Raw genomic sequence first — 55,351 nt, 5'->3', positions numbered from 1 at the left:
GCTGACCCTGAAGGTGCGGCTGAGGTCACGCGCCTCTGCGGCCAGCTGGCCTTGGCTATCCGCTTGGCGGCAGCACGACTTGCGCACCGTCCGGCATGGACAGTCGGTGATCTCGTGGCGAGGCTGCGCTCGGCGCGTCCCGCGCCTGTCGCGCTCACCGCCGAGGGGCGCAGCCTGCCTGCCGCGTTCGCGCTGTCTTACGATCAGGTCGGCGATTCCGAGCAGAGGATGTTCCGGCTCCTCGCCCTGCACCCTGGCACCCAACTCGACGTCCACGCCGCCGCAGCCCTTGCCGACCTTGATCTCGACCAGGCCGCCAGCCTTCTCGACGAACTGGTTGACTCCCACCTGCTCCACGAGCCTACGGCCGGGCGATACCAGCTGCATGACCTGATGCGGGCGTACGCCCAAGGACTGTTGCGGACGCGGGAGACGCCCGATGAATCCCGCGGCGCAATCGAGCGGCTGCTCGACTGCTACCTGCACACTGCCGTCGCCGCCAGCACGCCCCTGGAAGTGGTGTCGTTCGACTACGACCTCGGCCCAGCGCCGCGACACATGGTGGGGCCTCTCGACGCCGCGGGCGCGCGACAATGGTTCAACGAGGAGAGGGCCAACCTCGTCGCGAGCATCTCCGCGGCACAGGAGTTCGCCCTCGACGAACATGCGTGGAAGCTCACCCGGGCACTGTGGCGCTACGTCTTCGAAGTCGGCCATATCGACGATCTGATCAGGACGCACGTTATCGCGCTGCGCTGTGCTCAGCGTTCCCGGAACCGTCGCGGTGCGGCGGTGACCCGCAACTATCTAGCGTCCGGCTACAACCAGGTCGGTCGGCTCGTCGAGGCCGAGGACCACCTCCGGGCGGTTCTTGCCTACAACATCGAGAACGGGAACAGACCCAGAGAGGCGAACACGCAATACCTGCTCGCCGGCGTCGTCCATTGGCTCGGCCGGTACCCGGAGGCGATGGATCTACTGCACCGCAGCAACCAGCTGCGGGCCGAAGTCGGCGATGAGGTCGGTGTCGGATTCGGATACACGATGCTGGGCGAGATTTGCACGACACTGGGCCGCTTGGACGAGGCACTCGACTGGAACCAAAAGGGCTTGGACATCCTTCGGCGGCTCGGCCAGCCCTATACGACAACGGTGGCCCACGCCCACCTGGGCGCCACGTTCCTGGCGATGGGTCGCCTCACGGACGCCGAGCATCATCTGAACCGTTCGATCGACATGAAGCGAAGCGTCGGTGCCGCCGTTGGCGAGTCAGTTGTGCTCAACAATCTCGCTGTGCTCGACCGGATGCGGGGCCGGCACGACCCTGCGTTGGATCGTCACCTCGATGCCCTTGCCGCCGCGCAGCATGGCGGCGAACGTATCCACGAGTGCCTCATCCGTAATAGCCATGGCGTCACCCTGCGGATGGCAGGCGACGTCGAGGCCGCCCTCTCCCAGCACCGCCAGGCGCTGGCCATGGCACTCGAGATGCGCATCCCGGTGGAAGAGGCCCGGGCGTTGGCGGGACTCGCCGACCTCGTCGCCAACACCGATCCAGGCGCTGCCGCTGACCATCGAGAGCAGGCGCTGCGGATCTTCAAACAGGTTGGGGTCTGAGCGGCTCCACAATGGCTCGCCCGTGTGGTGCGCGCGCCGAGGCGCACCACACGGCCCAGCAAGAGGGTCAGGGAGAAATAGAGCTAGTTGGGTGAGGCTGGAGAGATCCAGAGCCGGCCACCTGGGCATCCGCGCGTCCGACCTCGCCGCTCCACCCAAGGTCAACGTGCAGATCGACGCGTCGGTGGTCAACGTCGACATGGCGATCAGCGTCCGCTGGCCCGATTCGCTCGGCGAGGTCACCGAGCGGATCCGGGACACGGTCGAAGACCGGCTGCCTGTCGGGCTGCCGCGCCAAAGCCGCGGGCGTCGTCAACAACGCCTGGCTGTGGGCGAGGCGGCCCCGCAAACCGGGCCTGGTCACGGGACGGCAGCCGTCGCGAACACGATTACGTTGTCCTCGTAGCTGTGGATCCTGGAGTTGAAATCGCCGCCGCAGGTGACGAGTCGGAGGCTGGGCTTGGCGCTGGGCCCGTACACGAGGTCGGTCGGGAACGCCTTCTTTGCGTAGGACCTCACGCCGTCGACGGTGAACTTGGCGGTGCTGCCGTCCTTGCGGGTGATGGTGATGGCGTCCTTCGGTCGCAACAAGCCGAGCTTGAAGAAGACGGCGGTCGCCTTGGCTGTAGTCACATGGCCGACGACGACGGCGTTGCCGATCTCGCCAGGGGAGGGGCCGCGGGAGTACCAGCCCGCGAGTTCGGCCTTGTTTAGCGGCGGCACCTCGAGTGTGCCGTCGGACTTGATGCCTAGGTTGATGATCTTGGCCCTGAGGTTGATCCGCTTGATGGATATGGACGCGGGTTCGGACCGGGCCAGGTGGGCGTGCTCGAAGGGATTGGCGCTGGGTGCCTGAGTGGGTACGAAGCCCGCTGCGGCCTCGACGGCGGGTTGCGGCGGTTGAGGTGTTTCGTGGAACGAGGCGCCAACAACTCCTACTCCGGAGAGCGCGCTGAGGGCGACTAGGGCGACGCCGGCGGCGCGCCACGGTGTGCGACCGTGGCCGCCGCCGGGTCGTGCCGTCGAGGCCTTAGGCCACAGAGCCATCGGTCCGGCGGCGGCGCACGAGAACGAGTCCGCCGAGGGCGGCCGCGCCGACCAGGGCGCCGCCCGTGGTAGCAAGCTTGGAGTCGATGCTCAGGCCCGCCTCACCACCGTCGACCCAGCCCTTGGGCGCCTCGCACTCCTTCTTGTCGCCGTCCTTCTTGTCCCAGTCCTTCTTGTCCACCTCGCCCTTGGGGGCCTCGCCCTTGGCGGCCTCCCCCTTCTCGCCGTGCTCCTTGCCGTCCTTCTCGTCTGCCTGCCATTCGCTGCAGTGCGAGTAGGCCTTGTCGCCCTGGCCCGCCCACTCCCCGCCGCCGGGGCCGTCACTGGCCAGGGCAATGCCCGGCGCGATGAGCAGCGTCGCTCCGCCCAGCGCGACGCAGGCGAGAACTTTGCCGACGAATCTCTTCGACATGAGTGGTGTCCCTTCCAACCCCCGTGGTGCTCGACGGGCAGCCGAGCCACGACCGACATTAGCCTTCCCGGACCGTTTGGGGTGTGTTTCGGTAATGTTCTAAAACATATCCGATGTCCGCATCTGGGTTGTCGCATGGAGAACGGCATATGTCGTGGAGGGGCATTCAGGCAGGGCTCGCAATGGATGACAGAAGTTTGATCAGCGGAGGCACAGTTTCGCGGATTTGGATTCCCGTTTCGCCTGCCCGCCCTAGGGTCAGCTCGCCGAGCCTGGGTCGACGGTCGGCTCTACCCGGACTGCGGACGCCCCCTGCACGGGCACCATCGCAAGGCCCCTGGGCCTACCTTGAGTAGCCCACCTGAGGCACTGGAACGCATTCCGTCTCCGGCAGACAGTCATCGTCGCGGAGCGCCAACGAGGACCTGAACCCCGCCCGCATTGATCAGCTCATGAGGCAGACTCGCGAATCGCCGGCCGCCGAGACTCTCGCCGCCCTCGTCGCGCGAGGAAGCGCCGACCTTCCGGGAGCCTGTCGAAAGCCAAGCACTGTGGCCACCCTGGCAACCGGCCTGTCCCCGAACAAAGTGGCATTCTTCGCCTTGCGCCGATCGTCGGCTCTAAAATGGGTTCGTAGGTTGACGGCGGCAGGTTCGAGCGGCGCATCTGTCTGCCACTGATGAGTCGACGCTGGCCGTGGTCACCTAACGCTGGCTCCGCCGCGAGGGCCAGCCAGTGTTGTCAGGCGCCTACAGCCACCGCCCGGCAACACTGGCTGGCTTGTCATCTACTGATTGACGAGAGTGCGGCAAAGCCGATCATGGAGCGCGGCGTCAGGAGAGGCCCTTAATTCCAGCACTCCGGAGTGGCGGGCGTTGGGCGGTTGCCATCTCCGACGAGGACGACCTCGGCGATGTCGCGTTGGAGAATTTGTGGACCACAGTGTTCCCCCACCGCGTCCATCGGCTTGTTCCGGGCCTGGCCGCCCATCGTCCCGACGAACCGCGCATCGCCGTAGCTGAAGACGCTCCCATCACTGGCGGCATGCTGCACCACGTCTCGACCGGATAGCTCTGCGATCGTTGTTCTCCGGAGATGGACTGCATTCCGGCTGCGTCCGTTGTTCTACCCAACGTAGAACCAGGGTTGTGCGCTGGGGCCGTGCGGATGTCCGTAATCGGGGTAAAGCCGGTCGTCGCGGAGCTGGAACCATGGCCGTGTGCCGATGCCCTGCGGATGTCCGAAGTCTGGGTAGAGCCGACCGTCGCGGAGCTGGAACCACGGCTTCGTGCTCGTGCCCAGCGGATGTCCGTAATCTAGGTAGAGCCCATCGCCGCGAAGCTCGAACCACGGCTGCGGATCCGTTCCCTGCGGGTGGCCGTGATCCGGGTACAAATGACCCATACGGGCATTATCTCGGGCCATCAAACGCGTGCCTACGCGACACGCAACGCATCGACCGGACTCTGTCGCACCAAGAGCCTTTCCGGTGTGCGTCGGATTCCACCGTGTCGGGAAGCGGAGCGGACCGCACCCGCGTCGTTGCGTGGAGGCGCGAGTGGACGGGATGGGTCGGCTGATCGGATCGGTGTATCGGGCCGTCTCGCTCCGGCGTCCTGAGGATAGGCCTCGCCGGCCTGCGGGTCGCCGGCCTTTTCGAGCAAGTGCGCGGGGACCGCTTCGAGGGGATGGGACGACATCGAGTCGCCGTATCGGAGCGGTGCTGTCTCGTTCCAGTCCTGTTCGGTCCGGTGAACCCCTCGGTGGCTTGCGCCGCGCCCTTGGTGGGCCTCCTAGCCGCCTTCGCCTGCCGTCTCGGGATGGGCCCTTGGGCCATAGCCGTAGCCGCTGCCCCACCGATCGCGTCAGTGCTGCGACCACTCGTGCACTGGTCCCCAACTCGTTGTGGCGAGGCCATGAGGCACCTCGCTTGTCGAGATGCCTATCCGCGTGATCAACGGGCAAGTCTCGTCGGTGGCATACGCTGCAGGTGGAAATGGGAGGATCAGCATCAGTGGTGATCTTGGTGCGTCATCGCACCTGTCGATAGCAGTGCATCGCGGGCCGAGCACAGCTCGGGTGGTAGCGATCGGTGAGGTCGACACCAATTCGGCCGAACAGCTCGGGGCGGCTGTCTCCGGCGTTCTCGGTGGACCACCGACGGCGTTGACGATCGATGTTGCTGGTGTCACCTTTCTTGACACGGCGGGCATTTTCGTGCTGGTCCGTGCCCACATCTTTGCCACGGACCAAGGCAGCACAGCGACCGTGGTGAACTGCCAGCCCCCGGTACGACGGGTCCTAGAGATCGCTGGCATCTTTCTTCTCCTGACGGATCAGTGATCGTCGCGTGCTTGCTCGCGAGATCTGCTGTCAGCGCCAATGGGCTCGTAAACCTCTAGGCGCGGCCTGAGGCGGGATGCGGCGGCCGAGCGCTTATACAACCGCCGCATGGATGGTGCGGGCACTCGGGGCCGGCCCGTCCGGCGGAGGGTCCGGGGCCGTCGGCATCGCCACGCCCCGGGCTTTCGGCGGGTCAGTCAAGGTGTCCAAGCTAGAACCAGGGCTGTGCGCTCGCACTTTGCGGGCGTCCGGAGTCCGGGGTCCGGGGTCCGGGTAAAGCCGACCCTCACGGAGCTGAAACCATGGCTGCGCGTTTATGCCCCGTGGGTGTCCGCAGCCGGGGTAGAGCCGGCCCTCGCCGAGCTCGAACCACGGCTGCGCGCTTGCGCCCAGCGGGTGTCCATAGTCCAGGTAGAGCCATCGTCGCGCAGCTCGAACCATAGCTGCGCGTCCACAACCTGCGGGTGTCCGTGTTCTGGAGACAGATGCCACCCCCACACAGCCGCCCGCCCCCGCTCTGCACCGGGCAGCCGTTCGGGTCGCGCAGCGCAGGCGCCGTCACCCGGCTCGCGAGTTCTGGTCGACGTGTCCGCCGGGTGATACTCGGGCATGGCACCTGATGACCGCGACGCGCTCGCGCTGGCCCTGTTGCTCGTCGTGGCGGGTCTGACCCACTTTGCCGCGCCGCGGCCGTACGACGGCATCGTCCCGCGCCGCCTTCCTGGGCCAGCGCGGGCGTGGACCTATGCGAGCGGCGCCGCGGAGCTGGCGGTCGCGGGGGCAGTCGCCTGCCGTCCGACCCGCGCGGTAGGCGGGCTGGCTGCTGCGGCGCTATTTGTCGCCGTGTTCCCGGCCAACGTCAAGATGGCGATCGACTGGCGGCGACGCAGGCCGCTCGCGCGGGCGATCGCCTACGGCAGGCTGCCGCTTCAGGTGCCGCTGGTGTGGTGGTCAGTGCGAGTAGCGCGCGCTGCGGGCAGGGCTCCGAGTACTCGCACCGACGGTTCGTGAGTAGACCCCTCGATCACGGGTGGGGCCGTCGCGGGGCGGCAAGCATGATGCCTGGGAGGCGGCCAGACGGCCCTCCAAACGCGATAGAGGTATTCATGACCCGCAGACTGGTCTTCGGCATCGCCGCCGCCGCGGCTGCTATCGCTCTGAGCACCGTGACTCTGGCCGCTCCGCCGGCGCAGGCCGGCGCGTATCGCGGCCGGGGTGGGTTGACCGCCATCGGTCTGACCGCGGACCAGTGGTTGGTGCGCTTTGACGTCACCCGTCCCGAACGGGCCGCGTCGATCGGTCGGGTATCGGGCCTGCAGGGCGACAACCGCTTGATCGGCATCGATTACCGGGTGCAGAACAGCCGTCTGTACGGTGTCGGCAACGCGGGAGGCGTCTACATCCTGTCCGTCGGCAACGCCTCGGCGTCGAAGGTCAGCCAATTGACCGTCGGGTTGTCCGGCACGTCCTTCGGCGTCGACTTCAACCCGGCCGCCGACCGGCTCCGCGTGATCAGTGACACCGGTCAGAACCTGCGCCACGATGTCGTCGGCGGAACGACCACCAACGACACCACTCTGACCTACCCGCCTGCCGCCGGCGCGGCCGTCGGCTTGGTTGGCGCCGCCTACACCAACAACGACCTCAACGCCGACACCGGCACCGTCCTGTACGACATCGATACCAACCTCGACCAGGTGTCACTGCAGTCTCCCGCGAACTCGGGTCAACTCGTCTTCGTCGGCAAGCTCGGCGTCGACGCCGGCATACACGCGGGATTCGACATCTACTCGACCCTGCGCGGCGGCAATGGCGTCGACCTGCGGGGCTTCGCAACCTTGACCACCTCAGGTCGAAGCTCGCTCTACGCCATCTCGTTGACCAACGGAGCAGCCTGGCGCAACGGATCCTTCCCCAACGGCTGGGCCGTCACCGACCTCGCTCTGCCCCTCAACCAGTAACAGCCCCAGAGCAGCTGAGGGGTCCGCGCGCCAAACCGTCGGCGCGCGGATCCTTCGCACAACGCAATGGTTGACCCGCTTCGCGAGGTGTCCGGCCCACGAAGACCCACCTCGTTGCCGTGGATCAGCAGGAAGGTCCGGTACTCCTCTTGCAAAGGGTTGGCCTGCAGCGGCGCGTGAATCCTGAACGAGAGCAAGGGCTGACCGATACTCGGTTGATGACGCTGCCGAACCTTGACCCCGACCGGTACCCACCGATCGACCCCGGCGAACCCGCACCCGACGACGCGGCGGAGCTCCTAGCCGACTCCGCTCGTGACCTGCCCGCAGCGCCCATCGAGCCGATCCCAGACGATGGCGACGGCACCGCCGGGTTACGCGAGCCAGCGTGACAGTGAGTTCGTTCGAACTTGCAGGCTTAGGCCATCCGCGGGCAGGGCTGGTGCCGCAGAGGTTCGAACCGGCGGCCCGCTCCGACGACCAGCGGCTGGAGATCCGGCCGAGCACACGGGCGATTAGGGATCTTTACGGCCAATGATGTGCTCTTGCATATTATCGGCGATATGAATGTTGTTCATGACGATTGCGACCCCGGCGGCTCTAATCTGGGCTCGGTTCGGATCGAAGCCATCGCGTTGAGCGCCGAGGGCGGGGTTCTGCGGGCGCGTGTCCTCGCGGAGCGGTTGGCCGGCGGGCGGCATCCTGATGACGTGGCCCGGGTTCTGGTCGGTTTCGGACCGGCTTCGGCCGGGTTGCTTCACTCGACGTCCTGGCGCTTTGAGGATGGCGGGGTCGTGTTGACGTACGCCGCGGTGCCGGACCCGTTGCCGGCAGCCTCGGCCGCGGTTGTGGATCCGGGGCCGTTGCACAGCTCCGGCGACTGGCTTCGGCCTTCACCGACATTCGTGCCGCTCGCCGCGGTGGTACGCCACGCTTGCCGTCATCTGGCGTTCCTGCGCCGCAGTGATCCTCGGCTTGGCGCCGACAGCTTCGGGGAACCTGCCGTGTGGGGGCTCATCGATGCGTTCGCGCCGGCGGTCTCCGGGCAGCTCTCGGCGACAGGGGTCGTCGCCTGACCCGCAGGCCTGGCCTGCGGGGAGCATGCTCCCCGTTGACCATATCGGACTGTCGCCGGCCGGATGCCGTTACGCGAGTTCCAGGCCTTTCCCAGGGAACCTGCAGTTGACTCACGTTTGCCAGGTGTCTGCCTGGGCGGGTGTTTCTCACGACGGGGAAGGGCTGGACACACATGGTGCGACGAACAGCGCTCCGGCGCGCGGAGCGTGCAGCGATGGCGTGCTTCTCATCGGCGACGGTGCTTGCGGTTGCCGCGGTGACCGGCGGCGCGGGGCTGGTGTCGGAGACGGCCGGGGCGTCCAGTCACCGGGAGGCGCCGTTGATCGCGGGCGATCCGCAGGTGGACAACACTGATGTGTATGCGTTCGTGAGCCCGGACAAGCAGGACACGGTCACGTTGATAGCGAACTGGTTGCCGTTCGAGGAACCGAATGGTGGCCCGAACTTCTACTACTTCCGGCCGGGGGCGAACTACGACATCAACATCGACAGCGATGGGGATGCCGTGGCGGATCTGACGTACCGGTGGGTGTTCCGCAACGATGACAAGCGCGACGGCACGACGTTCCTCTACAACAACGGCGTGGTGAACAACCTCGATGACCCGACGCTGTTGTTCAAGCAGAAGTACACGCTGACGGAGATCAAGAAGGACGGTTCGTCGCGGGTGCTGGTCGAAGACGCCACGGTCGCGCCGTCCGACGTCGGCCCGGCCTCGATGCCGAACTACTCGCAGTTGCGGGACCAGGCGATCACCGATGTCGCGGGTGGTGGCAAGAGCTACGTCGGCCAGGCCGAGGACCCCTTCTTCCTGGACCTGCGGGTGTTCGACCTGCTCTACGGCGGCAACCTGTCCGAGCGCGGCCAGGACACCCTTGCCGGCTACAACGTGCAGACGATCGCGCTGCAGGTGCCGAAGTCGGCGCTGGCGCTGAACGGCGACGCCGACAAGAACCCGGTGGTCGGGATCTGGAGCGCGACTTCCAAGGACAGCATGAGCGTCACCGACCCCAAGGCCGGTGACCACCAGGTCCAGGTGTCCCGGCTGGGCAACCCGCTGGTCAACGAGCTGGTCCCGGCAGCGAACCAGAAGGACGCGTTCAACGCCAGCACGCCGGCGGACGACGCGAAGAACCCCAAGCTGGTCGCGCGGGTTACCAACCCCGAGCTGCCCCAGTTGATCCAGGGGATCTACGGCATTCCCGCGCCGGCCACGCCGCGCAATGACCTGGTCGAGATCTACCTGACCGGCATCGCGAAGAAGGCGCCGACGCTCGACGGGTCCACGCCGCCGATCCAGGCCGACCTCAACTCGCAGATCCTCAACGGCGACGTCGACCCCAAGTCGTTCGTGCCATCGGAAGAGCTGCGCCTGAACATGAGCGTGCCGGTGACCGCGAACCCGAACCGGCTCGGTGTGCTGGCCGGTGACAACCAGGGCTTTCCGAACGGGCGGCGGCTCACCGACGATGTCGTCGACATCTCGTTGCAGGCGTTCGAGGGCGCGGCGCAGACCGGGCAGCTGGTGCCGGCGCTGGCCGCGGGCGACAAGGTCAACGTCAACAACGTGCCGTTCGGCGACACGTTCCCCTACGTCGCGCTGCCCAGCAACGTGGCGGTCAACCAGATCGACGCGGGCGGCATGCCGAACGGCAGCGTTCCCGGCGGCGCCGGTGGCACCGCTGGCGGCGACTGGACCCGGCTCGGTGCCGGCTTCGGCGCGGCGGCCCTGCTCTTCGGCGGGTTCGTCCTGATGCGCCGCCGCAACGCGGGGCTGCACGTTCGCTGACGCTCGGCGGGTGCGGCGCGGCCATCCAGGCCGCGCCGCACCGTCTCGACCACAAGGAGCAGGACCCATGGACCCATCGGGTACGGCTAGCCGTGTGCTGGGTCGCGCGGCGCTCGTGGGACTGGCCGTCATCGCGGTGGTCGCGGTCCGGTTCCTGGAGTTCGACGGGGCGTCGCCGGTCGCGGAGAAGGCGGTGGCGCCGCCGGCCGCCAGCGCGACCGCGTCGACCGGGGGACAGGCCGCCGCCGCGCAGCCCACGGAGTTGCGGATCCCGTCGATCGGGGTGCGCTCGCCGCTGGTCGACCTCGGCCGGCTCGCCGACGGGACGCTCGAAGTGCCTACCGACTACCAGGTCGCCGGCTGGTACGCCGGTGGCCCGAGCCCCGGCGACGCCGGCGGACCGCCGGCCGTGATCGCCGGGCATGTCGACTCGACCAGCGGGCCGGCCGTCTTCTACCGGCTGCACGAGCTCAAGAAGGGCAGCAAGATCGAAGTGAGTGGGATCGACGGCGCCGTCCGCACGTTCACCGTCTACCGGATGGCCGACTACCCCAAGACCGGATTCCCGACCGGCGAGGTGTACGCGCCCAGCGACCGCGCCGAGCTCCGTTTGATCACCTGTTCCGGTGACTTCGACCGGGCCGCCGGCGCCTACGTCGACAACCTCGTCGCCTACGCCACCCTCGACGGAGGTGCTCGATGAGGATGCGGCGCTGGGTGCCGGCCTTGGTGGTGCTGGCCGGCGGGGTGCTCGCAGTTGGCACCGTCTTCGTCCGCGGCGGTGACCCCGAGCCGGCCGCGCCGCCGTCCGGGCCCGTCGACTCGCACGTCGGCGGCGCGACGCTGACGGCCTCGATCGACTCGGCGCAGCGGCGACTCAAGACGCTGCCCAAGGACTGGTCGACGTGGGCCGCGCTCGGCTCGGCGTACGTCCAGCAGGCCCGGGTCACCGGCAACCCGGCGTTCTACCCGAAAGCCGAGGGCGCGTTGCGCCGGTCACTGGACCTCGAGTCAGCGACAAACTGGCAGGCGCTGGTCGGGATGGGCGCGCTGGCCAACGCACGCCACGACTTCCCGGCTGCCCTCGACTGGGGTCGCAAGGCCGAGAAACTCAACGCGTCCGCGGGCAGCGTCCAGGGCGTGATCATCGACGCGCTGACCCAACTCGGGTCCTACGACCAAGCCCGCGACGCCGTACAACGGATGCTCGATGTCGAACCTGGCATTTCCGCCTTCGCACGTGCCTCCTATGACCTGGAACTGCACGGCGACGTGCCCCGGGCACGGTATGCACTTCAGCGGGCCCTCGACGACGCCGCCGCACCCGCCGATGTCGCCTTCTGCCGCTACTACCTGGGCGAACTGGCGTTCAACGCCGGCGACGCGGCCGGCGCGCTCACCGAGTACGACAAGGCGATCGCGGCCGACCCCACCTATCAACTCGCGTACGCGGGTCGGGGCAAAGCCGCGTTCGCACTCGGGCGAACAGAGCCCGCGCTCGCCGACTATGCCCGGGTGACCCAGGCGCTTCCGCTGCCGGAACTGCTGGCCGAATACGGCGACGTGCTGACCGCCGCCGGGCAGGCGGACCAGGCCCGCAAGCAATACGACCTGCTCTCCGCCGCGCAGGCCCTGTTCGCGGCCAACGGCGTCGTGGACAAGCTGACCGCCGCCCGGTTCGCCGCCGACCACGACAAGCCCGCGGAGGCCCTCACCGATGCCCGGGCCGAGTTCGCGGCCCGCCCGAACGTGCAAGCCGCGGACACGCTTGCCTGGGCGCTGCACCGCAACGGGGCCGACGAAGAAGCACTGTCGCACGCCGACGCCGCCGTCAAACTGGGGTGGCGCAACGCGCCGCTCTACTACCACCGCGGCGCGATCCTCGCCGCCCTCGGCGACCACGATCGGGCCCGGGCCGACCTGTCCACCGCGATGGAGATCAACCCACATTTCGACCCGATCCAGGCACCCGCGGCACAGGCGCTGCTCGACTCCCTCGGCGGCCCGGCATGAAGCGTCTCCTGGCCGTCCTGGCCGCCATCGCGGCCACGGTTCTGCTCACCCCGATCCCCGCCAACGCCCACCCGCTTGGCAACTTCACCGTGAACCATTTCCACGGCCTGCGGCTGCTGCCCGACCGCATCGAGGACAACGCGGTCATCGACGAGGCCGAGATCCCGACGCTCCAACAGCGCGGCGAGGTCGACCGTTCCGGCGACGGTGTCGCCGACAACGGTGAGCTGGCGGACTACGCCCGGCGCACCTGCGCCGCACTCGCCGCCGACGTGCGGATCGAGGTCGGTGGTCACCCAGTGGCCTGGCGGGTCGACGCGAGCAGCTTCGCTTACCGGCCCGGTGCCGCGAACCTGCTCACTGGCCGGACCGAATGCCAGCTGAGCGCCCAGGTCGACCTGCACGGCGCCGCGACCGTGCGGTTGACGGACGCCCATCGCACCGACCGGATCGGCTGGCACGAGATCACCGCGACAGGTGCCGGCGTCGGCCTCCAGAACCCAACGGTTCCGGCGACCAGCGTCAGCGACGCGCTGCGCTCCTACCCGGACGACCTGCTTTCTTCACCCCTGGACCAACGGTCGGTGACTCTCCGGACCACCGCGGACGGGGCAGCACACGGCGCTGCCGCCTCGGCGGCCATCGCCAACGCCGGCCCGGTCACCCGCGCACTGGGCGGCCTGAGCAACCGGCTCAACGACCTCACCGGCGCCGATCACCTCACACCTCTGGCCGGCCTGCTCGCGATTGCCCTCGCCCTGACCCTAGGCGCCGGACACGCACTGCTGCCCGGACACGGAAAGACCGTCATGGCCGCCTACATCGCGGGTCGCCGAGGCTCGTACCGCGACGCATTCGCCGTCGGTGCGACCGTCACCGCGACACACACTGGCGGGGTCCTGCTCCTCGGCCTGCTCCTCACGGCGGTCGCGTCGATCGCCGGCGAGGCCGTTCTGGGCTGGCTCGGCGTCCTGAGTGGACTCATCATCGCCGTCGTCGGCGCCACGCTGCTGCGCTCAGCGATGAACCGGCCGGCCGCCGTGGCTGTGGACCGGCCGCTGGCCCACGTCGCCGCCGGAGTACACGGACACGACCAGTCCGGCCACCATCACCATCATGCCCATCCCCACGGGCCCGAGACCCACCACCATGGACAGCCGATGGGGCGGCGCGGACTCGTCGGCCTCGGCATCGCTGGCGGCCTGGTGCCCAGCCCGTCCGCGCTGATCGTGCTGCTCAGCGCCATCGCCCTCGGCCGCACCTGGTTCGGTGTCCTACTCGTCGTGGCCTACGGCGTAGGCATGGCTGCCATCCTGACCGCGACCGGACTTCTGCTCGTCCACGTGCACGGCAGGCTCGCCCACCACATCGACGCCCTCTCCGGCCGGGCAGCCACCATCACACCCCGCATCACTGCGGTCTTGGTCCTCCTCGTCGGCATAGTCCTCGTCATCCGGGCGGCCCAACCCCTTATGTAGCCCGTCGTCCCGACTTCCGATCACTCCAGCCGTCCGGGCCCCCCTGCCTTTCGCGCTGGTGTGGTGGCGCGTACACCCGGGCTCGGTGGCCGAGGCGGCTGTAGCCGCACACTGGCTCACCGACCGACTGCCGCGGCGGTCGGCGGCCGAGACAACATGTGTGACCCGGGTTGCCCGTAGGCGACCTCAGAACGGTCCTCGGCACGTCGAGTGCCACGTCTCCCTCATTCGACGGCGTCATGGGTTGACGGAGTAGCCGCTTCTTCAGCTGTTCATGGGCCACGCCGGAACAGCGTCAGCATCAGGGGCCATGTCCAGCAGGCCCCACGGCCGTGTCCCGGGTGCGCGACTGCCGCTGTTCAAACGGTCCGTGGTGTATGGCTCGAGCCAGGCGTCGGGCAACTGGTCGAAACGACAAGCGATGGAGTCGCTCGAGGTGATGCGGAGCAGGCGCGTCGTCCGCGGGCTGGGCCGGCACAGGACGACGGTGCAGGTAGGTGGGAGAGCATCGACCGCGCGTACGAGAAAACTGACGAGCGCGGCGCCGGCGAAGGACACCTCTGCCAAGTCGACGAAGAGTCGGCGCGGAGCGAGGTAGTGGAGGTTTGTGGTGGTTCGCGTCAGAAGGCGCTCGCAATCGGCGTCGACTTCTCCGATCAGCCGGATGCATACGAGGCCGTTCTCGGCGCGCATCAGTAGCGAGAAAAAGTCTGTGTCGTGCCGAAAGGTCGCCATGTCCACCTCCGGATTCGCTGCGTGCGAATGCCGGGGTCCGGGGCATCGTTTCGCTGGCTTGAAGCCTACGCCGGGTATCGCGGCCAGCGACGTCCGAAATGATGTCGCCTTGCGATGGGCGTACGGTGTTGATGAATGTGACACAGCTGCCTCGGTCCCGGCAGTGCCGACTTCTCGCAGAAGGTGCGGCCCGCCGATGGCATCGATCGCCCAGCGGTCAGACACGAACGTCCGCGCCTGCGGACGCCGTGCTTGGTCGCGCCGATGACAGGGTTTGCTGACTGTTGGGTCCGCGCTCAGCGGTTGATCGACGAACAACTTAGTCAGCAGGATCGTCCGGGCAATGTGGCCGACATGCTGAGGCGGATCTGTGGTGCAACGGTGACTGCGCTCAGTGCCTCGGGGGTCGGCGTGAGCGTGTTGACCGGAGATGGGGACTGGGGGTTTGCCATCGCCTCTGATCCGGCCAGCCAGGTGCTTGAGGAGCTGCAGTTCACGCTCGGGGGAGAAGGGCGTCGATCGGTGTTCGCATTCCCTCTGCTCGTTGGTAACACCAAGGTGGGTGTCCTGGACGTGTTCCGCGAACGGCCCGGAGCCATGAGCGACGAGGACCTGGCGCTCGGCGCGAGTCTGACGCACCCGGCCTGAAAGCCCGTCCGAGCCAGGCCCGCAGCCAGGAATGATCGGTTATTCGAGACGCTAGTCCGACAGGTTTGGGCGGATGTCGAGTGTCTTGTTCATGCCGACTAGCGTCAGAAGGTTTCCGGCGATGCCGGGCACCGGAGCGATGACGACCAGGGCCGTGTCGTTTCCCGCGAGATCGACGGCCAGCAGGTGCAGCATGTGCAGCCCTTGGCTGTCCATGAACTCGAGGTCGGTGAGGTCGACGGTCAGGGTGGACGCGTCGCCTGTGTTGGCTCGTAGTTGCTCACCGATGGTGGCGGCGTTGGTCATGTCGACCTCGCCGAGGACGCGCAGCAGTGGTAGGCCGTGGTGTTCGCCCACCTCGATGCGGGCCAACGGTTCGGGGCTCATGCCGCGGATCCAATCGGTGATAGGCGCAGCTGGACGGTGGTGCCCGCAGCTGTGGTGGTGCGGTCGAAGACCTTGCTGAGTTGCCGCATGATGGCCGTGCCGCGGCCTCGGCTACCGGGTTCGGCGGATGGATGGCGCCAGGTCCCGGCGTCGGTCACCGTGGCCACGAGGTCCCCGTCCTCCTGGTGCACCGCGACGGTGATCGTATTGGGAGCGCGGTCGAGGTAGGCGTGCTCGATGGCGTTTGAGGCCGCTTCGCCAACGGCCAGGATCAGCTGGGCGATGTCTTCGGCGGGGACCTGCCGTTGGTCTCCCCAGGCGGTGAGCGAGCGGCGCAGGCTTCGCAGCTCGTGCGGGTCGCAAGCCAACTCGCGGTGATAGCCGGGCAGCGCTACCCGCAGGCACAGGACGACGACGTCGTCGGTGCGAGGTTCGTCCCCGGCCAGGGTCTCGATGAGCTGGCCGCAAAACTCGTCGATCGGGAGTTCGCGAAGGGCGACGGCGGCGTGTTCGAGCCGGTCAAGGCTGGTCGTGATGGTCTCGCGGCGGCGCTCGATCAGTCCGTCGGAGTAGAACAGCACGGTGGAGCCTGCATCTAGGAGATCGGTGGCTTCCGTCCGGCTGGGGTCGACGGTGCCGTTGAGCGGGCCTGAACGGCCGCCCATCAGCCATCGGGCGCCACCCTGCGCGTCGATGACGAGGATCGGCGGATGCCCAGCGGACGCATACCGCATCTCACGGGTAGCCGGGTTGTACTCGGCGTAGCAGGCCGTCACGAAGCCCGCACCGTCGACGTCGACTGCGAACTGGTCAAACTGCGAGAGCAGCCCGCCTGGCCCGGTGGAGTGCGGGGCCAGTGCACGCATGCCCACCCGTAACGTGCCCATCGCGATGGCGGCGTCAAGGCCGTGTCCGACGACATCGCCGACCGTGATCGCGATCGTGCCGCCGGGCAACTCGAAGGCGTCGTACCAGTCGCCGCCAACCTCGAGCGCGACGGCGCCTGCTTCGTACCGGGCGGACAGGAGCGCGTCGGCCGCGCTCGTGATGGTCCTGGGCAGCAGCGCGCGCTGCAAGGCCAGCGCGACGCGGTGCTCGTCTTGGCGAATCCGAATTTCGGAGAGTACGACGCTGACCCGGGTGGCGAGATCGTCGAGAAATGCCAGGTCCTCATCCAGATAGGGCCGGCTGTCTTGATCGTCGAACTCGACAGTCATTTTGACCGTGGCGTCGCGGCCCGTGGATATCGTTATGCCGCTGGGATGAGTGGCCGGGGTGATGGTGGCCCTGGCCGCGAATCCGGGGGCCAGGCGGGCGACCAGGCGGCGGAGGCCGTCCTCGACGCTCGGCGCCGTCTCAAGATCGCTGATGACGTCGGCGAGGAGTTCCATCCGGACCCGGATGCGTTGGCCGTGACGCTCCTGCCCACGCAGGACCTCGTCGGCGCGCCGGCGGTCGTCGATGTCGGTGGCGACGCCGAACCATTTGACGACGCAACCGGTTCCGTCGTTGAGCGGCACGATACGGACCAGGAACCAGCGGAACCCGCCCGAGCGTTGCTTCAGCCGCAGCTCACTCTCGAAGGCGGTGCCATGCGTCTCGCATGCCGTCCAGTCGGCGGCCAACCGGTCCACGTCGGCCGGGTGAGTTGCCGCGAACAGCATGGACCGGTGATCCTCTTGCGCGGGGTCGACACCGGTCGACGCGATCCAGTTCTGGTTGGCGAATTCGACCGCTCCGTCGAGGCGACCGACCCACACCAGCTGTGGAGTCACGTCGACCACTTCACGGAACCGCAGTTCACTCTCGCGGAGCTCCTTCTCGGCTTTGGCTCGTTCGACGGCCGCCCACGTGCGTTCGGCGACCTCCTCGACCAGCGTGATCTCCGCCCGGCCCCACATCCGCGAGGTGTTCTGATGCAGCATCAGCGATGCCACATGTGATCCTTCCTTCACCAGTGGCACGGCTACGAACGCTTGAACGTCAGTGGCTGGGTACGCCAGCCGCTCAAGGTCGCTCAGTCGTGGGTCGGTCGACACGTCGGTGACGGTGATCGTGCGCCCGGCACGCCACTCGGCGAACAGGGTGGCGCCGAAGTCGTCGGCCCGGTAGCGGCCCACGATGCTCGCCACCGTCGGGTCGTGGAAGTCGCTCTCGGCCACGTAGTAGTCGCTGTCTGGCTCGTGCACGACGTCGACGTACAGGGCTCGGCTCACCTGCAGATGCCGGCCGAGCAGGTCCACGGCCTTTGCCTTGACCGCCAGCGGGTCTGTCAGGGAACGCAGTGCCTCGCTCAGCTCGAACAGGAAAGCGCGGCGTGCCTCGGCTTCGTAGCGGTCGGTCACGTCGGCCGCGACCCCCACCAGCCGCATCGGCGCCGGCGGGTGGCCTTCGAAGAACGCGCGAGCGGTCACCGCCACCCAGTTGTAGCCTCCGTGCGCCTGCAACACCCGGATTGTCTCCCGAAGCTCACGGGAACCCGCAGGATCAAGCGCCGCGCTGACCGCCGCGGCGTACCGATCCCGATCAACCGGATGGATCATGGAGTCCAGCGCGGCCGAGAGCGATAGCGTGCCGTCTGTCGGAAGGTTGAACAGCTCCAACATCCGCTGGTCAGGCTCGCTGCGGTCCTCTACATACCATACGAACGTGCCCAGTTGAGCCGCGTCCAAGGCCAGCTGGAGCCGCTCCTCCTTCGACCTTTCCATGGCGACAAAGTATCCCGCCGGCGTCGTGAAGCGAACCGCGTCTTCCACCCATGCCCGGTGGGTCAGGGCCTGAAGCGGAGGAGAATCAGTGCGGTGTCGTCGATGGCATGGCCGACGGAGTGCGTGGACGCCTCGTGCTGGAGGTGGCTGAGGGTCTACGCGGCGGTGGCCTGTGGGTGGCGGCCAGTTCGGCAGCGACGCGTACCTCACCGAATTCGAGGCCGGCTTCGTCGCGGGCCTCGGTGATGCCGTCGGTGTAGAGCAGTAGCGCGTCTCCTGGGTGCAGGTGGAATGCGGTCTCGCCCAGCCGGTGGTGTACTGGCTTGAATAGCGGGCTGAGCAGCGCGACGTTGATCTCGACGGCATGGCCGCGGTGCTGGACGAGCAGCCGCACCTCGCAGTTGGCCCATTGTGCCAGGAGTGGAAGGCCGTCGAGTGGGCCGCCGGCGGTGCCATCGAGTCGCCTGCGTTGCGGTTCAGCCACGGCAGCAGTCCGCACCACTGACCGCGATGAGTTGCGATTTGTATCGCCGGTGGGGCGAGGCGCGAACGGTGTGGGCGTCCGCCGCACGGGTGCGTACCCCAGCGATCGCGCAACTGCCTGGCGCGCGCCAGACTTGCGGGATGGTTGTCCAGCTGAATCACACCATCGTGCGGGTCCGCGATAAGCGGGAGTCGGCCAGGTTCGTCGCCGAGATTCTGGGATTGGCTGAGCCCAAGCCGTTCGGTCCGTTCCTGGTCGTAGAGGTCGACAACGAGGTGTCACTCGACTTCGCCGACGATCACGGGCCGGTCCACCCGCAGCATTACGCGTTCCTGGTGAGCGAGGCGGAGTTCGACCAGATCTTCGGCCGAATCCGTGCTCGGGGTCTGGCCTACTGGGCCGACCCGGGGCGACGCAGCCCCAGCGAGATCAACACTAATGACGGCGGGCGCGGCGTCTACTGGGAAGATCCCAGCGGGCACTTTCTCGAGATCATTACCCGCCCGTACGGCGGCGGGTCCTGAACAAAAGGCCCAGGTGGTAGGCCTTGCAGCCCAGGCACAGCCCGGTGGCTGCGTTGAGGGCTGCCAGGCCGAAGGCGAGACCGGTGAGGCTGTAGCCGGCGACATCGGCGCCGAGTGCGAAGGTGGCCAGCGCCAGAGCGGTGAGCACGAAGCCGATCAACTGGGCGAACCTCGCCGGCCGAGCATCCTCCAACGCGGCTGGCGGTCCGATCCGCGGCCAGATGACACGGGCGAAGATCTGCGCCCACAACGACCACTGAAAACTCACGAACGCGGTGAACGCGAACACGGCGACCTGGGAGGCGAGCAGGCCGAGAGCCAATGGTCGAGCAACGTCGACGATGAGCAGCACGACGGCGAGGACGCTCGCTGTGGCCCCGGCGCTGAATCGCAAGAGGCGCGGATCTAGATGGGCGCGGAGCGGGCACGCACCGATACTGGTACCGCGCATATGGTTCTCCAGAGAATGAGATGCCAGCGCTAGTCCGATGCGGGTCAGGGTAGCCGGTCCACACCTGCATGCGAAGGCCGTGCTAAGACAGGGTGCGGGGTCGTGAGCGCCTCCCGTCCACGGGCCCGTGGAAGCGGAGGAGTGGACGGCGATGAGCGCCGACCCTGACGCGCTGGGCACCGACCTGTGGCAGCAGAACCACGCCGCGACCACGGATCCGGCTTGGGGTGACCCGCCATTACCGGCGTACCACTTTCAAGCCCTGCCGTTCGGTGTCACCGCCGTCGAAGGGTTGAAGGCTTGCGCGCACTACAGGTATCAGACGGCCGACGACGAAGAAGCCTGGCAGGAGGGGCCGGCGCCCTGGGGCTGGGTACCCGCTGACATCGCCGCGCGTATGGGGCGCGGCGGCGCTCCGGTGACCGAGGCGGGCGTGCCAGCCGACGAGCCGCCCGTCGATCCGCTGCTCGCGCAGGTCGAGACCGCCTTCCAGGCCGCCGGACTCACCCTGAACCTGCCGTTCAGAGATCCGCCGCCGCTCACGCTGGATCTCGACCCACGGTTGCGGACAGCCCGGCGCGAGATCCGGTTCCCCACCTGGCAGCCCTACCCGATCCTGTCCGTCGAGATATACGCCGACAATGCGACGGCCCGACGCGCCTGGCGGTCGGTTCGCGGGCAGTTGCAGGACCGGCCGCTGTTCTTTGACCTGAGGCTGGCCCGCATCGGTCGGGTCGTCGTTTCCTACGAGCGAATGTCGCAAACCGCTTTCCCCTCCGATCTAACGGTTGGCCTGACCGCGCTCGGCGAGCCCGACGAAATGTGGACCAACGCCGACCCGCCGATTCTGATCAGCGAAGGCGACATCTCGGCGAGACGTGTCCCGCTCACCGCGGGCCACCACACCGGAGGCGCCCAGACCCGGATAGTCGTCGCCCGTGACGAAGCTTCGCGACAGGCGCTGATCGAGCTGGTCGGCGATGACACGGTCCGAGCCCAGGTCGCCGCGGTCGACTTGAGCAGGCATTCCGTGCTGCTGCTGATCGGCATCGCCGCGATCGACGAGGTCGAGCAGGTGACCCCGCACGAATGCGTCGGCGGCTTCGAAAATGACGTCCGCCACGAGTTGCGGTTGGCCACGACCGGCTCCACCCGGCAAACCGCGACCGTCGTGACCGTCGACCGGCTGCCACTGACGCCTAGCACCGCCCTGCTCGTCAACCCGATCGAGCCCTGGCGGATGCCGGCCGCGGACCAATAGGAAGGTCGCCGACCGCGGCTGGTGCTGGAAAGATGCCGCCATGGCGGTCATCACGAAGAACCACGCCCTCAACGTCATCCGGCGCGCTTTCGGACCTGACTTCGCTGAGTCGATCGCGGGAAGCCTGCCTAGCCAGATCAACCTCGACGACCCGGCGGATACGAAGGTGCTGGCCGATCTTGGAGTCACCCGCGACAGGCTGCTGGACGCCCTCGGCGGTGAGCTGTAGGAAGACAGTGTGCGCAGGTGAGTTCGAGCGGAGCAGCCCTCCTAGGTGCCTACCTGAGCACGGCGCGTGGGACTATGGCGGCATCGGCCGGGTCTTCGGCCAATGACCACCCGCCGGAGCGGGGTGAAGGGCCAAGTCATGTTGCAGGTGTTGGTGGTCGAAGATGACCTTGGCGATGTCGCGCTGGTGGAGAACGCGTTCGCCGAGCACAGCCTGCCCAGCACGTTGCACCACGTCGCTGACGGGGTGGACGCGTTGGCCTTTCTGCGGCGGGAAGCACCGTTCGACGACGCGCCCCGGCCCGATCTGATCCTGTTGGACCTGAACATGCCTCGGGTCGACGGCCGGGAGGTGCTCAGCCAGATCAAGGCCGACGACGATCTCAAGGCCATCCCGGCGATCGTCTTCACCACCTCGGCCGCGGCCGGCGATGTCCTGGCGAGCTACGCCGCCCATGCCAACGCCTACGTCACCAAGCCGATCGACCTCGACGACTTCGACCGGATCGTCGCCGAGATCCGGCACTTCTACGGCCATGTCGCCCTGCTGCCGCGGCGCACCTGAACAGGTGGAGGCGGCGGGCCGATGGTCCCGCCGCCCCCTGCTGGCTCAGTTCTGGTTGACCGCTACCTGGTTGGGCAGCGCGATGTAGGGGAACGCGGTCCGGAACGGGACGTTGTTCGTGTTGACCTGGTCGCCGAGCCCGACCACGGCCGGCGGTGGGTTCGGCAGCAGGATGCCTTCGGCGGCCTGGAGGGTGATGTCCAGGACGTCGTCGGCCAGGCGGCGGCCGTTCGGGAATCCGGCGAGGTCACCGCCGACAACGCCGAGCCGGTTCGGGTTGGCCGACGGTGGGATCGACATGTTGAGGCGCAGCATCTCGCTGGGCTTGAACTGACTCTGCTTGACGTCCTTGTTGAGCAACTGCGAGTTGAGGTCGGCCTGCACCGGGCCGCACGCCTTGCAGACACCGGTCAGGAAGACCTCGACCAGGTCGTTGCGCGGTGTCGGCGGCGCGGGGATCCCGTAGATGGCCTGGACCAGGCGGGGCACCTCCGGGTTGGTCACGAACTTGGCGAACTTGGCGTCGTCCTGCGGCTTGGTGGCGTTGAACTCGTTCTTGCGGCCGACCGGGATGACCACCTCGTTGACCAGCGGGTTGCCTAGGCGGGAGACCTGCTTGAGACCGCCGTGGTCGCCGCTCTCGGTGACTTCGGCGCCGGAGCGCGAAGTGGTCGTCCAGACGCCGACAACCGGGTTGCGGCCAGCGTCGCCGCGCAGTGCGAGGTCGCTCTTGGGCACCTGGAACGCGATGGTGTTGACGTTGTAGCCGGCCAGGGTGTCCTGGCCGACCTCGGAGAAGTTGCCCCCGTAGAGCAGGTCGAAGACCCGCAGGTCGAGGAAGAACGAGTCGTCGGCGTTCCCGGCGAAGGTCTTGCGACCGCCCGTGATCGGAGTGACCGCCTGGGCAGCTAGGGCGCCGTAGTTGGGCATCGACGCCTTGCCGGTGAACGACGGCGCGACCCGAGCATTCTTCACAAGCGTCTGGCTGCCGTACGACGTGATCCGCTCGAGTTTGTAGGTCTGGTTGAAGTTGAGGTCCGGGTCGGTCAGCGAGGTGACGACGCCGGTGTTGTAGAGGAACGTGTTCGGGTTGCGGTAGGAGCTGCTGAACGTCCAGCGGTAGGTGATGTCCGGGCGGGCGTCGCCGTTGTTGTCGATGTTGATGTCGTGCGCGGCGTTGACCTCGAACGGGTAGAAGTTCGGTCCGCCGTTGGGCTCCTCGAAGGGCGTCCAGTTGGCGATCATCGTGACCGTGTTGGGCGCGTCGGGGCTCACGAACGCGTAGAGGTCGGTGTTGTCCAGGCGCGGCTGGCCGGCGATCAGTGGCGCCTCGCGGTGGGACGAGGCAGTGGTGGGCACCGGCTGGAGCGTTGCCAGGCCGGCGGCGGCAAGGGCCACGGTCGCCGCCGCGACGAGGGCCTTGCGGGTCGTGGACAGGTGAAGTCTCATCGTTCTCCTGGTTGTCCAGGCGTACGCAGCCGCGTACGCACATTGGTCAACGAGGTGTTCGTAGCCGATGACATGACGGATTGGTCCCTTTTGGTGGCAATTTCTGCCGTGTCGGTCCCACCCGCGGGACCGTTGCTCCGGGTGTGCGTCACACCTGGCTGAAGGCCGGCACCGTCGTGGTCGTCGCTGTCGCGCTCACCACAGCGGCGGCCGTGCTCTGGGGACCGTGGAGATCGGCGGGCCCCACCGGAACGCCGGCCGCGCAGAGCCAGGCGAGCGCGCTCGCCGCGCTGGTCACCCGCACCGAGGAGCGGCTGGCGCGGGTGCCCGACGACTGGCAGGGCTGGGCCGATCTGGGCATGGCCCACGTGCAGCTCGCCCGGATCACGGCCGACCCCGGCCACTACGGCCCGGCCGAGGAGGCGCTGCGGCACTCGCTGTCGATCCGCGGCGAGGACCGCAACGGCCCGGCGCTGACCGGGTTCGCCGCGCTCGAGGCGGCCCGACATGACTTCGCCGGCGCGGAGCGCTACGCACGCAAGGCGGTGGGTGTGGACCCCTACGCGGCCGATGCCTACGGCGCGCTCGCCGACGCGCTGATCGAGCTCGGCCGGCCCGAGGACGGGTTCGCCGCCGTGCAGAAGATGGTCGACCTGCGGCCCGACACCGGTTCCTACGCCCGCGCCTCCTACACCTACGAGCTGCGCGGTGACCTGCCGCGCGCGCTGGACCTGATGCGCCAGGCCCGGGAGGTCGCGACCGAGCCCGGCGACATCACCTTCACCCTGACGCACCTCGCGAGCCTCGCCGCGCTCACCGGTGACCCGGCCGCCGCGGCCACCTACGTCGCCGAGGGGCTGGCCCGGCAACCCGGCAGCGCGCCGCTGCTCGCCGGGCGGGCACACCTCGCGGCCGGGCGCGGCGACACCGCCGGCGCCGCTGCCGACCTCCGCGCCGCACTCGACACGCTGCCCACTCCGGAGTACGCGACCGCGCTCGGCGACCTGCTCACCTCCACCGGCGACGTCGCCGGTGCGAAGCAGGCCTACGACGTCACCCGGGCGGTCGGCAGCACCAACCAGCCGGACGTCGACGTCGTGCTGTTCTGGGCCGACAACGGCGAAGCCGCCCGTGCGGTCACCGCCGCGAAGCAGCTCTACACGACGCGGAAGTCAACCGTCGTCGCCGACGCGCTGGGGTGGGCGCTGCACCGGGCCGGGAGGTCCGCCGAGGCACTCCCGCACGCCGACGACGCGCTGCGGCTCGGCACCAGAGATGCCCGCGGCCATTTCCACCGCGGCATGATCCGCCTCGCGCTCGGCGACCGGAAAGGCGCGCGCGCCGACATCGCCGAAGCGTTGCGGATCGACCCGCACTTCAACCCGCTCGGTGCCGAGACCGCGCGGACCAGCCTGGCCGCGTTGGACGCCCGGTGAAGCGGCTGCTCGCCGTGCTCGCGCTCGGCGTCGCGGCCGTGCTCGGCCTGGCCGCGCCCGCAGCGGCGCATCCGTTGGGCAACTTCACCACCAACCAGTACGCGGGCCTGCGCGTCGGAACGTCCGGCGTCACCATCGACTACGTCATCGACCTGGCCGAGCTCCCGGCGTTCCAGGCGCGGCGCGACGAGATCGGCGACGCGCTGCCCGCCTGGGCGCAGCACACCTGCACAGCGGTCGCCGCGGACACTGCCCTGACCGTCGACGGGCAGGCCGCGCGGGTTGCGGTCCGCGCCGCGCGGGCCGAGTCGCGTCCGGGGTCGGGTGGGCTCGAGACGATCCGCGTCGAATGCGCGCTGCGCGCCGAGGCCACGATTCACGAGGGCACGACGGTCGACTACCGCGGCACGGCGTTCGAGAACCGGATCGGGTGGCGGGAGGTGACGGCTGTCGGAGACCGGGCCACCCTGACCGGGTCGTCGGTGCCGGCGGCCACCATCAGCGGACGGCTGTCGGCTTATCCGGCCGGGACCGGCCCGCTCGACATCCGGGCGGCGCATCTCTTGGTCCGGCCCGGCGGTCCGGCGGCGCCGGCCGTCGCGGGCTTCACCGATCCGGCACCCGGACCGGGGGTGACGGCCTGGTTCGACGACCTGATCGGCCGGCCCGAGTTGACCCTCGGGGTGGGCCTGCTCGCCCTGCTCACCGCGATGGTGCTCGGTGCCGCGCACGCGGTGGCGCCCGGGCACGGCAAGACGGTGATGGCCGCCTACCTCGTCGCCCAGCGCGGCCGTCGCAAGCAGGCGCTGCAACTCGCCGGGACCGTCGCCGCGATACACACCCTCGGTGTGCTGGTCCTGGCGGTCGCGCTCGCGGCATCGCTGGAGATCGCCCCGGCGGCGATGTATGGCGTGCTCAAGCTCGCCAGCGGCGTGCTCGTCGCCGGGCTGGGCGTCGTGCTGCTGCGTCGGGCCTGGGTCGGCCGCCCGCTGGCCGCCGTGGGCCACCGCGGCCACGACGGTGGCCACGGGCACGGCCACGACCACGACGGCGGCCACGGGCACGGCCACGACGGTGGCCACGGGCACGGCCACGACCACGACGGCGGCCACGGCCACGGGCACGACGGCGGCCGTGGCCACGGGCACGACGACGGCCACGGACACGGGCACGACGACGGCCACGGGCATGACCACGGTCACGGACACGGCGGCGGCCACGGGCACGACCACGGACAGAACCGCCACGAACGAGTCTCGTCCCGGACCGCGGTCGCGATGGGTTTCATCGGCGGCTTGTCGCCCAGTCCGTCGGCGGTCGTCGTGCTCCTCGGGGCCGCCGCACTCGACCGAGCGTGGTTCGGCGTTCTGCTCGTCGTCGCGTACGGCATCGGCATGGCCGCCGCGCTGACCGGAATCGGCATCGCGCTCGCCCGCTGGGGGCTGCGCCTGCAAGGCCGGCTGGACGCCCGCCGCGCGGCCTGGCTGACCCGCCGGCTTCCGGCGCTCGCCGCCGGTGCGATCCTGATCGCCGGGCTCGCGGTGACCACGATCGCGATCGTCGACCTCGGCCACCTACCGGCCTGATCCGTCACTCATTCGGGTGGCGCGCGAGAAAGTTGCCACCGGGACCCATCCGCTCTCCTGGTGGGCCCGAATCCCTTCCGCACACAAGTTCTCCGTGAAGGGATAAACATGCGTCTCCCCAAGTTCGTCGCCGTCGCCGCTGTGGCCGCGTTCGCGTTGAGCGTCGCCGCGTGCGGCAGTGCCAGCGACGACGCGCAGACCGCGAATCCGCCGGCCGGCGCGACGTCGTCAGCGATGGCGTCGAGCCCGGCGATGGCCGCCGGCGAGTTCGGCGCCGGCTGCGCCGCCGTTCCCACCGATCCGATGAACGCCGGCAGCTTCCAGGCGATGTCTCAGGTGCCGGTGGCGACCGCGGCATCCGGGAACCCGCTGCTGTCCACCCTGGTCAGTGCGGTCAAGAAGGCGGGCCTGGTCGACTCGCTCAACAGCTCCGCGAACGTCACCGTCTTCGCACCGACGAACGACGCGTTCGCGAAGATTCCGAAGGCGCAGCTCGACCAGGTGCTCGCCGACAAGGAGAAGTTGACGAAGATTCTGACCTACCACGTCGTGCCGGGCGGGCAGCTGACGCCCGAGACGTTGGCGGGCAACCAGATGAGCCTCGAGGGGCAGAACCTGATGGTGGCCGGAAATGGCGCCAACTTTACCGTCAACGGCGACTCGAAGGTCGTCTGCGGCAACGTCAAGACCGCCAACGCCACCGTGTACATCGTGGACACCGTGCTCATGCCCCCGGCCTGACCCCGGATCATCCACGCGCGACTCCCGGCCCCCTCGGCGGCCGGGAGTCGCGCCATAAACGGAGGAGCACAGGCGTGCGGCGCGTGATGTGGCCGGGTTTCGCCGGGCTGGCCTCGGCAACCCTTGGAGTCTCGACCGGGCAGTTGGTCGCCACCGCGATCGACCAACGTGCCGGACCGTTGTACGCGGTGGGCGGCATGGTTATCGACGCCACGCCGGCCCCGCTCAAGGAGTTCGCGGTCCGCACGGCGGGCACCTACGACAAACCGTTGCTGCTGGCCGGCATCGCGGCCGCGGTCGCCATCGTGGCGGCCGTCCTCGGGATCGTCGCCGACCGTCGCCGGTGGGCAGGCCTGACCGGGTTCGCCGCCCTGGGCGGTCTCGGCGCCGCCGCGGCATTGACCCGCCCCGGCGCTTCGGCGCTCGGCGTCACTCCCGCGCTGATCAGCACCCTGGTCACGGCCGGGGTGCTGCTGGTGATGCTGCGCCCGGCCCGCCCGACCGCCGAGCCCGGCGGCAGAGCGGGATTGCTGGATCGGCGGGCGTTCGTCGGTGGGGTGGCCGTCGCCGCCGCGGTCGTCACGACCGCCGGGGTCGCGGCCAGCTCGCGCATCCTCGGCGGGGCGGCTGCCCGCACCCGGGACCGGGTCCGGCTGCCCCGGCCGGCGCGGCCCGCAGCAGAACTCGCACCCGGATTCGTCACGCCGAACGCCGACTTCTACCGGGTGGACACCGCCCTGTCGGTGCCCAGGGTCGACGCGGACCGGTGGACGCTGCGCGTGAAAGGCCTGGTCGACAGGCCCTTCGAGCTCAGCTTCGACGACCTGCTGCGGGAGCCGATGGTCGAGGAGCACATCACCCTCAACTGCGTGTCCAACGAGGTCGGCGGCCCGTACGCGGGCACGGCCAAGTGGCTCGGCGTGCCCCTGGCAGCGTTGCTGCGCCGGGCCGGCGTCCATGCCGGCGCCGACCAGATCGTCGCCCGATCCGTCGACGGCATGACCATCGGCACCCCGACGGCCACCGTGCTCGACAGCGGCACCATGCCCGGCACCCAGCAGGCGCTGCTCTGCGTGGGCATGAACGGGGAGCCGCTCCCGCTCGAACACGGCTTCCCGGCGCGGATGCTGACCCCCGGCGTCTACGGCTACGCGGGCTCCTGCAAATGGATCACCGAGATCGAGCTGGCGACGTTCGACGCCTTCGACGCCTACTGGGTCCGCCGCGGGTACGCCGCCCGGGCACCGGTCAAGACCGCGTCCCGGATCGACCGGCCGGGCCCGTTCGCGCGCCTCGCCGCCGGACCAGTTGTCGTGGCCGGCGTCGCCTGGGCCCAAGGTAGGGGAATCGCCGCCGTCGAGGTGCAGGTCGACGACGGGGAATGGGCGCCAGCCACCCTGCTGCCCGAGCCCAACCTGGACACCTGGACCCAATGGAGCTATCGCTGGCAGGCGCGGTCCGGCCCGCATTCGCTCCGGGTCCGGGCGGTCGACCGGACCGGCGCCGTCCAGACCAACGAACGCGCGAGCCCGTTCCCGAACGGTGCCACCGGCTGGCACACCGTGGCCGTCACCGCGACCTGATTCGACCTACCTCGAACCTGAGCCGAGCCACGGCTATGAACTCAAGCGCGAATACGACTCGATGTTCGGCGGCGGCCGTGCGCTGCCGATCGGGCAGGTCTACGGCACCCTGTCGCGCCTCGAACGCGACGGGCAGATCCAGATCGAGGGCTCCGCACCCGGCGACGGCCCGGAGCGCAAGCGTTACGTCATCACCCCGGCGGGTGTGGCGCGGCTGGAAGAGTGGCTCGGCACGCCGGAGCAGCCCGAGCCCCACCTCCAGGCGCTGCTGTTCGTCAAGGTCATCCTCGCGCTGCTGTCGGATCGGCCGGTGAAGGCCTACCTCAACGCCCAGCGCAAGGCCCACCTGGCGCGGATGCGGGAGCTGACCGCGTTGCGCAAGTCTGACCAGCTCAGCAAGGCCCTGCTCGCCGACTACGGCCTGTTCCATCTCGACGCCGACCTGCGCTGGATCGAGCTGACCTCGGCCCGGCTCGTGCAGCTCAGGAAGGAGTTCGCCCGATGAGCGCCGCGATCCTGGCCGCACACGCCGTGACGAAATCCTTCGGATCCACCCCGGCGTTGCGCGACGCCAACCTGACCGTGACCGCCGGCGAGGTGCTGGCGATCATGGGCCCGAGCGGGTCCGGCAAGTCGACGCTGCTGCACTGCCTGGCCGGCATCCTGAGACCCGACAGCGGCCAGATCGTCTTCGATGGACACCCGCTCAACACGATGTCGGAGAACAACCGGTCACTCATCCGCCGGGATCGCTTCGGGTTCGTGTTCCAGTTCGGCCAGCTCGTTCCGGAGCTGCCGGTCCTGGAGAACGTGATGCTGCCGCTGCTGCTCCGCCACACCTCGCGGCGGGTGGCACGCGACGCGGCGACCGCGGTGCTCGACCGGTTGGATCTGCACGGTCTGCATCGCCGTCGCCCGGGCGAGTTGTCCGGCGGGCAGGCGCAGCGGGTCGCGGTGGCGCGCGCTCTGGTCAACCGGCCGACGGTGGTGTTCGCCGACGAGCCGACCGGATCACTGGACTCGCTCGCGGGGGAGAACGTGATGGATCTGCTGCTGGCCACCGCGCGGGAACAGAACGCCACCGTGGTGCTGGTGACCCACGACGCCCGCGTCGCGGCCTGCGCGGATCGGGAGGTCCTGGTCAGAGACGGCGAGGTCACCGACTACGCCACCGTCGAAACGAACAAACCCGGCGACCTGGGTACGCGATGATCCGCCTCGCGGTCCGGCTGGCGTTCGCGGGTGGACGCGAGCAGCTCGTCCGCCTCGTGGCGACCGCGGCCGGCGTCGGTCTCGGCGTGCACCTGCTGCTGGTCGCCGCCGTCACGTTCCCCGCGTTCCAGGCCCATGAGGCGCGCGCCGGCTGGACCGACACGGCGGCGCGCAACGTGCGACCCGCACAGGACGAGAACGCCACCGACCCGCTGTGGTGGCGGATGCGCGACGACGGCTTCGACGGCCGCGACCTCTTGCGCGTCGACGTCGCTCCGTTGGGCGCGCACAGCCCCGTCCCGCCCGGCCTCGACAAGCTACCCGGCCCGGGTGAGCTGGCCGTCTCTCCGGCGCTCGAACGCTTGCTGGCAAAGGTTCCCGCCACCCAGCTCGCCGACCGGTTCCCGGGCCGGGTCGTCGCGACGGTCGGTCAGGCCGCGCTCCTGGGCCCCGATTCCCTCGTGGTCTTCGTCGGCTCGCACCCGACCAGCTCGCCGGGCAACCCGGTGTCATCCAGGTCCGCAGCATCGAAGGCGCGCCGCGCACCGAGGCACCTACCCGGTTCGGCCGGGTCCTGATCGGCATCGGTGCCGCCGCGCTGCTGCTGCCGATCCTCGTTTTGATCGCTACCGCGACCCGGCTGGCCGCCGCCCGCCGCGAAGAACGGCTGGCCGCGATGCGGCTGGTCGGCGCGTTGCCGCGTCAGGTCCGCACGATCGCCGCGATCGAGGCCGCGGTGTCCGCCCTGTGCGGCAGCGCGCTCGGCTTCGCCGGATTCGCCATCGTCCGGCCCTGGGCCGCCCGGATCAACGTTGACGGGTCGCCGTTCTTCCCCTCCGACCTGCACCTGCGCTGGCCGTACGCGGCGCTGATCGGTCTTGGTGTGCCCGTGCTGTCGGCTTTGGCCGCTCTGGTCTCGCTCCGTGCGGCCCAGCTCGACCCGCTCGGCGTGACCCGCAAGGCGACCAGCAGACCGGCTGCCTGGTGGCGGGTCCTCCCGCTGGCCGCCGGGGCGCTCGGCTTCGTGGTGACCCTGCCCATCCTGACCGACACCGGAGGCGATCACGGCGTGTGGCTGCTGGCCGCGGTCATGGCGCTGCTCATCGTGGGCATCGTGATCATCGGGCCGTGGCTGACCACCGGCGTCGGCAAGGTCCTCATCTGGACCGGTCGCCGGGCCGCGACGACCCTCGCCGGGCACCGGCTGACCGCCGACCCATCCGCCAGCTTCCGAGCGATCAGCGGACTCGTGCTGGCCGTCTTCCTCGTGACGCTGACCAGCACGCTGTCGTCGGCGACCCAGGCCCACCTGCCGGAACCGGGCCGGATCGCGCTTCCTGTCGGCACCGTCGTCACCGACTTCGCCGATCACAACGCCGCGCCGCTGCCGGCCGAGCGGGCCAACGCCCTCGTCGCACGGTTGCACGCCATCGACGGTGTCACCGCCGTCGTCGACCTGCGCACCACCGCCGGCCCGGCGCCCGCGATGCGCGTCGTCACGGCCTGCGGCAACCTCCGCGCCGCCGCCATGGCCGACTGCCCGGACCCGGGCCGCACTGTGTCGATCGACGTGCGGGGCCTGGCCGACGGCGCGGTCGGCGACGTTCTTACCGACGACACCGACGACACCGACGCCACCGACGCCACCGCCGACCTCGGCTCGTTGCCGATGCTCGGGCTGCTGGTGACCACGAACGCCCACGCCGGCGCCATCGAGTCGGCGCGGACCGCCATCGAGTCGGCGACCGACGATGCCGCACCGACGTTGCCATGGGCCTTCGGTGAGCTGAAAGGACAGAACAACTACCAGGCCGACCAGATGGCCCGCATCGCCAACAGCGTCCTGCTCGTCACGTTGGTGATCGCCGGCTTCAGCCTGGCCGTGTCCGTCGCGGGCGGCCTCGTCGAGCGCAAACGCCCATTCGCGCTGCTGCGACTCGCCGGTATGCGCTCCCGGGACCTGTCCTGGGTGCTGATCGTCGAGACCGCCGCGCCACTCATCGGCATCGCCACCACGAGTGTCCTGCTCGGCCTCGCCGTGGCGGCCGACGTGCTCCGGGTCAACCACCTGCCATGGGTGCCGCCGGGGTCCGGTTACTGGTGGACCCTTGGCGCCGGACTCGCCGCCGCGCTGACCGTCGCGCTCGCGGCCACCATTCCGCTGCGCCGCATCACGTCGCTGCAGACCGCACGCTTCGAGTAGCCGGTCCAGTCTTCAGCGACGTCTCAGCCAGCTCCCCGCATCTTGTCGACCATGCCCATCGCGCGTACATCCGGCTGGTTGACCAAGGTCCCGGCGATCACCGCCACCTTCTGGGTGATCAAGGTGCTATCGACCACCATCGGCGAGACGTTCGCCGATTACCTGACCGTGAACGTGGGACTCGGCCCCGCCGTGACCGACGCCCTGATGATCGCGGTGCTCGGTGTCGCGCTCGTCATCCAGTTCCGGACGCGTAGGTACACACCATGGATCTACTGGCTCTGCGTCGTGCTGGTGAGCATCGTCGGAACGCAGATCACCGACTTCTTCACCGACACGCTCGGCGTCAGCCTCTATCTGAGCACTGCGGTGTTCGCGGTCGTCCTGGCCGTGGTCTTCGTCGTCTGGTATCGCCAGGAGCGCACCCTGGCGATCACGTCGATCGACACCCCGCGCCGCGAAGGCTTCTACTGGGGCGCGATCCTGACCACGTTCGCGCTCGGCACCGCCGCCGGTGACCTGGCCACCGAGGCGCTCAGCCTGGGCTTCCGCAACGGCACCCTGATCTTCGGCGGGCTGATCCTGCTCACCTGGCTCGCCGCCCGGGCCGGCGCAGGTCAGGTGCTGACATTCTGGATCGCGTACGTCCTGACCCGGCCCCTCGGTGCCTCACTCGGTGACCTGCTCACCCAGTCGAAGGACCTCGGCGGCCTCGATCTGGGCGCGAGCCGAACGAGTTTGCTGTTCTTCGTGGTCATCCTCGTCCTGGTCGGCCGGGAGCAGTTGCTGGCCAACCGGCATGGGGTGGTGGCCAAGGGTGACGGCCCGCTCGGCGGCCGGCGGCCGGACTACGCCTGGGCGGCGGGCGCCGTCGCCGCGGTCGCGATCGTCGGCCTGGGACTCGGCAACCTCGGCTCGAGCCAGAGCGAGGTCGCGGCGCTCACCATCCCCGACCAGCAGTCGCACCCCCATACCCGCCTGGGCGACCTCACCCGCTTCGCCGTGATCGCCACTGACGTGCAGACCATGGTCGGCAGGAACGATCTGGCCGGCGGCAAGGCGCGCGTCAAGGACCTGGAGGTGAGCTGGGACGACGCCGAGGCCGGGCTCAAGCCCCGCGATCCGGGCACGTGGCATCAGCTCGACGACGAGATCGACGCCGTGCTGACCGCCCTGCGCGCCGGCAACCCCAGCCAGGCCGACTGCGCGGCGGCGCTCAAGGCCCTCGTCGAGACCCTCAACGGCAGCTAACCCGACGAGTTCGAGACCAGGCCGCACTCGTAGCCGAAGATGACCGCCTGGACCCGGTCGCGCAGGTCGAGTTTGGTCAGGACCCGTCCGAGGTGGGTCTTGACGGTGCTCTCGGACAGGACGAGGGCGAGGGCGATCTCCGTGTTGGACAGGCCCCGGGTGACGAGGGTGAGCACCTCCCGCTCCCGCGCGGTGAGAACGGCGAGCCGTTCGCTGGCGACGGGCGGGGCCGGAGCCCGGGTCACGTAGTGGGCGATCAGGCGGCGAGTGACGCTCGGTGCGGCCACCGACTCGCCCGCGGCGACGATCCGCACCGCCGAGATCAGGTCGGCGGCGAGGGCGTCCTTGAGCAGGAACCCGCTGGCACCGGCGCGGAGGCCGGCGAGCACGTACTCGTCGAGGTCGAAGGTGGTCAGAATGATGACCTTGGCGGGGTGTTGGCCGGAGCGGATGCGGCGGGTGGTCTCGATGCCGTCGAGGCCGGGCATCCGCACATCCATCAGGACGACGTCGGGACGCGTACGTGCCACCGCGTCGAGTGCCCGGTGCCCGTCGGCGGCCTCGCCGACCACCTCGATGTCGTCGGTCTCGTCGAGGACGAGCCGGAAGCCCGTGCGGACCAGCGTCTGGTCGTCGACCAGCACCACCCTGATGGTCATGGCCGGGCCCCGACCGGAAGTGTCGCGCCGAGCCGGAATCCGCGATCCGGCGCCTGGCCGGTCTCCAGGGCGCCGCCCAGCACGGCGACCCGATCGGCGATGCCGCGCAGGCCGTTGCCGATGCCGTCGGCGCCGTCTGCCGGCCCCTGGCCGTCGTCGGTCACCTCCACCCGGAGGAACTCCGGATCGAACTCGAGCCGGATCCGCGCGCCGGCTTCGGGGCCCGCGTGCTTGAGGGTGTTGGTGAGGGCCTCCTGCACGATCCGGTAGGCGGAGAGATCGACCGCGGCCGGCACGACGTCGGGCACCCCCTCGATCTGCAGGTCGATGCGCATTCCCGCGGACCGCAACTGGTCGACGAGATCGGGTATCGCACCGATCCCCGGCAGCGGCGTGAGCCGGGCGTCTTCGGCCGCGTCGGTGCGTTCGGCCGCGAGCAGCCGGCGCATCTCGGACAACGACGACCGTCCCACGTCGATCACGTGCTGCAAAGCCGTGGCCGTGCGCTCCGGATGCCGGTCGAGCGCCGCGGCCGCGCCCTGCGCCTGCACGACCATGACCGACATGCCGTGCGCGACCACGTCGTGCAGTTCCCGCGTGATCCGGGTCCGCTCGGCCGCGACCGCCAGCGCGGCCCGCTGGCGTTCCTGCCGGGCCAGGTCGGCGGTGCGTTGTTCGACGGCGACCAGGTGAGCGCGACGGGTCCGGATGCCGTCACCGACGGCATAGGCCGCGACCAGCAGCAGCCACATCTCGAGGGCGTCCTGGCCCGTCTCGATGAGAGTGTCAACGGGGATTGCCGTGTGCGGGACCATCCGGGTCGTCTGCAGCACCTGTTTGGACTCTCTGTCGCCGTTCAGGGCATCGGCCAATTTCTGCTGCTCCTGTTTGGCGGCCACGACGGCTTTCTGACGGTGCGTGACATCGAGCCGGCTGCCCAGCATCGCGAGATAGGTCACGATCATGGCGAGGGCCAGCGCACCGAGCACGACACGCCGCTTGCGGCCCATGGCGGCCACCGTGTAGAGCACCAGCGGTAGCGCCAGGTCGAGTAGCTGGAACTTGGTCTGGAGCAGCAGATGACCCGCGGTCCCGGTCGCGGTGAGCACGAACGCGACGACGGCGCTGTGCCGCCTGATCGCCACGCCGACGAGCGCGAGCGCGGTGAGCACCCACCACACCTGGTCCTGCGGGAGGCCCGCGCGGATCAGAATGCCGGTCGAGTCGCCGGGCTTGCCCGGCGTGGCCAGAACCATGACGAAACCCGGGCCCAGGGTCACCGCCAACAGCGCCAGCGCGAGGGCGGCGTCTGCCAGCAGGTGGCGTGGCACGAACCTGGGCACGGCTCTCATCGTAGGAACGGCAGACGCGGATGCCGTCAGACCCAGGTACTACATCGGCGGCACGAGCGGAAACGGAAGCTGGAACCGTGGTCCGAAGAGTCCACCCGCGAGCGTCGCCACGCTGTGGACATGACGCGAACGAAGTCCCTCGTGCTCGTCCCGCTGTTGCTCGCGGCCGGCCTCGCCGGCTGCCAGGTCGGCGCCGCATCCGGCTCCGCCACACCGTCGGCCTCACCGTCAGTGAGCCGTCAGGAGTTGCTCGCCCTCGGCCAGGAATGGGTCCAGTGCATGCGCGGCAAGGGTTTGACGCGGATGCCGGACGCGCAGCTCACCGAGGACGGCTACCTCACCTTTCCGCCCGAGGGCGGCTACAACTGGAAGGAGGACGCCAGCAAACACCAGGACATCATCGAGGAATGCAAGTCGATCGAGGACCGGTATCCGCCGAACGCGTTCCGTCCGAAGGCGCAGCTCTCGGCCGACGACCTGCGCAAGCTGCGGGAGTACGCCGAGTGCGTGCGCACGCACGGCATTCCGGCCTGGCCGGACCCGAGCTCCGACGGTTCCTTCAAACTCGACGGCACCCCGCTGGCCAACGGCGTACCCCAGGATCTGATGGACAAGGCGACCGAAGCCTGCCGCAGCATCTGGAGCGGCAAGATCGCCATCAACGGTGGCCCCGGCGGAGGCAAGAAATGAGCCGGCGGCGCCGGGCCGGTGCCGTCGTCGCGATCGCCGTGGCCGCGCCGCTCGCCGCGGGGGTGGTCTACGCGGCCCGGTCCGAGCCGACATCGGCCAGCACGCCCACGACCGGGATACCCACCGGCACCGCCGCGGTGACCCGGGGAACGCTGACCCAGAGCATCCAGATCGACGGCGCGCTCGCCTACGCGGGCACGTACGCGGTCGGCTACCAGGGCACCCCCGGCGTGCTCACCGCCAGCTCCCAGCCAGGCAAGACGATCGCCCGCGGCGGCATCCTCTTCCGGGTGTCGGACGCGCCGGTGCGGCTGCTGCTCGGCGCGGTCCCGGTCTACCGCGACTTCGGCCCCGGCATGACCGACGGCCCGGACGTACGCCAACTCGAAGTGAACCTCGTCGCCCTGGGTTTCGACCCGCACCACCGGATGACGGTGGACCGGCACTTCAGCGCGGCCACCGCCGCGGCGATCAGGCGTTGGGAGGGATCCTGGGGCCGCCGGTCCTACGAGCGGACCGGGCGACTGAGCCAGGGCCAGATCGTCTTCCTGGCCGCGCCGCTGCGGGTCACGGCGCTCCAGGTGCAGATCGGCACCGCCGTCGCGCCGGGAGCCACCGTCCTCACCGGCACCTCGACGAACCGCGCCGTGATCGCCCAGCTCGACTCGGGCGCCCGCGGCGAGGTCAGCGTCGGGGACGAGGTCACGGTCTCCCTTCCGGACACCGACCCGATCCCCGGCCGGGTGACCGCGATCGGCCAGGCGGCAACGGCTCCGGCCGCCGCCGAGGAGTCCAACGGCCAGTCGAACCCGAACGCCGCGACCGTCCCGGTCACCATCACCGTCCGCCTGCCACGCGGATTCACCCTCGACGAGGCTCCGGCCACGGTCGACATCACCACGAGCTCTCAGCGTGACGTGCTGCTCCTGCCGATCGCCGCGCTGCTCGCCCGCCCGGGCGGCGGCTACCAGGTCCGCCTGGCCGGCGGCGGTGCGACAGCCGTCGAGCCGGGCCGCTTCGACGAGGCCAGCGGACAGGTCGAGATCGTCGAGGGCCTCGTCGAGGGCCAGACGGTGGAGGTGCCGGCGTCATGACCGCGGTCCTCGAGCTCGTCGACGTCTGGAAGGTCTACCCCGGCCCACCGCCGGTCGAGTCGCTGCGCGGCGTCACGTTCGCCGTCCGCAGCGGCGAGCTGGTCGCGGTGCTCGGCCCGTCCGGCTCCGGCAAGACCACGCTGCTGAACCTCGCCGCGGGCCTGGACCGCCCGTCCGGCGGTTCGGTGCGGATCGCCGGCAGCCCGGTCGAGAAACTGCGTGACCGGCAGCTCTCGGGCGTCCGCGCCCACCGGCTCGGCGTGGTCTTCCAGCAGTTCGTCCTGCTGGAGCGCCTCAGCGCCGTCGAGAACGTGGCGACCGGGCTGCTCTACCGGGGCGTGGCCGGTCGCGAGCGGCGCAAGGCGGCCCGGGCCGCCCTCGAACGGGTCGGCCTCGCGCACCGCGCCGATTTTCCGGCCGCGCATCTGTCCGGTGGGGAACGGCAGCGGGTGGCCATCGCCCGGGCGCTGGTGGGCCGGCCCGCCGTGGTGCTGGCCGACGAGCCGACGGGCAACCTCGACTCGGTCACCGGCGACGGCGTGGTGGGCCTGCTCCAGGAGCTCAACGCCGACGGGGTCACCATCGTGGTGATCACCCACGACGAGCGGATCGCCACGACCATGAGCCGCCGCGTCGAACTGCGCGACGGCCTGGTCGTCCTGGACACGGGGGAGACGTCGTGAGATCACGGCTGCGGCTGGCCGACCTGTTGCCGGTCAGCACGGTGGGCCTGCGGTCCCGACCCGGCCGGGCCGTGCTCTCCGTCCTCGGCGTCGCCATCGGAATCGCCGCCATGGTCGCGGTGCTCGGCGTGACCCAATCCAGCCAGGCCGACGTGCTCGCCGAGATCGACCGCGTCGGCACCAACCTGCTCACGGTCGCCACCGGCAAGACGACCGGCGGCGACGAGGCCGAGTTGCCGCCGACCGCGGGACCGGGGGTGGCACGCACCGACGGTGTGCTCTCCGCCGCCGCGACGGCGACGCTGCCCGTGCGGGTCTACCGCACCGACCGCGTGCCGAGCGGCCGCACCGGCGGGCTGTCCGTGCGGGTCGCCGATCCCGCCCTGCTCACCACCCTCGACGGCAGCCTGCTGGCCGGCCGGTTCCTGGATCCGGCGGTGAGCGGCTATCCGGCCGTCGTGCTCGGCAACTACGCCGCGAAGGTGCTCGGTATCGCCGAGGTCGACGACCGACCGCAGGTCTACCTCGGCGAGCACTGGTTCACCGTGATCGGGGTGCTGGCGCCGGTGGACCTGGCTCCCGAGCTCGACACCGCGGCCTTCATCGGCGCCGCCGTGGCGGCAACTGAGTTCGGCTACGAGGGCAGTCCGACGCGAATCTTCGTGCGGGCCCAGACCGACCGTACCGACGAGGTGGCTGGTCTACTGGCCCGTGCGGCGAACCCGGCGCACCCGGAGGAGGTCGCGGTGAGCCGACCGTCGGAAGCGCTCACCGCGCGGTTGGCGGTCACCGACGGCACCACCGTCCTCATGCTCGGTCTCGGCGCCGTGGCACTGCTGGTCGGTGGCATCGGCATCGCCAACGTGCTGGTCATCTCGGTGCTCGAACGGCGGGGCGAGATCGGCCTGCGGCGTGCTCTCGGCGCCACCCGCGGGCATGTCGGTGCCCAGTTCCTGGTGGAGTCGCTGCTGTTGGGCGCGGCCGGGGGAGTGGTGGGCATCATGTTGGGCACGGTGGTCACCTTCGGCATGGCGGCTACGCGCGGATGGCAGACCCTGGTGCCGGCGTACGCCATCGGTGCGGGTTTCCTCGCTGCTCTGCTCATCGGTGGGTGCGCCGGGTTGTATCCGGCCCTGCGCGCGGCCCGCCTTTCCCCGACCGACGCCCTGCGAACGCTGTGAGGGCGCCGGGTCAGCCCGCGCTGAGGTTGGTCCGGCGGACGATGAGCCAGACCGCGAGGATCGCCGCGGCGGCGAGCCCCAGGTAGCCGGCGCCGACGATGAGGTGGAACTCGGGGATCCGGCTGCCCGGCTGGTATTCGATGTATTGCTGGAGATGGTGGTCGGCGAAACAGGAGAGCGTCGTGCCGGTGCCGGTGCCGTTGTCGGGTGGGCAGAGGCGTTCGAGTGCGGCGCTGGTGAGTGGGTGCCGGGAGGCGTCGTAGAGGTGCGACGGTTGGTCGCCGCTGCCGAAGGTGATGAGGCCGCCTCTGACGACGAGGGCGTCCTTGTCGAGCACCCGGTCGTCGGGCCCGCTGAATTGCCGATAGAAGGACAGCGGCTTCATGAGCGTGGGGTAGCGGTATTGCACGAGGAGCATCAGGCCGATGAAGCCGGCGACGACGGCGAACACGGCCGGGAGCGTGCGGCGGATGACGGCGCCGAGTGCGACGCCGATCGCGAACCAGCAGACGCTGATCACGAGGGGGAGCATCGCCGTGTTGATGAACCTCTCGTGCTGGAACAGGGTTCCGATCGAGACCCTGGCCAACGCGTGTTCCATGTGGTCGCTGGTGGCGGCGACGGCCGCGGTCACGACGGCCACGAACAGGCCGAGCAGGCTCAGTTTGGCCCACAGCCAGCGGGCGGGGGAGACGTCCTGACTCCAGGCGAGCAGCAGGGTTCGCTGCTCGTGCTCCCGGGACAGCAGGGGGACGCCGATGAACACGCCGATCAGCAGCGGCATGTATTGCACCAACCGCGACAGATAGGAGTAGCTCCGGATCAGGATGGAACTCCCGGCGAGTCGGTTGCTCTGCGGGGAATGGTCCGGGCACATCGCGTTGTGGCACTGGTGGTAGATGTTCGTGAACTCGATGGACAGGTAGGTCATCCAGCCGACCAGGACGGCGGCCAGGATGAGCGTCCCGATGATGGCCCAGCGGTGTTGGCGCCAGGTCAGCCAGAGCAGGCCCCGGAAGCCACCACCCGGCGTCTGGGCGTCGTCGTCGAGGTCGGTGGCCGGCTGCGGTCGGGTGATCGCGGTCATGCCGCTGCCTCCAGGTTCCGGTGTGTCTTGGCCGCAGCCTTGAGGTGGATCAGGATCAGCTCGTCGAGGGCGATGGGTTGGGCGCTCCAGCCGGGCGCGACGACCGCCGGTGCGGCCACACCGGAGGGCCGCCGGACGACGAACGTGGACTGCCGGTCGGTGTGCTGCGCTTGGACGATCGCGCCGGGGCCCGGTGGCAGGTCGGCGCGGGGGCCGACGAGCCGCAGGTGGCTTTCGAGCAGTTCCTCGACATCGCCGGTCAGCACGGGCCGGCCCGCGTCGAGCAACAGAAGGTGGTCACCGACGCCACTGAGCTCGGCCACGATGTGGGTCGAGAGCATCACCGTCATCCCGGTGTCGGCGGCCTCGGCCATCAGCTCGCCGGTCACCTCGGTGCGGGCCACCGGGTCGAGGTTGGCGAGCGGTTCGTCGAGCAGCAGCACGTCGGGGCGGGAGCCCAGCGCGACCGCGAGCGCGACCTGGGCACGTTGGCCACCGGAAAGCTTCCCACAGCGGCGATTCAGGGGTACGTCGAATCGCTCCAACCAGGACAGTGCCCGCCGCTGGTCCCACACCCGGTTGGTGGACCGGCCGAAGTGGAGCATGTCGGTGACGCTGAAGTCGCGGTAGAGCGGCTTGTCCTGGGCCAGGATCGCCACCCGGTCGCCGGTGCCGGCGGCGCCCTTGACCACCGGGCGGTCGTTGAGCAGCAGCGTGCCGGAGGTGGCCCGGAGCAGGCCGCTGACGATGCTCATCAGCGTCGACTTGCCCGCGCCGTTGGCACCGACCAGCGCGATGATGCGGTTGGCGGGTAGCTGGAGGTCGCAGTCGCGCAGTGCCCACACGTCGCCGTAGCGCTTGGTCAGGCCCCGTGCTTCGATGGCGAAGGTCATGCCGCCCCTCCCGCGGCCCTGGTCCTGCGCACCGAGTTTTCGACGATCACCGAGGCGAGCAGGGCCTGAACGTCTTCGTCTTCCAGACCTGCTTCGCGGGCCTGGTCGAGCCACCGGGCCAGGCTCGTGCGCAAGCGGGCCATGGCGTGGGGATCCGCGTTGCCGAGCGTGCCGCTGACGAACGTGCCCGCGCCCTGGCGCGCCTCCACCAGTCCCGACAGCTCCAGCTCCCGGTAGGCCTTGAGCACGGTGGTCGGGTTGACCGTGCAGGCGGTCACGACGCTGCGGACGGTCGGAAGCTGGTCGCCGGGCCGTAACGTCCCGAGCCGCAGCCCTTCACGAACCTGTCTAACGAGTTGGGCGTACGCGGGCACGCTGCTCGTCCGCTCGACATGAAAGTTGATCACTGCGCGGGCCTCTCCCCAGCCAACAAATTGTGTTGGTTAAGTAGAACACTCGCTAACACGCACAGCAAGACCTCAGTGAAGATCGCGCGGCCGGGTCAGGCCCAGGTCGTACGCGAAGATGACGGCTTGGATCCGGTCTCGGGCGCCGATCTTGGCGAGCACCCGGCCGACGTGCGTCTTGACGGTCGACTCGGAGAGCACCAGCCGTTCCGCGATCTCGCCATTGGTCCAGCCGCGGCCGATCGCGACCAGGATCTCGCGCTCGCGGTCGGTCAGCGCGGCGAGCCGCTGGTCGGTCGCCGAGCCGGTTGATGAGCCGCCGAGGTGCTGTCCGAACGCGTCCAGCAGCCGTCGGGTCAGGGCCGGCGCGATGATCGCGTCGCCCGCGGCGACGGCCCGGATGCCGGCGAAGAGCTCGTCCGGGTAGGCGTCCTTCAGGAGAAAGCCGCTGGCGCCCGCCCGCAGCGCGGCGTGCACGTACTCGTCGAGGTCGAACGTCGTGAGCATGAGGATGTGTGATCGGCCGCCGTCCGCGACGATCCGCCGGGTGGCCTCGATGCCGTCCAGGCCGGGCATCCGCACGTCCATCAACACGACGTCGGGGCGCAGCGCGGTGGTCTGGCGGACCGCCTCGACGCCGTTCTGGGCCTCGCCGACCACCTCGGTTTCGGCGTTGCTCTCCAGCAGCATCCGGAAGCCGAAGCGTTGCAGCGGCTGGTCGTCGGCGATCAGCACCGTGATCATGCAGGTTCCCGTCCCAGCTCGAGATCGGCGGTCACGGCCCAGCCAACACCGGAAGCCGGGCCGGCCGTGACGGTTCCGCCGTAAAGGCTGGCGCGCTCCCGCATGCCGATCAGGCCATGGCCTTCCCCAGCGGCGGGGACGGGCCGGTCGCCACCGGATCCGGTGTCGCGGACGCTGATCAGCAGCCGAGGGCCGTCGACGCGCAGCGCCAGGTGGATCCGGGTCCGCGGGCCAGCATGCTTGAGCGCGTTGGTCAGCGCTTCCTGCACGATGCGATAGGCGGCCAGTTGCACGCCCGCGTCGAGCGTGTCGAGCGCTCCGGCGCTCTGGTATTCGACGTCCGGCCCGGCGGCGCGGATCTGCCGGCACAACAGGTCCAGGTCGGCGATGCCCGGCTGGGGGCTGAGGTTGGGCCCGCCGGTCGGCTCGCGCAACACGCCGAGCATGCGGCGCAACTCAGCGAGCGACGTGCGGCTGGTGTCGCCGATCAGGCGGAGCGCCTCTTTGCTCCGTTCCGGCGCCGCGTCCGCCGCGTGTCCGCCGCCGTCGGCGAGCGTGATGATCACCGAGAGGCTGTGCCCGAGAATGTCGTGCATCTCGCGCGCGACCCGGGCTCGTTCGGTCGCCGTGGCGAGCCGGCTGCGTTGGTCGCGCTCGATCTCCAGTTGGACGGCCCGTTCCCGCAGGGCGGCCAACTGGGCGCGGCGGACGCGGATCGCGAAGCCCAAAGCGACCGCCGCCGTCCCGATGGTGATGACGAAGAACAGCACGTCCCAGACCCCAACAACGCCGGAGAGCCGCACCACCACCAGGACCACGGCCGCGGCCAATCCCGGCACGGCCCAGACCAGGCGGCGCAACTGGCCGTGCAGCACCAGGCTGTAGATCGCGACGAGCAGGGCGGCGTCCGCGCGCAGCACGATCCCCGCCGCCCATTCCGCCACGAAGGCCGCCAGCACGGTGAAGAACGCCGCCTCCGGGGCGCGGCGCCGCCACCACAGCGGCAGCACCAGGGCGGCCTGGAGCAGGAGCATCTGCGCCAGCGGGCGTTGGGTGAGCGTGATCGGCGCGTCCGATCGGCGGCCGTTGTCATGGAGCAGGCCAGGCAGGCAGAAGACCAGGAAGATCACCAGGACCACGAGGGTGTCCAGCGCCCATGGATGGCCGGCGTCCCACTGCCGCAGCCGACGCCCCGCGTCGAACATCCGGGCGACCACCGGATGCCCGACGAGGCCGCCGGCCGCACTGTCTTCGCTGCTCACGGGACCTATCCTCCGGCAACCACGGTGCGCTGGACGGCCGGGCCGTCAGGCGTCCGAGCGCATCAACCGGTAGGCGGCGCCGCCCAGAGCGAGAGCCGTCCACCCGAGCAGGACCAGCAGCCCGGCACCGGCCGACAGCGTCCCGGCGGAGTGGTGCAGAGCGAAGATCGACTCGCCGGCGTTGCTGGGCAGATAGGGCGTGAGGTCGGCCCGCCACGACTTCGGCAGCAGCGACATCAGCCCCGGCACCAGCAGGAAGGTGCCGACCAGGGCCGAGATCCCGCCCGCGGTCGAGCGCAGCAGCGTGCCGAGCGAGACGCCGATGACGCCGACCAGACCCAGATAGAGCCCGGCGCCGAGCAGGCCGCGCACGACGCCGCCGTCGGAGAGGTTCATCGCGACCGCCGTGCCGGACAGGACCCCACTGCTGATCAGGAAACCGATCAGTGCGCCGACCGTCCCGATGACGAACGCGAGCCCGCCATAGACGGCAGCCTTGGACCACAGCACCGGCAGGCGCCGCGGCACAGCCGCCAACGTCGATCGGATCATGCCCGACGAGTATTCGCCGGACGCGGTCAGCACGCCCAGCACGCCGAGCGCGATCAACGAGAACGGCACTCCGAACAGCGCCAGGCTGTAGGCCGTCGCGTCGGCGAAGTCCGGGTCCATCGGCTGCCCGGAGTTGACCACCGACTTGTAGCGCAGTGCGGCGATGGTGCCGAAGGCGCACAGGAAAAGCAGCCCGAGGCCGAGCGTGATCCACGTGGACCGCAGCGACCACAGCTTGGCCCACTCCGAGCGCAGCACCCGCCGCCCGGTCACCTTCAGGTGGGATCCGGTGTGCCGCGCGGGGACGGCTCGCTTCTCGATCGTGATCGTCATGCTGCCCTCACAGGTGTGCTCGACGCGTGGTATTCGACGGACTCCCTGGTGAGGTCCATGAATGCCTCCTCGAGGGAGACGGTCTTGGCCGTGAGCTCGAACAGGGCCAGGCCGTGCGCGGCCGCCTTGAGCCCGATCTCCCGCGCCGACAGGCCGGTGACGCTCAACTGCTCCGACCCGGGGTGCCCGGAGACCTCGACACCCGGCCCGGCCAGCACCTGGCGCAGTTGGGCCGGGTCGGCGGCGGCGACCACGACGGTGTCGCCACCCGCGTGCGTCACCAGTTCCCGCACGGTGGTGTCGGCGAGGACCCGGCCCCGCCCCACGACGATCAGATGGTCGGCGACCAGTGCCATCTCGCTCATCAGGTGCGACGAGACGAAGACGGTCCGGCCCTCGGCGGCCAGCGCGGTGAGCAGGTTGCGGATCCAGAGCACGCCCTCCGGGTCGAGCCCGTTGACCGGCTCGTCCAACATGACCGTCTGCGGGTCGCCGAGCAGTGCGGCGGCGATGCCCAGACGCTGGCCCATACCCAGCGAGAAGGCTCCGGCCCGCCGGCCGGCCACCGACTGCAACCCGGTCAGGTCGATCACTTCGGTCACCCGGGCCCGGGAGATGCCATGGGTGTACGCGAGGGCCATCAGATGGTTGAACGCCGAGCGCCCGGGGTGGATCGATCGCGCCTCGAGCAGCGCCCCGACCTCGTGCAAGGGCGCGGAATGCCGGGCGTACCGGCGGCCGTTGACGGTCACCGCTCCGGACGTCGGCGCGTCCAGCCCGATGATCATGCGCATGGTGGTGGACTTGCCCGCGCCGTTGGGGCCCAGGAAGCCGGTCACCACGCCCGGTCGAACAGTGAAGGTCAATCCGTCGACGGCGGTCTTGTCGCCGTACCGCTTGGTCAGCCCACGCGCTTCGATCATCGCTTCCCCTGACATCCCGTGCGCCGACGACGTCGGCGTTCCAGCTCGAACGCTAGGGCCGGGCCGGAGGCGATCCGTGGTACCGCGGTCCGATCTTCGATCGGGGCGGTAGTACCGCGGTACGACATGGCATTCCAGGTCATCGATGAGCCGCCGGGTAGGCGGTCGGGACGCAGGGGGTGGCCCAGGTCGAGCGGACCGTCGGGCGGCGGCAGGTGTAGGTGAGGGCCGGCGGCAGGTTGCGCCACACCGAGGCGCTCGCGATCACCTCGTCGAACGTGTCGTGCAGCAGGCGGCGCAGGCCGCGGGCGCCGGCGAGCGGCAGCGCGTGCAGGTAGGCGAAGGTCGCGAACCCGGCGCCCGGTGCGAGCACGTGGGCGACCGCCGTCATGATCCGCTGTTGTGCCGCGGCCGGGAAGAGCGACCACGGCAGGCCGCTGACCACGGCGTCGACCCGGTCGACACCGCGCTCGCTCAGGATCGCCCGCAGGTCGGCGGCGTCACCGACGACCACCTCGAGGTCGGGCCGCCGCCCTTGTAGCCGTGTCGCCAGCGACGGGTCGATTTCGATCGCGAGGTGGCGGGAGCCCGGCACGAGCCGCTCTCCGATGGCGTCGCTGACGGTCCCGGTGCCGGCACCCAGTTCCACGACGGTCGAAACGTGCGTACGCGGCACGATCTGGGCCAGCCGGCGGCACAGTTGCGGTGCGCTCGGGGCGATCGCCCCGACGGAATGGGGGCGGCGGGCCGCGGCATCGAGGAAGACCCGCAGGTCAGCTGGTGTGGTCACGCCGACCAGCGTCTGCGGCCCGCGGCGCCGTGAGGTCGGCCACGAAGCCCGTCCCGCCGGCCGGCAGCAGGAGCGGCCTCCTGCCGAAGGAGGAACCGCGTACCCAGAATGGCGATCTAGGGTCGACGGGTGTCACCACCCACCCGGTCGCGCAGCGCGTTCCTGCTGCGCCTCGTCCCGACCGCCCTGGCCGTGTTCTACCTGCCGCTGGCCGACCAGCCCGGCAACCCGGTCGACGGCTGGGCATGGGCGTTCGCGCTGGGCGCCGCCGCCCTGTTCGCGTTCGGTCGCCGGATCCCGCTGACGATGGTGCTCTGCCTCTCGGGCCTTCTGGTGATCACTGACCGGATCGGCACCCACGCCGACGTGGTGGTCATCCTGGCGACCTTCGCGGCGTTGATCGACCTGGCGTTGCACCGCGACCGCCGCTGGATCGCCGCCGGCGTGCTCGCCGCCGCCGTCGGCCTGTTCGTCAACTTCGTCGATGTGCCGCTGGCACCGCTCCAGCCGCCGTTCTTCTTCGTCGTCACCGGCGTGATCGCCAGCCTGCTCGGCGCACCGATCCTGCTGGGTCTGCACCTGAAGGCGGCCCGGCTGGCCACCGCGGAGGCCCAACAGCGCGCGGTCGAGCTCGAACAACGGCGAGAATCCGAGAAAGCGATGGTACGAGCCACCGAACGCACCGCCATCGCCCGCGAACTGCACGACATCGTGGTCCACCACGTCGCGTCGATCGTGCTGCGCGTCGGCGTGGCCCGCCACCTCGACCCGGACGCCGACCCGGAAACGGCGGCGGCCCTCGACGACGTGCACGCGACCGGCACCGCCGCCCTGGCCGACCTGCGCCGGCTGGTCGCCGTGCTGCGCGACCCCGCGACGCTCGACGAGGAGGCGCACGCGCCGTTGCTGCTCGACCCGGCCGACCTGCCCGACCTGTTGCACCAGGCGGTCGCCCGCAGCCGCAACGCCGGCCTGTCCCTCGACGCGTCGGTTGACCCGGGGGTCGCCGGCCTCGACGCGGTGCGCGGCCTGGCCCTGCTGCGGGTCGTTCAGGAAGGGCTGACCAACGTGCTCAAGCACGCGGGCCCGCACGCGAGCGCGACGGTTACGGTGGCGGCGACGGCCGACGGCGCCGTGCGGATCGACATCTTTGACGACGGCACCGCGGCTAAGCGGCATCCGCCTACCGGTGGGCATGGCCTGCTCGGCCTGCGCGAGCGGATCCACCTGCTGGGCGGGGAGTTCGAGGCGGGTCCCGGCCTGGGTCTGGCGGGCTGGCGGATCCAAGCGGTCCTGCCGGTGACGGCGATGGCGGCGGGCCCGGCGTGAGCATCCGGCTCCTGCTCGTCGACGACCAGCGGTTGGTGCGGGCGGGTCTGCGCGCGCTGTGCGCCGCCGAGCCCGACATCGAGATCGTCGGCGAGGCGGTCGACGGGCGCGACGCGGTGCGCCTGGCCGAGCGGCTCGTGCCCGACGTCATCCTGATGGACCTGCGCATGCCGAGGATGGACGGCATCGACGCGACGACGGCGATCCTCAAGGTGCGCCCCCAGGCCCGGATCACCGTGCTGACGACGTTCGACGACGACGACCACCTCTACCCGGCGCTGGCCGCCGGCGCCTGCGGTTTCCTGGTCAAGGACGCCACGCCGGAGGAGCTGCTCGACGGCATCCGGCGCGCGGCCCGCGACGAGAACCCGTTCAGCCCGACGGTGTTGCGGAGGCTGGTCACCCAGGCGATGTCGGCGCGTGCGGACCCGCGTACACCCGCTGAATTTCCGGAAATGCCTTTGACGGGGCGCGAACGCGACGTGCTGCGCCTGCTCGGCGCCGGTCTGTCCAATGCGGACATCGGCGAGCGGTTGCACCTTGGGGTCACGACGGTCAAGACCCACGTGGGCAACCTGATGAGCAAGACGGGCTACGGCAACCGGGTCCAGCTCGCCGTGTTCGCCGTCCGCGCCGGCCTCACCGACGAGCCCTAGCCCGCCCGAGCCCAGCGAGAGCGAACAGCGGGCTGGCCGCGCAGGCGGCGTAGAGCACCATCAGGGGCAGACCCGGCCGGGCGCCCGGGGCGATGTCGGAGTTGAACGCGAGCGAGGGCTTGACGTGGTGCCAGCGCGTTATCTCCAGATACATCAGATACCAGGAGCCGGCCCACACCGCGCTGCCAGCCACGGGCACGAGCCACTTGGGGGAGCGCATCCCATCAGTGTGTCACCTTGGGATGGCGTTACTACGTCGCGCGTAGTACATTAGGCGATATAGCGCGGGACGGAGCAACGTATGAACGACGAACTGGGCCGTTGGGCCGAGCCGGGGCTGCTGGTGCTGACCAGCCTGGCCGACGGCGACAAGCACGGCTACGCCATCACCAACGACATCGCCGAACAGGTGGGTGTCAACCTCGGCCCCGGCACGCTGTATGCGGCGCTGGCCCGGTTGGAGGAGCGCGGCCTGATCGAGGGCCTGCCGGCCGAAGGGCGCCGCCGTCCCTACCGGCTGACCGCGGCCGGCGCGGCCGAACTGTCGGCACAGGCCGGCCGGATGCAGCGGCTGGCGACCTTGAGTCTGGGCCGGCTGCGGCTGGGCTCGGCGTGACCGGCGATCCGCGGCTGGTCCGCGCCCTGCTCGCGTGCTACCCGGCAGGCTGGCGCCAGCGCTACGGCGACGAATACGCCCAACTTCTCTGCGACCTGCGCATCCACCGCCGTCCACTCCTGATCGTCGACTCGCTGCGGGGTGCGCTGCGCGCCCAACTCAGCCACGGAGGCCCGCTGATGTCCACCCGTTCCCCGATGACCACCGCCGTGTGGGCCGCCGGTCTGTTCACCGTGGCGGGAATCGGGTTCCAGAAACTTACCGAAGATGGCACCGCTCCAACCTTGGTGATCGTCGCGGCGGCGATCGCGCTGCTTGCACTGGTCACCGCCGCGGCTCCGACGGCGGTGGCGTTGCTGCGCGGCCGGGATGCCGGCGCGTGGAAATACCTGGCCGTCCCAGTCGTCGGCGTCGCTGCCTGGTATGGCGTCGTGCGCCTGGCGCTGGCCATCTCGCACGGCCACGATGTGCACTCGGCGGCCACGGTCACCGGGTTCGCGCTCGTCGCGGTGGCCGGCGTCGCCGTGCTCGTAGCAACCGCCTGGGCGGCCAGCACCGTGCTGCGCCGGGTGCCGGCCGCTCAGCCGACCCACCTGCGGCCCGTGGCCCTGGCCCTGCTGGCCGCCGGTATGGCCGGCACGACCGTCGTCGCCCTGGTCTGGGGCCTGCGGGCGCCGGCCGGCGACCAGGGGATTCTGGCCACCCCGTTCGTCCCTAGCTGGATCACCACGGTGGTCCTGATGGCCGCCGCGACCGCCATCGCCACGGTCGCCAGCCGGCGTCAGTTCGCCGCCGCGCGCTGACGGCCCTCCGAGAAAGGTGCCCCATGTCCGCGCCAGCGGCGACGATCCAGGTCGATGACCTGTCCAAGCGGTACGGCCGTCATCGGGCCGTCGACCATTTCTCCTTCGCCGTCGAGGCGGGCCAGATCTGCGCCCTGCTCGGGCCGAACGGGGCCGGCAAGACCTCGACCATGCGGATGCTGGTCGGTCTGTCCACACCGGACGGCGGCGGCGTGCGCATCGCCGGTGACCCGGTGGGCCTCGGCGCGCCCGTGCTGCGCCGGGTCGGGGTGCTCATCGACGGCCCGGCGTTCATCCCGCACCTGACGGGCATGCGGAACTTGAAGTTGCTGTGGTCGGCCGCCCGGCGCACGTGGCCACCACCCGCGGTCGACGAGGCCCTGCACCTGGCCGGGCTGGGCGCGGCGATCGACCGCAAGGTCAAGAGCTACTCGATGGGCATGAAGCAGCGGCTCGTGCTGGCCCAGGCCCTGATGCGCGGGCCCGACGTGCTGGTCCTGGACGAACCGGCCAACGGCCTCGATCCGGCGGAGGTACGCGCTCTGCGTGAGCATCTGGCGGCCATGGCCAACGCCGGCGCCACCATCTTGATCTCCAGCCATCAGCTGGCCGAGGTGCAGCAGCTCGCCACGCACATCGTCGTCATGAATCGCGGACGCCTGGTCAGCTCGGGCCCGTTGGCCACCGTGCTCGCCAACCAGTCACTCGAGGACGCCTACCTCGCCATGACCGAAGGGCACGACCATGCTCGGCGTTGAGCTCACCACCCAGCTGATGCGGGTGCGGACCCTGATCGCGCTGGCGCTGCTGGCCGCCGTACCCGTGTTGGCCGGTCTGTCGTTCGCTTCCTCGGCCGGGCATCGAAACGGCACGCAGGGCGGTCTGTTCGGCGCGTCTCCCTACTCGGCGCTCAACCACACCATGGCCAGCCTGGAATTCATCGGGCCGCTCCTGCTGCCGATCGTCGTCGCACTGCTGGCGGCCGCCATCGCATCCGCCGACCGCGACTGGGGCGTCCTTCGCTACCTCTATGTCGCTCCGGTCACCCGGAGCCGGTTGCTGGCCGCGAAGCTCGCCGCCGTCGCGATCGCCACCACGGTCGCCCTGGCCTGCGTGCTGGCGGCCGGACTGATCACCGGGCTGGCCATCTTTGGCTGGCACCCGTTCCACCTGATCGGTGCTCCCAACCTGGGCGCCGGCGACGCCATCGCCCGCGTGTCCGCCGCGAGCGGCTACACGCTGCTGTGCATGCTCAGCATGGCCGCCATCGCCTTCACCCTCGGGCTGCTGTTGCCCCGCGGCGCCGAGGCGGTCGCCGCGGCCGTCGCGTTCGTCGTCGCCGCGAGCATCCTCAACGGCCAGCCGGCCCTGCACGCCGTCGCCGTCATTCTCCCGGTCCACTATTGGCAGAACTGGGTCGGCCTGCTCGAGTCTGACCACGCGACCGGCATGGGGACCGGAATTGTCGTCCAGATCGCCACTGTGGCCGTGTGTGCGACGGCGTGTCTGCTCGTGCTCCGCCGCCGCGATCCCGCGGCCTGAGCGGCCCCGGGTCAGTGGAGTCCCAGCGACGTCAAAGTGCGCAGGCGCTGGGCATCCGCTTCCCGCAGAAACGTTCCGAACTCCGACCCCGGTAGATAGGCGTCGGTCCAACGGTTGCGGGTCACGGTCTCGCGCCACGCCGGCGAGGCGCGGAGCCCGCCGGCGATGTCGAGCAGGCCGCGTTCATCGGTCGCGGTCAGGCCCGGCGGCGCGACGAGGCCGCGCCAGTTGAGGAAGATGACGTCGACGCCGGCCTCGCGCAGTGTCGGCGCGTCGACGCCCGGGGTCCGGGCCGCGCCGGTCACCGCCAGCACCCGGAGCTGGCCCGAGACGATCTGCTGGGCGTATTCGCCGAGGCTCGACACGGCCACCGCGACCTTCGCGCCGAGCGCGGCGGCCAGCAGGGTGCCGCCGCCGTCGTAGCGGACGTAGCGGACCGATGCCGGTGGCACCCCGATCGCCTGGGCGACCAGCATCGGCGCCAGGTGGTCGGGGCCGCCCGTGGTGGAGCCGCCGCCGACCGTCAGGGCGGTTGGTGCCGCGCGCCAGGCCGTGACGAGGTCGGCCATGGTCCGCAGCGGGGAGTCGCGGGTGACCACGAACGCTTCCGGCTCCTCGACCAGCCGGGCGATGGGCGTGACGTCGGCGAGCGTCGCCGAGGCCGGCACGGTGTGCTGGGCGCCGACCAGGCCGAGGCCCATCAGCATGAGCATGGCGCCGTTGCCGCGCTCGTACACCAGCCGTTGCAGGCCGACCGCGCCGCCGGCGCCGGGCAGGTGGAAGATCTCGACGCTCCTGGCCACGCCGCTCACGTCGAGGGCCGTGCCGACCGCGCGCGCCGTCACGTCGTAGCCGCTGCCGGGCGCGTTGGGCACCATCAGCCGCAGCGGCGGCGGCGCTTCCCGGCCGCAGCCGGCAGCGGGAAGCAGCGCCGCCACCGAGGCGGCGAGAAGCGTCCGGCGCTGCACCCCGTCAATGTAACGCCGCCCCATTGCTAGGGGGTCTCTCGTGGATCATGCCGGCGCTCCGCCGGATCCAGGCGACGACCGACCGCACGCGAAGACCGGCCAGATACAACACCGGTATCCGACCGATCTCCGCGCACGCCCGGACGCCGCCTGGACCTCGCCGGAGCACCACCCTGATCCACGAGAAACCCCCCTAGTCCTCGCCGGTGACCACCGCGCGCTGGCCGCGGAAGAGCTTGGGCAGGTGCGGCAGGGCGAGCGCGGCCACGGCGAGCAGCAGCAGGATCAGGGTCAGCGGCCGCCGGACGAAGATCGACAGGTCGCCGTCGGCCAGGAGCAGCGCCCGCCGGAACTGGGTTTCCATCAGCGGCCCCAGGATGAGCCCGAGGATGGCCGGCGCGATGGGGAAGTCCAGGTGCCGCATGAGCATCGCGATCAGGCCGATGGCGTACGCCAGGAGCACGTCGACGATGTTTCCGGACACCGCGTAGACGCCGAGCGTGGCGAACACGAGGATGCCGGAGTAGAGCAGGGGCCGGGGGATCTGGAGCACCTTCACCCAGAGCTGAATGAGTGGCAGGTTGAGGGCGAGCAGCAGCACGTTCCCGACGAACAGCGACGCGATCAACGCCCACACCAGCGGGCCCTGGTTCTGCAGGAGTTGCGGGCCGGGGGAGAGGTTGAAATAGCTGAACGCCGCCAGCATGACCGCCGCCGTCGCCGAGGTCGGGATGCCCAGCGTCAACAGCGGCACCAGCACGCCGGAGAACGACGCGTTGTTGGCCGCCTCGGGCCCGGCGACGCCCTCGATGGCGCCGCGGCCGAACTCCTCGCGGTTGCGGGACCGGCGCTTCTCATACATGTAGGACAGGAACGTCGGCAGTTCCGCGCCGCCCGAGGGCAGCGCGCCGAACGGGAAGCCCAGCGCGGTGCCGCGCAGCCACGGCCGCCAGGAGCGGCTCCAGTCGGCGCGGGAGAGCCACGCGAAGCCGGTCGCCGGCTCCAGCGGCACGGCCTTCTCCGGCAACTCGCGCAGCCGCGAGGCGATGAACAGCGTCTCGCCGACGGCGAACAGGCCGACGATCACGACCACCACGTCGATGCCGTCGAGCATCGACGCGACGCCGAAGGTGAAGCGGGCCTGGCCGGTCAGCGCGTCGATGCCGACGATGCCGAGGAACAGCCCGAACGTCAGCGACATCAGCCCGCGGACGATCGAGGCACCGACCACCGCGGTGACGGTGACCATCGCGAGCAGGGCCAGCGCGAAGTAGTCGGACGCGCGGAACGTCACCGCCAGCCGGGCCATCGGCTCGGTGACGAAGGTCAGCAGGATGGTCGTGATGATGGCGGCGACGAACGAGCCGATCGCGGCGGTGGCGAGCGCGGCGCGGGCCCGGCCGCGCTTGGCCATCTGATAACCCTCGATGGAGGTGGCCACCGAGGCCGACTCGCCGGGTGTGTTGAGCAGGATCGAGGTCGTCGACCCGCCATACATGGCGCCGTAGTAGATGCCGGCGAACATGATGAGCGTGCCGGTGGGGTCGTCCAGTTCCAGGGCCACCGGCAGCAGCAGCGCGATCGTCAGCGCCGGGCCGATGCCGGGCAGCATGCCGACCAGCGTTCCCACGGTGACGCCGATCGCGGCGTACAACAGGTTCTGTGGTGTCAGCACCGCGCCGAAGCCGTCGATGAGATTGGCGAACGCGTTCACAGCGGCAGCACCCCCGCCGGCAGCACGATGCCGAGCAACTTGGTGAAGGAGAGATAGATGGTCAGCGACAGGACGACGCCGACGATCGTGTCCCGCACGATCACCTCGCGCAGCGGGCGGGTCGACAACAGTTGGGCCGAGCCGACATAGAACAGGACGGTGGCGAGCACATATCCGACCGCCGTGTATTTGAGGACGAACGCGTAGGCGACCAGCAGCACCATCAGCAGGATCGGCACCCGCCAGGTGGGCCGGGCGGCGGCGGGGCGGGGCACGCGCCGGCGCCACGCGGCGATCCGGGTGACGAGGTAGGCGACCGCCACCACCACCCACAGGCCCGTGACGACGATCGGTGCCGACGTCGGCCCGCCGAGCGTGATGCCCCGGTCGGCGCCGACCAGCAACGCCCGGACGAACAGCGCTACCCCGGCGGCGACGAGGACCAGGCCGGCGGCGAGCCCGGCCAGCGGGCTCGCCTCCACCTGACCCGGCCCGTCCGCGTCCGCCGGTGGCGGCGGGTCGGACGTGCGCGGGGTGGCCGGCTGGGTCACTGGCCCAGCCCGATCTCGGCGAGGACCGCGGTGATCCGGGTGCTCTCCGCCTCGAAGAAGGCCTTCGCGTCGTCGCCGGACCGGTAGAAGTCCTGCCACTTCTTCTCGGTCAGCGTCTGCTTCCACGCGTCGGAGGCGTGCAGCTTGTCGACCAGGCCGATGACCGCGGTCCGGTCGGCGTCGCTGATCCCGGGCGGCGCCACGACGCCGCGCCAGTTGAGCAGTTCGACGTCGTAGCCGGCGTCCTTGATCGTTGCGGTGGGTGAGCCGGCGCCCACGTCTTCCGGCGCTCCGCCGGAGACGGCCAGCGCCCGCAGGTCGCCGGACTTGACCAGGTCGGCGAACTCGCTGGCGCCGGAGACGCCGACCGAGATGTCGCCGGAGAGCAGGGCAGCCTTGGCCTCGCCGCCGCCGGAGTAGGCCACGTATTGCTTGGCCACGGTCTTCGCGTCGGCGCCGGCCGCCTTGGCGAGCAGCCCGACGAGGATGTGGTCGGTGCCGCCGGCGGAGCCGCCACCCCATTTCACCGCGGCCGGATCGGCCTTGGCCACGTCCAGCAGATCCTTCAAGGTCTTGTATTTCGAGTCAGCCCGCACCACGACGACCTCCGACTCTGAGGTCAGCGTCGCGATCGGCGTCGTCTGGGTCAGGTTGACCTGCGACTTGTTGGTCACCACGCCGCCGACCATCACCAGGCCGGTGATCATCAGTTGGTGTGCGTCGCCGGAGTGGCTGCTGACCAGCTCGGCCAGCCCGATCGTGCCGGCCGCGCCGTTGACGTTACGGACGTCGGCCGAGTGTCCGTTGAGGAGGCCGCCGTCCTGGAGTGACTTCTGCATCGAGCGTGCGGTGGTGTCCCAGCCGCCACCGGCCGCTGCCGGAGCCATGATCTGCAGGGTCTTGCTCGGGTAGGCGGCGGCCTGATCGTTGGACCCGCCGACCGACTGCTCCGCGCAACCGGCGACGCCGAGAACGGCGGCGGTCACCACCAGGCCAAGAAGCTTGCTGCGCATCGTGGGGTCACGCTCCTGTCAATGAGGGATGGCGGGCGTGTTACGCACCATGCCCCGACCCCACGGACCAGGTCACCCTTGTGTACGCACAGGAAGTTTTGGTCGTTTTGATCCCGGCCACCCGGCAGTTACCCTTCGCCGCATCACCGCTGTGAATCCCTCCGCGAGGAGCAGGCGTATGCGCTGGCAGCTCACCCTCACCCGGCAACTGCTGCTGTTCCAACTCGGCATCGTGCTGCTGGTCGTGGCCGCGGTGGCCGCCGTCTCGCTGGCCGGATCCGCGGCCGCGTTCCGCCGGGAGGAGGGCGCCCGGCTGCGGT

At 70.0% G+C, this 55,351-nt stretch carries 59 protein-coding genes (2 of these 59 running past the window's edge); 36 read left to right on the top strand and 23 right to left on the bottom strand.

The genetic code is table 11. The features are described 5' to 3' along the window. On the top strand, window positions 1-1,617 hold the 3' portion of the coding sequence (locus DFJ67_RS34495) for an AfsR/SARP family transcriptional regulator (protein ID WP_170216108.1). The gene continues 1,380 nt to the left of window position 1, outside the view; the window shows 1,617 of its 2,997 coding nt (coding positions 1,381-2,997); its start codon lies beyond the left edge, outside the window; the stop codon is at window positions 1,615-1,617. Between the two features lie 166 nt (window positions 1,618-1,783). Beyond that, window positions 1,784-2,023 (top strand): hypothetical protein, encoded by a 240-nt coding sequence (locus tag DFJ67_RS34490; protein ID WP_116072768.1) that lies wholly within the window; start codon window positions 1,784-1,786, stop codon window positions 2,021-2,023. Here DFJ67_RS34490 and DFJ67_RS34485 read toward each other — a convergent pair. After that, on the bottom strand, window positions 1,978-2,664 hold the full coding sequence (locus DFJ67_RS34485; RefSeq protein ID WP_116072766.1) for a class F sortase: 687 nt from the start codon (window positions 2,662-2,664) through the stop codon (window positions 1,978-1,980). The two genes, DFJ67_RS34490 and DFJ67_RS34485, sit on opposite strands and share 46 nt — an antisense overlap. Next, window positions 2,648-3,076, bottom strand: coding sequence for a hypothetical protein (locus DFJ67_RS34480; RefSeq protein ID WP_116072764.1), 429 nt, complete (start codon window positions 3,074-3,076; stop codon window positions 2,648-2,650). The genes DFJ67_RS34485 and DFJ67_RS34480 overlap by 17 nt, the downstream gene beginning before the upstream one ends. A gap of 1,938 nt (window positions 3,077-5,014) precedes the next feature. On the opposite strand from DFJ67_RS34480, the gene DFJ67_RS34470 reads away from it, so the two are divergent. The 9 genes from DFJ67_RS34470 (at window position 5,015) to DFJ67_RS34435 (ending at window position 13,737) form a co-directional block, all read left to right on the top strand. Beyond that, the gene (locus DFJ67_RS34470; protein ID WP_116072759.1) at window positions 5,015-5,419 is read left to right on the top strand and encodes an STAS domain-containing protein; all 405 of its coding nucleotides are present in this window, start codon (window positions 5,015-5,017) and stop codon (window positions 5,417-5,419) included. A gap of 609 nt (window positions 5,420-6,028) precedes the next feature. Continuing rightward, window positions 6,029-6,430, top strand: coding sequence for a DoxX family protein (locus DFJ67_RS34465; RefSeq protein WP_116072757.1), 402 nt, complete (start codon window positions 6,029-6,031; stop codon window positions 6,428-6,430). Further along, window positions 6,427-7,380 carry a DUF4394 domain-containing protein gene (locus DFJ67_RS34460; RefSeq protein ID WP_203783421.1) on the top strand — a complete coding sequence of 318 codons (954 nt, stop codon included), beginning with the start codon at window positions 6,427-6,429 and terminating at the stop codon, window positions 7,378-7,380. The genes DFJ67_RS34465 and DFJ67_RS34460 overlap by 4 nt, the downstream gene beginning before the upstream one ends. Before the next feature lie 218 nt (window positions 7,381-7,598). Further along, the gene (locus tag DFJ67_RS43015; protein ID WP_170216107.1) at window positions 7,599-7,772 is read left to right on the top strand and encodes a hypothetical protein; all 174 of its coding nucleotides are present in this window, start codon (window positions 7,599-7,601) and stop codon (window positions 7,770-7,772) included. A 171-nt stretch (window positions 7,773-7,943) separates the two neighbouring features. After that, window positions 7,944-8,456 carry a hypothetical protein gene (locus DFJ67_RS34455; RefSeq protein WP_147315713.1) on the top strand — a complete coding sequence of 171 codons (513 nt, stop codon included), beginning with the start codon at window positions 7,944-7,946 and terminating at the stop codon, window positions 8,454-8,456. A 239-nt stretch (window positions 8,457-8,695) separates the two neighbouring features. Then, window positions 8,696-10,246 carry a DUF4331 domain-containing protein gene (locus DFJ67_RS34450; protein ID WP_239097089.1) on the top strand — a complete coding sequence of 517 codons (1,551 nt, stop codon included), beginning with the start codon at window positions 8,696-8,698 and terminating at the stop codon, window positions 10,244-10,246. A gap of 67 nt (window positions 10,247-10,313) precedes the next feature. Continuing rightward, window positions 10,314-10,949 carry a class F sortase gene (locus DFJ67_RS34445; protein ID WP_116072748.1) on the top strand — a complete coding sequence of 212 codons (636 nt, stop codon included), beginning with the start codon at window positions 10,314-10,316 and terminating at the stop codon, window positions 10,947-10,949. Then, on the top strand, window positions 10,946-12,259 hold the full coding sequence (locus DFJ67_RS34440; RefSeq protein WP_147315712.1) for a tetratricopeptide repeat protein: 1,314 nt from the start codon (window positions 10,946-10,948) through the stop codon (window positions 12,257-12,259). The genes DFJ67_RS34445 and DFJ67_RS34440 overlap by 4 nt, the downstream gene beginning before the upstream one ends. After that, on the top strand, window positions 12,256-13,737 hold the full coding sequence (locus DFJ67_RS34435; protein WP_203783418.1) for a hypothetical protein: 1,482 nt from the start codon (window positions 12,256-12,258) through the stop codon (window positions 13,735-13,737). The genes DFJ67_RS34440 and DFJ67_RS34435 overlap by 4 nt, the downstream gene beginning before the upstream one ends. A gap of 264 nt (window positions 13,738-14,001) precedes the next feature. Here the strand turns inward: DFJ67_RS34435 and DFJ67_RS34430 are convergent, their stop codons facing one another. After that, entirely contained in the window at window positions 14,002-14,472 is a 471-nt protein-coding gene (locus DFJ67_RS34430) for an STAS domain-containing protein (protein WP_116072744.1), read from the bottom strand. A 303-nt stretch (window positions 14,473-14,775) separates the two neighbouring features. Here DFJ67_RS34430 and DFJ67_RS34425 point away from each other — a divergent pair, with 303 nt between their 5' ends. Further along, on the top strand, window positions 14,776-15,120 hold the full coding sequence (locus tag DFJ67_RS34425; RefSeq protein ID WP_147315711.1) for a GAF domain-containing protein: 345 nt from the start codon (window positions 14,776-14,778) through the stop codon (window positions 15,118-15,120). 51 nt (window positions 15,121-15,171) lie between these two features. On the opposite strand, the gene DFJ67_RS34420 is transcribed toward DFJ67_RS34425, so the two are convergent. The 3 genes from DFJ67_RS34420 to DFJ67_RS44140 form a co-directional block, all read right to left on the bottom strand. Then, a complete protein-coding gene (locus tag DFJ67_RS34420; RefSeq protein WP_116072740.1) occupies window positions 15,172-15,507 on the bottom strand; it encodes an STAS domain-containing protein in 336 nt (111 codons plus the stop codon). Next, on the bottom strand, window positions 15,504-18,215 hold the full coding sequence (locus DFJ67_RS34415; protein ID WP_116072738.1) for a SpoIIE family protein phosphatase: 2,712 nt from the start codon (window positions 18,213-18,215) through the stop codon (window positions 15,504-15,506). Before DFJ67_RS34415 ends, DFJ67_RS34420 begins: the two co-directional genes overlap by 4 nt. An 85-nt stretch (window positions 18,216-18,300) precedes the next feature. Continuing rightward, entirely contained in the window at window positions 18,301-18,699 is a 399-nt protein-coding gene (locus DFJ67_RS44140) for a SpoIIE family protein phosphatase (protein ID WP_239097088.1), read from the bottom strand. A 140-nt stretch (window positions 18,700-18,839) separates the two neighbouring features. Between DFJ67_RS44140 and DFJ67_RS34405 the strand changes: the two genes are divergently transcribed. Continuing rightward, window positions 18,840-19,223, top strand: a complete 384-nt coding sequence (locus DFJ67_RS34405; protein WP_116072736.1) for a VOC family protein — start codon at window positions 18,840-18,842, stop codon at window positions 19,221-19,223. Here the strand turns inward: DFJ67_RS34405 and DFJ67_RS34400 are convergent. Beyond that, a complete protein-coding gene (locus tag DFJ67_RS34400) occupies window positions 19,195-19,674 on the bottom strand; it encodes a DUF4395 domain-containing protein (RefSeq protein ID WP_116072734.1) in 480 nt (159 codons plus the stop codon). The genes DFJ67_RS34405 and DFJ67_RS34400 overlap by 29 nt on opposite strands. Window positions 19,675-19,825: 151 nt before the next feature. Between DFJ67_RS34400 and DFJ67_RS34395 the strand changes: the two genes are divergently transcribed. The 3 genes from DFJ67_RS34395 (at window position 19,826) to DFJ67_RS34385 (ending at window position 21,728) form a co-directional block, all read left to right on the top strand. Continuing rightward, window positions 19,826-20,935, top strand: coding sequence for a hypothetical protein (locus tag DFJ67_RS34395; protein WP_147315710.1), 1,110 nt, complete (start codon window positions 19,826-19,828; stop codon window positions 20,933-20,935). Window positions 20,936-20,975: 40 nt separating this feature from the next. Next, window positions 20,976-21,164 (top strand): hypothetical protein, encoded by a 189-nt coding sequence (locus DFJ67_RS34390; protein WP_116072730.1) that lies wholly within the window; start codon window positions 20,976-20,978, stop codon window positions 21,162-21,164. A 138-nt stretch (window positions 21,165-21,302) separates the two neighbouring features. Then, complete coding sequence (locus DFJ67_RS34385; protein ID WP_116072728.1) at window positions 21,303-21,728, top strand: response regulator; 426 nt, start codon at window positions 21,303-21,305, stop codon at window positions 21,726-21,728. A 45-nt stretch (window positions 21,729-21,773) separates the two neighbouring features. Here the strand turns inward: DFJ67_RS34385 and DFJ67_RS34380 are convergent, their stop codons facing one another. Then, window positions 21,774-23,177 carry a DUF4331 domain-containing protein gene (locus DFJ67_RS34380; protein WP_116072726.1) on the bottom strand — a complete coding sequence of 468 codons (1,404 nt, stop codon included), beginning with the start codon at window positions 23,175-23,177 and terminating at the stop codon, window positions 21,774-21,776. Between the two features lie 143 nt (window positions 23,178-23,320). On the opposite strand from DFJ67_RS34380, the gene DFJ67_RS34375 reads away from it, so the two are divergent. From DFJ67_RS34375 to DFJ67_RS34335, 9 genes are all read left to right on the top strand, one after another. Then, the gene (locus DFJ67_RS34375) at window positions 23,321-24,613 is read left to right on the top strand and encodes a tetratricopeptide repeat protein (protein ID WP_116072724.1); all 1,293 of its coding nucleotides are present in this window, start codon (window positions 23,321-23,323) and stop codon (window positions 24,611-24,613) included. Beyond that, complete coding sequence (locus tag DFJ67_RS43440) at window positions 24,610-26,199, top strand: HoxN/HupN/NixA family nickel/cobalt transporter (protein WP_116072722.1); 1,590 nt, start codon at window positions 24,610-24,612, stop codon at window positions 26,197-26,199. Before DFJ67_RS34375 ends, DFJ67_RS43440 begins: the two co-directional genes overlap by 4 nt. Window positions 26,200-26,307: 108 nt before the next feature. Next, entirely contained in the window at window positions 26,308-26,940 is a 633-nt protein-coding gene (locus tag DFJ67_RS34365; RefSeq protein WP_116072720.1) for a fasciclin domain-containing protein, read from the top strand. A gap of 74 nt (window positions 26,941-27,014) precedes the next feature. Beyond that, window positions 27,015-28,523, top strand: coding sequence for a molybdopterin-dependent oxidoreductase (locus tag DFJ67_RS34360; RefSeq protein ID WP_409362897.1), 1,509 nt, complete (start codon window positions 27,015-27,017; stop codon window positions 28,521-28,523). Next, the gene (locus DFJ67_RS34355; RefSeq protein ID WP_116072716.1) at window positions 28,483-29,028 is read left to right on the top strand and encodes a PadR family transcriptional regulator; all 546 of its coding nucleotides are present in this window, start codon (window positions 28,483-28,485) and stop codon (window positions 29,026-29,028) included. The genes DFJ67_RS34360 and DFJ67_RS34355 overlap by 41 nt, the downstream gene beginning before the upstream one ends. Continuing rightward, window positions 29,025-29,735 carry an ABC transporter ATP-binding protein gene (locus tag DFJ67_RS34350; RefSeq protein ID WP_116072714.1) on the top strand — a complete coding sequence of 237 codons (711 nt, stop codon included), beginning with the start codon at window positions 29,025-29,027 and terminating at the stop codon, window positions 29,733-29,735. Before DFJ67_RS34355 ends, DFJ67_RS34350 begins: the two co-directional genes overlap by 4 nt. Further along, window positions 29,732-30,313 carry a hypothetical protein gene (locus tag DFJ67_RS34345; RefSeq protein WP_116072712.1) on the top strand — a complete coding sequence of 194 codons (582 nt, stop codon included), beginning with the start codon at window positions 29,732-29,734 and terminating at the stop codon, window positions 30,311-30,313. The genes DFJ67_RS34350 and DFJ67_RS34345 overlap by 4 nt, the downstream gene beginning before the upstream one ends. Then, window positions 30,247-31,938 (top strand): FtsX-like permease family protein, encoded by a 1,692-nt coding sequence (locus DFJ67_RS34340; protein ID WP_342353855.1) that lies wholly within the window; start codon window positions 30,247-30,249, stop codon window positions 31,936-31,938. The genes DFJ67_RS34345 and DFJ67_RS34340 overlap by 67 nt, the downstream gene beginning before the upstream one ends. A 51-nt stretch (window positions 31,939-31,989) precedes the next feature. Then, window positions 31,990-33,189: a COG4705 family protein gene (locus tag DFJ67_RS34335; protein WP_116072708.1), complete on the top strand. Its 1,200-nt coding sequence runs from the start codon at window positions 31,990-31,992 to the stop codon at window positions 33,187-33,189. Here the strand turns inward: DFJ67_RS34335 and DFJ67_RS34330 are convergent. After that, window positions 33,186-33,848, bottom strand: a complete 663-nt coding sequence (locus DFJ67_RS34330) for a response regulator (protein ID WP_116072706.1) — start codon at window positions 33,846-33,848, stop codon at window positions 33,186-33,188. The two genes, DFJ67_RS34335 and DFJ67_RS34330, sit on opposite strands and share 4 nt — an antisense overlap. After that, entirely contained in the window at window positions 33,845-35,191 is a 1,347-nt protein-coding gene (locus tag DFJ67_RS34325; RefSeq protein WP_170216105.1) for a sensor histidine kinase, read from the bottom strand. The genes DFJ67_RS34330 and DFJ67_RS34325 overlap by 4 nt, the downstream gene beginning before the upstream one ends. 129 nt (window positions 35,192-35,320) lie before the next feature. On the opposite strand from DFJ67_RS34325, the gene DFJ67_RS34320 reads away from it, so the two are divergent. From DFJ67_RS34320 to DFJ67_RS34305, 4 genes are read left to right on the top strand one after another with little or no spacing between them, the layout of a single operon-like run. Beyond that, window positions 35,321-35,890, top strand: a complete 570-nt coding sequence (locus DFJ67_RS34320; protein WP_116072702.1) for a hypothetical protein — start codon at window positions 35,321-35,323, stop codon at window positions 35,888-35,890. Beyond that, complete coding sequence (locus tag DFJ67_RS34315) at window positions 35,887-36,984, top strand: HlyD family efflux transporter periplasmic adaptor subunit (protein ID WP_116072700.1); 1,098 nt, start codon at window positions 35,887-35,889, stop codon at window positions 36,982-36,984. Before DFJ67_RS34320 ends, DFJ67_RS34315 begins: the two co-directional genes overlap by 4 nt. Then, window positions 36,981-37,667 carry an ABC transporter ATP-binding protein gene (locus DFJ67_RS34310; protein ID WP_116072698.1) on the top strand — a complete coding sequence of 229 codons (687 nt, stop codon included), beginning with the start codon at window positions 36,981-36,983 and terminating at the stop codon, window positions 37,665-37,667. Before DFJ67_RS34315 ends, DFJ67_RS34310 begins: the two co-directional genes overlap by 4 nt. Next, the gene (locus DFJ67_RS34305; protein WP_116072696.1) at window positions 37,664-38,848 is read left to right on the top strand and encodes an ABC transporter permease; all 1,185 of its coding nucleotides are present in this window, start codon (window positions 37,664-37,666) and stop codon (window positions 38,846-38,848) included. The genes DFJ67_RS34310 and DFJ67_RS34305 overlap by 4 nt, the downstream gene beginning before the upstream one ends. Before the next feature lie 10 nt (window positions 38,849-38,858). Here the strand turns inward: DFJ67_RS34305 and DFJ67_RS34300 are convergent, their stop codons facing one another. The 8 genes from DFJ67_RS34300 to DFJ67_RS34265 form a co-directional block, all read right to left on the bottom strand. Beyond that, window positions 38,859-39,935: an ABC-2 membrane transporter-related protein gene (locus DFJ67_RS34300; protein ID WP_116072694.1), complete on the bottom strand. Its 1,077-nt coding sequence runs from the start codon at window positions 39,933-39,935 to the stop codon at window positions 38,859-38,861. Continuing rightward, window positions 39,932-40,828 (bottom strand): ABC transporter ATP-binding protein, encoded by an 897-nt coding sequence (locus DFJ67_RS34295; protein WP_116072692.1) that lies wholly within the window; start codon window positions 40,826-40,828, stop codon window positions 39,932-39,934. Before DFJ67_RS34295 ends, DFJ67_RS34300 begins: the two co-directional genes overlap by 4 nt. Continuing rightward, window positions 40,825-41,235, bottom strand: a complete 411-nt coding sequence (locus DFJ67_RS34290) for a GntR family transcriptional regulator (RefSeq protein ID WP_116072690.1) — start codon at window positions 41,233-41,235, stop codon at window positions 40,825-40,827. Before DFJ67_RS34290 ends, DFJ67_RS34295 begins: the two co-directional genes overlap by 4 nt. 72 nt (window positions 41,236-41,307) lie before the next feature. Continuing rightward, window positions 41,308-41,979 (bottom strand): response regulator, encoded by a 672-nt coding sequence (locus tag DFJ67_RS34285; protein ID WP_116072688.1) that lies wholly within the window; start codon window positions 41,977-41,979, stop codon window positions 41,308-41,310. After that, entirely contained in the window at window positions 41,976-43,241 is a 1,266-nt protein-coding gene (locus tag DFJ67_RS34280) for a sensor histidine kinase (RefSeq protein WP_203783369.1), read from the bottom strand. The genes DFJ67_RS34285 and DFJ67_RS34280 overlap by 4 nt, the downstream gene beginning before the upstream one ends. Before the next feature lie 45 nt (window positions 43,242-43,286). Beyond that, window positions 43,287-44,126 (bottom strand): ABC-2 transporter permease, encoded by an 840-nt coding sequence (locus tag DFJ67_RS34275; protein WP_116072686.1) that lies wholly within the window; start codon window positions 44,124-44,126, stop codon window positions 43,287-43,289. After that, window positions 44,123-45,049, bottom strand: a complete 927-nt coding sequence (locus tag DFJ67_RS34270; protein ID WP_116072684.1) for an ABC transporter ATP-binding protein — start codon at window positions 45,047-45,049, stop codon at window positions 44,123-44,125. Before DFJ67_RS34270 ends, DFJ67_RS34275 begins: the two co-directional genes overlap by 4 nt. Before the next feature lie 139 nt (window positions 45,050-45,188). Beyond that, window positions 45,189-45,839 carry a class I SAM-dependent methyltransferase gene (locus tag DFJ67_RS34265; protein ID WP_203783370.1) on the bottom strand — a complete coding sequence of 217 codons (651 nt, stop codon included), beginning with the start codon at window positions 45,837-45,839 and terminating at the stop codon, window positions 45,189-45,191. 129 nt (window positions 45,840-45,968) lie between these two features. Here DFJ67_RS34265 and DFJ67_RS34260 point away from each other — a divergent pair, with 129 nt between their 5' ends. Next, window positions 45,969-47,168, top strand: a complete 1,200-nt coding sequence (locus tag DFJ67_RS34260; RefSeq protein ID WP_116072679.1) for a sensor histidine kinase — start codon at window positions 45,969-45,971, stop codon at window positions 47,166-47,168. Further along, a complete protein-coding gene (locus DFJ67_RS34255) occupies window positions 47,165-47,824 on the top strand; it encodes a response regulator (protein WP_116072677.1) in 660 nt (219 codons plus the stop codon). The genes DFJ67_RS34260 and DFJ67_RS34255 overlap by 4 nt, the downstream gene beginning before the upstream one ends. Here the strand turns inward: DFJ67_RS34255 and DFJ67_RS34250 are convergent. Continuing rightward, window positions 47,808-48,044, bottom strand: a complete 237-nt coding sequence (locus DFJ67_RS34250; protein ID WP_116072676.1) for a hypothetical protein — start codon at window positions 48,042-48,044, stop codon at window positions 47,808-47,810. The two genes, DFJ67_RS34255 and DFJ67_RS34250, sit on opposite strands and share 17 nt — an antisense overlap. Window positions 48,045-48,125: 81 nt before the next feature. Between DFJ67_RS34250 and DFJ67_RS34245 the strand changes: the two genes are divergently transcribed. Genes DFJ67_RS34245 through DFJ67_RS34230 form a run of 4 tightly spaced genes read left to right on the top strand, consistent with a single transcriptional unit; the run spans window position 48,126 to window position 50,785 of the window. After that, window positions 48,126-48,440 carry a PadR family transcriptional regulator gene (locus DFJ67_RS34245; RefSeq protein WP_116072674.1) on the top strand — a complete coding sequence of 105 codons (315 nt, stop codon included), beginning with the start codon at window positions 48,126-48,128 and terminating at the stop codon, window positions 48,438-48,440. Then, window positions 48,437-49,243, top strand: coding sequence for a hypothetical protein (locus DFJ67_RS34240; protein WP_116072672.1), 807 nt, complete (start codon window positions 48,437-48,439; stop codon window positions 49,241-49,243). The genes DFJ67_RS34245 and DFJ67_RS34240 overlap by 4 nt, the downstream gene beginning before the upstream one ends. A gap of 23 nt (window positions 49,244-49,266) precedes the next feature. Further along, complete coding sequence (locus DFJ67_RS34235) at window positions 49,267-50,001, top strand: ABC transporter ATP-binding protein (protein ID WP_116072670.1); 735 nt, start codon at window positions 49,267-49,269, stop codon at window positions 49,999-50,001. Continuing rightward, entirely contained in the window at window positions 49,988-50,785 is a 798-nt protein-coding gene (locus DFJ67_RS34230; protein ID WP_116072668.1) for a DUF2705 family protein, read from the top strand. Before DFJ67_RS34235 ends, DFJ67_RS34230 begins: the two co-directional genes overlap by 14 nt. A gap of 11 nt (window positions 50,786-50,796) precedes the next feature. Here the strand turns inward: DFJ67_RS34230 and DFJ67_RS34225 are convergent, their stop codons facing one another. From DFJ67_RS34225 to DFJ67_RS34210, 4 genes are all read right to left on the bottom strand, one after another. After that, window positions 50,797-51,753 carry a tripartite tricarboxylate transporter substrate binding protein gene (locus DFJ67_RS34225; RefSeq protein WP_116072666.1) on the bottom strand — a complete coding sequence of 319 codons (957 nt, stop codon included), beginning with the start codon at window positions 51,751-51,753 and terminating at the stop codon, window positions 50,797-50,799. 193 nt (window positions 51,754-51,946) lie between these two features. Then, complete coding sequence (locus tag DFJ67_RS34220) at window positions 51,947-53,467, bottom strand: tripartite tricarboxylate transporter permease (RefSeq protein WP_116072663.1); 1,521 nt, start codon at window positions 53,465-53,467, stop codon at window positions 51,947-51,949. After that, window positions 53,464-54,018, bottom strand: coding sequence for a tripartite tricarboxylate transporter TctB family protein (locus DFJ67_RS34215; protein WP_170216104.1), 555 nt, complete (start codon window positions 54,016-54,018; stop codon window positions 53,464-53,466). Before DFJ67_RS34215 ends, DFJ67_RS34220 begins: the two co-directional genes overlap by 4 nt. Further along, the gene (locus DFJ67_RS34210) at window positions 54,015-55,031 is read right to left on the bottom strand and encodes a Bug family tripartite tricarboxylate transporter substrate binding protein (protein ID WP_116072659.1); all 1,017 of its coding nucleotides are present in this window, start codon (window positions 55,029-55,031) and stop codon (window positions 54,015-54,017) included. Before DFJ67_RS34210 ends, DFJ67_RS34215 begins: the two co-directional genes overlap by 4 nt. Window positions 55,032-55,209: 178 nt before the next feature. Here DFJ67_RS34210 and DFJ67_RS34205 point away from each other — a divergent pair, with 178 nt between their 5' ends. Next, window positions 55,210-55,351: the 5' portion of a sensor histidine kinase gene (locus tag DFJ67_RS34205; protein WP_116072657.1), read on the top strand. It continues 1,415 nt past the right edge of the window; only the first 142 of its 1,557 coding nucleotides appear in the window; it begins with the start codon at window positions 55,210-55,212; the stop codon falls past the right edge of the window.

It is taken from the genome of Asanoa ferruginea (genome assembly GCF_003387075.1).
Taxonomy (GTDB): Bacteria; Actinomycetota; Actinomycetes; order Mycobacteriales; family Micromonosporaceae; genus Asanoa; species Asanoa ferruginea.
This window is presented reverse-complemented; position numbering and strand designations above follow the sequence as displayed.

Bases quoted from the DNA above. Each gene is read 5' to 3' on its own strand.
- DFJ67_RS34405 (WP_116072736.1), top strand. From the start codon at position 18,840: ATGGTTGTCCAGCTGAATCACACCATCGTGCGGGTCCGCGATAAGCGG.
- DFJ67_RS34350 (WP_116072714.1), top strand. From the start codon at position 29,025: ATGAGCGCCGCGATCCTGGCCGCACACGCCGTGACGAAATCCTTCGGA.
- DFJ67_RS34455 (WP_147315713.1), top strand. From the start codon at position 7,944: ATGAATGTTGTTCATGACGATTGCGACCCCGGCGGCTCTAATCTGGGC.
- DFJ67_RS34320 (WP_116072702.1), top strand. From the start codon at position 35,321: ATGACGCGAACGAAGTCCCTCGTGCTCGTCCCGCTGTTGCTCGCGGCC.
- DFJ67_RS34285 (WP_116072688.1), bottom strand. From the start codon at position 41,979: ATGATCACGGTGCTGATCGCCGACGACCAGCCGCTGCAACGCTTCGGC.
- DFJ67_RS34275 (WP_116072686.1), bottom strand. From the start codon at position 44,126: ATGACGATCACGATCGAGAAGCGAGCCGTCCCCGCGCGGCACACCGGA.
- DFJ67_RS34250 (WP_116072676.1), bottom strand. From the start codon at position 48,044: ATGCGCTCCCCCAAGTGGCTCGTGCCCGTGGCTGGCAGCGCGGTGTGG.
- DFJ67_RS34415 (WP_116072738.1), bottom strand. From the start codon at position 18,215: ATGGAAAGGTCGAAGGAGGAGCGGCTCCAGCTGGCCTTGGACGCGGCT.
- DFJ67_RS34435 (WP_203783418.1), top strand. From the start codon at position 12,256: ATGAAGCGTCTCCTGGCCGTCCTGGCCGCCATCGCGGCCACGGTTCTG.
- DFJ67_RS43015 (WP_170216107.1), top strand. From the start codon at position 7,599: ATGACGCTGCCGAACCTTGACCCCGACCGGTACCCACCGATCGACCCC.
- DFJ67_RS34345 (WP_116072712.1), top strand. From the start codon at position 29,732: ATGATCCGCCTCGCGGTCCGGCTGGCGTTCGCGGGTGGACGCGAGCAG.
- DFJ67_RS34395 (WP_147315710.1), top strand. From the start codon at position 19,826: ATGAGCGCCGACCCTGACGCGCTGGGCACCGACCTGTGGCAGCAGAAC.
- DFJ67_RS34330 (WP_116072706.1), bottom strand. From the start codon at position 33,848: ATGACCATCAGGGTGGTGCTGGTCGACGACCAGACGCTGGTCCGCACG.
- DFJ67_RS34230 (WP_116072668.1), top strand. From the start codon at position 49,988: ATGCTCGGCGTTGAGCTCACCACCCAGCTGATGCGGGTGCGGACCCTG.
- DFJ67_RS34440 (WP_147315712.1), top strand. From the start codon at position 10,946: ATGAGGATGCGGCGCTGGGTGCCGGCCTTGGTGGTGCTGGCCGGCGGG.
- DFJ67_RS34245 (WP_116072674.1), top strand. From the start codon at position 48,126: ATGAACGACGAACTGGGCCGTTGGGCCGAGCCGGGGCTGCTGGTGCTG.
- DFJ67_RS34365 (WP_116072720.1), top strand. From the start codon at position 26,308: ATGCGTCTCCCCAAGTTCGTCGCCGTCGCCGCTGTGGCCGCGTTCGCG.
- DFJ67_RS34295 (WP_116072692.1), bottom strand. From the start codon at position 40,828: ATGACCTTCGCCATCGAAGCACGGGGCCTGACCAAGCGCTACGGCGAC.
- DFJ67_RS34480 (WP_116072764.1), bottom strand. From the start codon at position 3,076: ATGTCGAAGAGATTCGTCGGCAAAGTTCTCGCCTGCGTCGCGCTGGGC.
- DFJ67_RS34470 (WP_116072759.1), top strand. From the start codon at position 5,015: ATGCCTATCCGCGTGATCAACGGGCAAGTCTCGTCGGTGGCATACGCT.
- DFJ67_RS34300 (WP_116072694.1), bottom strand. From the start codon at position 39,935: ATGACCGCGATCACCCGACCGCAGCCGGCCACCGACCTCGACGACGAC.
- DFJ67_RS34315 (WP_116072700.1), top strand. From the start codon at position 35,887: ATGAGCCGGCGGCGCCGGGCCGGTGCCGTCGTCGCGATCGCCGTGGCC.
- DFJ67_RS34310 (WP_116072698.1), top strand. From the start codon at position 36,981: ATGACCGCGGTCCTCGAGCTCGTCGACGTCTGGAAGGTCTACCCCGGC.
- DFJ67_RS34400 (WP_116072734.1), bottom strand. From the start codon at position 19,674: ATGCGCGGTACCAGTATCGGTGCGTGCCCGCTCCGCGCCCATCTAGAT.
- DFJ67_RS34485 (WP_116072766.1), bottom strand. From the start codon at position 2,664: ATGGCTCTGTGGCCTAAGGCCTCGACGGCACGACCCGGCGGCGGCCAC.
- DFJ67_RS34210 (WP_116072659.1), bottom strand. From the start codon at position 55,031: ATGCGCAGCAAGCTTCTTGGCCTGGTGGTGACCGCCGCCGTTCTCGGC.
- DFJ67_RS34430 (WP_116072744.1), bottom strand. From the start codon at position 14,472: ATGGCGACCTTTCGGCACGACACAGACTTTTTCTCGCTACTGATGCGC.
- DFJ67_RS34385 (WP_116072728.1), top strand. From the start codon at position 21,303: ATGTTGCAGGTGTTGGTGGTCGAAGATGACCTTGGCGATGTCGCGCTG.
- DFJ67_RS34335 (WP_116072708.1), top strand. From the start codon at position 31,990: ATGCCCATCGCGCGTACATCCGGCTGGTTGACCAAGGTCCCGGCGATC.
- DFJ67_RS34380 (WP_116072726.1), bottom strand. From the start codon at position 23,177: ATGAGACTTCACCTGTCCACGACCCGCAAGGCCCTCGTCGCGGCGGCG.
- DFJ67_RS34235 (WP_116072670.1), top strand. From the start codon at position 49,267: ATGTCCGCGCCAGCGGCGACGATCCAGGTCGATGACCTGTCCAAGCGG.
- DFJ67_RS34465 (WP_116072757.1), top strand. From the start codon at position 6,029: ATGGCACCTGATGACCGCGACGCGCTCGCGCTGGCCCTGTTGCTCGTC.
- DFJ67_RS34445 (WP_116072748.1), top strand. From the start codon at position 10,314: ATGGACCCATCGGGTACGGCTAGCCGTGTGCTGGGTCGCGCGGCGCTC.
- DFJ67_RS34390 (WP_116072730.1), top strand. From the start codon at position 20,976: ATGGCGGTCATCACGAAGAACCACGCCCTCAACGTCATCCGGCGCGCT.
- DFJ67_RS34270 (WP_116072684.1), bottom strand. From the start codon at position 45,049: ATGATCGAAGCGCGTGGGCTGACCAAGCGGTACGGCGACAAGACCGCC.
- DFJ67_RS34420 (WP_116072740.1), bottom strand. From the start codon at position 15,507: ATGAGCCCCGAACCGTTGGCCCGCATCGAGGTGGGCGAACACCACGGC.